At 39.5% G+C, this 50,161-nt stretch carries 40 protein-coding genes and 1 pseudogene; 11 read left to right on the top strand and 30 right to left on the bottom strand.

Translation table 11 applies throughout. From position 1 onward, the window contains the following. Positions 1 to 199: 199 nt before the first annotated feature. From HYG93_RS08805 to HYG93_RS08795, 3 genes are all read left to right on the top strand, one after another. Positions 200 to 1,621: an SMEK domain-containing protein gene (locus tag HYG93_RS08805; protein WP_178962368.1), complete on the top strand. Its 1,422-nt coding sequence runs from the start codon at positions 200 to 202 to the stop codon at positions 1,619 to 1,621. Beyond that, entirely contained in the window at positions 1,618 to 3,048 is a 1,431-nt protein-coding gene (locus HYG93_RS08800; protein ID WP_126132116.1) for a hypothetical protein, read from the top strand. The genes HYG93_RS08805 and HYG93_RS08800 overlap by 4 nt, the downstream gene beginning before the upstream one ends. Before the next feature lie 399 nt (positions 3,049 to 3,447). Next, positions 3,448 to 4,518 carry a hypothetical protein gene (locus HYG93_RS08795; protein WP_106985475.1) on the top strand — a complete coding sequence of 357 codons (1,071 nt, stop codon included), beginning with the start codon at positions 3,448 to 3,450 and terminating at the stop codon, positions 4,516 to 4,518. A 47-nt stretch (positions 4,519 to 4,565) separates the two neighbouring features. On the opposite strand, the gene HYG93_RS08790 is transcribed toward HYG93_RS08795, so the two are convergent. From HYG93_RS08790 to HYG93_RS08765, 6 genes are all read right to left on the bottom strand, one after another. Further along, positions 4,566 to 6,674, bottom strand: coding sequence for a TonB-dependent receptor (locus tag HYG93_RS08790; protein ID WP_106985474.1), 2,109 nt, complete (start codon positions 6,672 to 6,674; stop codon positions 4,566 to 4,568). 232 nt (positions 6,675 to 6,906) lie between these two features. After that, complete coding sequence (locus tag HYG93_RS08785) at positions 6,907 to 9,309, bottom strand: glucose/quinate/shikimate family membrane-bound PQQ-dependent dehydrogenase (RefSeq protein WP_178962366.1); 2,403 nt, start codon at positions 9,307 to 9,309, stop codon at positions 6,907 to 6,909. 165 nt (positions 9,310 to 9,474) lie between these two features. Further along, positions 9,475 to 10,755, bottom strand: coding sequence for a carbohydrate porin (locus HYG93_RS08780; protein WP_178962364.1), 1,281 nt, complete (start codon positions 10,753 to 10,755; stop codon positions 9,475 to 9,477). Between the two features lie 289 nt (positions 10,756 to 11,044). Beyond that, positions 11,045 to 12,229 carry a low temperature requirement protein A gene (locus HYG93_RS08775; protein ID WP_106985471.1) on the bottom strand — a complete coding sequence of 395 codons (1,185 nt, stop codon included), beginning with the start codon at positions 12,227 to 12,229 and terminating at the stop codon, positions 11,045 to 11,047. Between the two features lie 128 nt (positions 12,230 to 12,357). Further along, positions 12,358 to 18,126, bottom strand: coding sequence for a SwmB domain-containing protein (locus HYG93_RS08770; protein ID WP_178962362.1), 5,769 nt, complete (start codon positions 18,124 to 18,126; stop codon positions 12,358 to 12,360). A gap of 524 nt (positions 18,127 to 18,650) precedes the next feature. Then, on the bottom strand, positions 18,651 to 19,295 hold the full coding sequence (locus HYG93_RS08765; protein ID WP_120365767.1) for an HAD-IA family hydrolase: 645 nt from the start codon (positions 19,293 to 19,295) through the stop codon (positions 18,651 to 18,653). Positions 19,296 to 19,395: 100 nt separating this feature from the next. Between HYG93_RS08765 and HYG93_RS08760 the strand changes: the two genes are divergently transcribed. Beyond that, a complete protein-coding gene (locus HYG93_RS08760; RefSeq protein WP_121595004.1) occupies positions 19,396 to 20,163 on the top strand; it encodes a hydroxymethylpyrimidine/phosphomethylpyrimidine kinase in 768 nt (255 codons plus the stop codon). A gap of 47 nt (positions 20,164 to 20,210) precedes the next feature. On the opposite strand, the gene HYG93_RS08755 is transcribed toward HYG93_RS08760, so the two are convergent. From HYG93_RS08755 to HYG93_RS08675, 17 genes are all read right to left on the bottom strand, one after another. Beyond that, positions 20,211 to 21,263, bottom strand: a complete 1,053-nt coding sequence (locus HYG93_RS08755) for a DUF1176 domain-containing protein (RefSeq protein WP_121595005.1) — start codon at positions 21,261 to 21,263, stop codon at positions 20,211 to 20,213. A 91-nt stretch (positions 21,264 to 21,354) separates the two neighbouring features. Further along, a complete protein-coding gene (locus HYG93_RS08750) occupies positions 21,355 to 23,793 on the bottom strand; it encodes an AI-2E family transporter (RefSeq protein WP_178962360.1) in 2,439 nt (812 codons plus the stop codon). Positions 23,794 to 23,978: 185 nt separating this feature from the next. Continuing rightward, on the bottom strand, positions 23,979 to 24,425 hold the full coding sequence (locus HYG93_RS08745; RefSeq protein ID WP_106986556.1) for a nuclear transport factor 2 family protein: 447 nt from the start codon (positions 24,423 to 24,425) through the stop codon (positions 23,979 to 23,981). Positions 24,426 to 24,487: 62 nt separating this feature from the next. Next, on the bottom strand, positions 24,488 to 25,153 hold the full coding sequence (locus tag HYG93_RS08740) for a DUF2939 domain-containing protein (protein WP_117006401.1): 666 nt from the start codon (positions 25,151 to 25,153) through the stop codon (positions 24,488 to 24,490). Between the two features lie 150 nt (positions 25,154 to 25,303). Then, entirely contained in the window at positions 25,304 to 25,639 is a 336-nt protein-coding gene (locus tag HYG93_RS08735) for a YegP family protein (RefSeq protein WP_106986554.1), read from the bottom strand. A gap of 165 nt (positions 25,640 to 25,804) precedes the next feature. Continuing rightward, positions 25,805 to 26,173: a 5-carboxymethyl-2-hydroxymuconate Delta-isomerase gene (locus tag HYG93_RS08730; RefSeq protein ID WP_117006400.1), complete on the bottom strand. Its 369-nt coding sequence runs from the start codon at positions 26,171 to 26,173 to the stop codon at positions 25,805 to 25,807. A 142-nt stretch (positions 26,174 to 26,315) separates the two neighbouring features. Beyond that, entirely contained in the window at positions 26,316 to 26,660 is a 345-nt protein-coding gene (locus HYG93_RS08725) for a zinc ribbon domain-containing protein YjdM (protein WP_117006399.1), read from the bottom strand. Between the two features lie 219 nt (positions 26,661 to 26,879). After that, the gene (locus HYG93_RS08720) at positions 26,880 to 27,326 is read right to left on the bottom strand and encodes an SRPBCC family protein (RefSeq protein WP_106986551.1); all 447 of its coding nucleotides are present in this window, start codon (positions 27,324 to 27,326) and stop codon (positions 26,880 to 26,882) included. Positions 27,327 to 27,608: 282 nt separating this feature from the next. Next, on the bottom strand, positions 27,609 to 27,992 hold the full coding sequence (locus tag HYG93_RS08715; protein ID WP_106986550.1) for a ribonuclease E inhibitor RraB: 384 nt from the start codon (positions 27,990 to 27,992) through the stop codon (positions 27,609 to 27,611). A gap of 206 nt (positions 27,993 to 28,198) precedes the next feature. Continuing rightward, a complete protein-coding gene (locus HYG93_RS08710; RefSeq protein ID WP_117006398.1) occupies positions 28,199 to 28,864 on the bottom strand; it encodes an RluA family pseudouridine synthase in 666 nt (221 codons plus the stop codon). 733 nt (positions 28,865 to 29,597) lie between these two features. After that, on the bottom strand, positions 29,598 to 30,047 hold the full coding sequence (locus HYG93_RS08705; protein WP_117006397.1) for a hypothetical protein: 450 nt from the start codon (positions 30,045 to 30,047) through the stop codon (positions 29,598 to 29,600). 289 nt (positions 30,048 to 30,336) lie between these two features. After that, positions 30,337 to 31,044 (bottom strand): DUF1003 domain-containing protein, encoded by a 708-nt coding sequence (locus HYG93_RS08700; protein ID WP_178962358.1) that lies wholly within the window; start codon positions 31,042 to 31,044, stop codon positions 30,337 to 30,339. Positions 31,045 to 31,812: 768 nt separating this feature from the next. Beyond that, entirely contained in the window at positions 31,813 to 32,070 is a 258-nt protein-coding gene (locus tag HYG93_RS08695) for a hypothetical protein (RefSeq protein ID WP_178962356.1), read from the bottom strand. Between the two features lie 364 nt (positions 32,071 to 32,434). Continuing rightward, positions 32,435 to 32,638, bottom strand: coding sequence for a hypothetical protein (locus HYG93_RS08690; protein WP_106986545.1), 204 nt, complete (start codon positions 32,636 to 32,638; stop codon positions 32,435 to 32,437). A gap of 187 nt (positions 32,639 to 32,825) precedes the next feature. Further along, positions 32,826 to 33,401: a DUF4126 domain-containing protein gene (locus HYG93_RS08685; RefSeq protein ID WP_178962355.1), complete on the bottom strand. Its 576-nt coding sequence runs from the start codon at positions 33,399 to 33,401 to the stop codon at positions 32,826 to 32,828. A gap of 122 nt (positions 33,402 to 33,523) precedes the next feature. Next, positions 33,524 to 33,739, bottom strand: a complete 216-nt coding sequence (locus tag HYG93_RS08680; protein ID WP_178962371.1) for a hypothetical protein — start codon at positions 33,737 to 33,739, stop codon at positions 33,524 to 33,526. A gap of 337 nt (positions 33,740 to 34,076) precedes the next feature. Further along, positions 34,077 to 34,394, bottom strand: a complete 318-nt coding sequence (locus HYG93_RS08675; RefSeq protein ID WP_178962353.1) for a hypothetical protein — start codon at positions 34,392 to 34,394, stop codon at positions 34,077 to 34,079. 141 nt (positions 34,395 to 34,535) lie between these two features. Between HYG93_RS08675 and HYG93_RS08670 the strand changes: the two genes are divergently transcribed. After that, positions 34,536 to 35,423 (top strand): hypothetical protein, encoded by an 888-nt coding sequence (locus tag HYG93_RS08670; protein WP_178962351.1) that lies wholly within the window; start codon positions 34,536 to 34,538, stop codon positions 35,421 to 35,423. A 23-nt stretch (positions 35,424 to 35,446) separates the two neighbouring features. Then, on the top strand, positions 35,447 to 36,118 hold the full coding sequence (locus HYG93_RS08665) for a hypothetical protein (RefSeq protein ID WP_178962349.1): 672 nt from the start codon (positions 35,447 to 35,449) through the stop codon (positions 36,116 to 36,118). A 161-nt stretch (positions 36,119 to 36,279) separates the two neighbouring features. On the opposite strand, the gene HYG93_RS08660 is transcribed toward HYG93_RS08665, so the two are convergent. Continuing rightward, positions 36,280 to 36,819 carry a hypothetical protein gene (locus HYG93_RS08660; protein ID WP_178962347.1) on the bottom strand — a complete coding sequence of 180 codons (540 nt, stop codon included), beginning with the start codon at positions 36,817 to 36,819 and terminating at the stop codon, positions 36,280 to 36,282. Positions 36,820 to 36,895: 76 nt separating this feature from the next. Further along, positions 36,896 to 39,514, bottom strand: a complete 2,619-nt coding sequence (gene acnD / locus HYG93_RS08655; RefSeq protein WP_121532371.1) for a Fe/S-dependent 2-methylisocitrate dehydratase AcnD — start codon at positions 39,512 to 39,514, stop codon at positions 36,896 to 36,898. A 619-nt stretch (positions 39,515 to 40,133) separates the two neighbouring features. On the opposite strand from acnD, the gene HYG93_RS08650 reads away from it, so the two are divergent. Next, positions 40,134 to 40,868 carry a folate-binding protein YgfZ gene (locus tag HYG93_RS08650; protein ID WP_178962345.1) on the top strand — a complete coding sequence of 245 codons (735 nt, stop codon included), beginning with the start codon at positions 40,134 to 40,136 and terminating at the stop codon, positions 40,866 to 40,868. 137 nt (positions 40,869 to 41,005) lie between these two features. Next, positions 41,006 to 41,491, top strand: a complete 486-nt coding sequence (locus HYG93_RS08645) for a hypothetical protein (RefSeq protein ID WP_178962343.1) — start codon at positions 41,006 to 41,008, stop codon at positions 41,489 to 41,491. 88 nt (positions 41,492 to 41,579) lie between these two features. On the opposite strand, the gene HYG93_RS08640 is transcribed toward HYG93_RS08645, so the two are convergent. After that, positions 41,580 to 42,761, bottom strand: coding sequence for a sorbosone dehydrogenase family protein (locus tag HYG93_RS08640; protein ID WP_106985969.1), 1,182 nt, complete (start codon positions 42,759 to 42,761; stop codon positions 41,580 to 41,582). Positions 42,762 to 42,969: 208 nt separating this feature from the next. Next, positions 42,970 to 43,215 (bottom strand): hypothetical protein, encoded by a 246-nt coding sequence (locus tag HYG93_RS08635; protein WP_106985968.1) that lies wholly within the window; start codon positions 43,213 to 43,215, stop codon positions 42,970 to 42,972. Positions 43,216 to 43,447: 232 nt separating this feature from the next. Here HYG93_RS08635 and HYG93_RS08630 point away from each other — a divergent pair, with 232 nt between their 5' ends. Beyond that, positions 43,448 to 44,257 carry a tetratricopeptide repeat protein gene (locus HYG93_RS08630; protein WP_106985975.1) on the top strand — a complete coding sequence of 270 codons (810 nt, stop codon included), beginning with the start codon at positions 43,448 to 43,450 and terminating at the stop codon, positions 44,255 to 44,257. Between the two features lie 162 nt (positions 44,258 to 44,419). On the opposite strand, the pseudogene HYG93_RS08625 reads toward HYG93_RS08630, so the two are convergent. The 3 genes and pseudogenes from HYG93_RS08625 to HYG93_RS08615 form a co-directional block, all read right to left on the bottom strand. Then, positions 44,420 to 45,345, bottom strand: a pseudogene (locus HYG93_RS08625) (AEC family transporter). Positions 45,346 to 45,476: 131 nt separating this feature from the next. Further along, positions 45,477 to 46,598 (bottom strand): NADH:flavin oxidoreductase/NADH oxidase, encoded by a 1,122-nt coding sequence (locus tag HYG93_RS08620; protein ID WP_121594533.1) that lies wholly within the window; start codon positions 46,596 to 46,598, stop codon positions 45,477 to 45,479. Between the two features lie 431 nt (positions 46,599 to 47,029). Then, positions 47,030 to 48,292, bottom strand: a complete 1,263-nt coding sequence (locus tag HYG93_RS08615; RefSeq protein WP_106985967.1) for a carbohydrate porin — start codon at positions 48,290 to 48,292, stop codon at positions 47,030 to 47,032. A gap of 452 nt (positions 48,293 to 48,744) precedes the next feature. Here HYG93_RS08615 and mutM point away from each other — a divergent pair, with 452 nt between their 5' ends. Both mutM and HYG93_RS08605 read left to right on the top strand, forming a co-directional pair. Next, positions 48,745 to 49,584, top strand: coding sequence for a bifunctional DNA-formamidopyrimidine glycosylase/DNA-(apurinic or apyrimidinic site) lyase (gene mutM / locus HYG93_RS08610; RefSeq protein ID WP_178962341.1), 840 nt, complete (start codon positions 48,745 to 48,747; stop codon positions 49,582 to 49,584). After that, positions 49,581 to 49,865: a peptidylprolyl isomerase gene (locus HYG93_RS08605; protein ID WP_117006384.1), complete on the top strand. Its 285-nt coding sequence runs from the start codon at positions 49,581 to 49,583 to the stop codon at positions 49,863 to 49,865. The genes mutM and HYG93_RS08605 overlap by 4 nt, the downstream gene beginning before the upstream one ends. Positions 49,866 to 50,161 lie beyond the last annotated feature (296 nt).

Raw genomic sequence — 50,161 nt, 5'->3', positions numbered from 1 at the left:
AGGAGGTGTTGCTGAATATATATCCATGTTCATGGATTAAGTCCCCACTTGTTTTTAGGTGGGAACTAAATTAAGGCTTATAGGATCGCTTGGTAAGGCTGTGTTAGCCGGATGCTTACTAATATCTTAAGAGGCTAATATATAAAAAATATATTTACTTAACCTTGACTTAATGCTTATTTATATCCAGAGGTGCCTTTTGAAAATTTTGGAAATAGAAAATGAACTTAGGGATGTTGTAAGCCGGATTATTACCCAAGTAGAATTATCCACTAAGCAGAATAGGTATGATATTAATCTCGCCTTAGAAGATGCTTTCATTCCCATTCTCAAATCGATTTTTAATTTAAGTAATCTCACGAACTTAAACAGGAAACAAAAGAATTATCCTGGAATTGACCTCGGAGATGAATTTGACCGCGTAGCATTTCAAATTACTTCAAGTACAAACTTAGAGAAAGTAAAAAAAACTTTAACTCAATTCAAAGAAAAAACTTTTTATAATTCCTTTGATGAATTATTTATTTTAATGCTTACTAAAAAGCAGTCATCTTATAGCCAAAGTGTTATAGACCAAATAAGGGAGGATTATTTTGAATTTTATGCAAATGAACACATTATTGATTTAGGAAACTTACTTGAACGTATCACTGCCTTAAGAATACCAACTCAAGAAAGAATACTTCGTGAATTTAAGCTAATTTTGGGTGAAATTGACTCACAAATATCCTATTTATCAGAAAATGAAGAAAAAACTCATACCTTACTAAGCAATCTTGTGTCAGTTGAATTTCCTGAAAACATCTATGTTGCTGACTTAATTATCGATGATAAAGAAATCATTAAAGAGGCTAGAGCACAACTAAATTTTAAGAAAAATAAAGCAAATAAAAGCCTTATCGTCAAGCTTGCCTTATTATTAGCTAATAAATCTTCTGATGCTTGGGTCTGTTATGAAAATAAACTTTTTACTTTTATTAACTTAGAAAAAGATGTCAATATATTCAATGGAATAGTTGATAAAAACAATATAGAAATCTTGTCGTCTCAAGACCTTTGTCATAGTACTACAATAGATAATCTAAACATTTTTAAACAGCTACTTCATAAAGCAACAACCGAAAGGCTCAAACTTAGAGATGTATATTGGAATCAAGAAAATAAAAGCTTTTATTTTACATCAGAAGAAAACCATAGATCAGAAACTTGGGTAGGAAAGAAAAAAGCTACTCGTACCGTTTATGAAAAGGTTCTATCAAAAAAGGACCCTACTAAAATTGCACATCATAAACATCTTAGCTTTTCAATATCTTTCATGAATATTGAAGATCTATGGTTTTGTAATATTATCCCTAGTTGGCTCTATACATATAATGGCTATAAAAAATCACGCTTTCATGAAGATCTGCTTTCTAAACAGAAACGTCTTGAACATAATCAATCAGTAAAAAATCTTGTAAGATTTTTAGCCTACTTTCTAGCACATGATACTCCTTCTAGAGCTAGTGAAATTAGCTATAAAAATCTTTTAGAAATGACAAGTGAAACAGGTCCAATTTTAACTGACGCACTTTTAATCACAGATGATACAGAAGAAAAAATTTGGGAGGGTATAGAATGAAACTTAAAATTTTAGATGAACCAAGTCTTGAGTTCGGAAATGGTATTCATATTTGCCCGAAAGCTGGTATTGAAAATCAAGGAGTTTACGATAAGAAAGATGAACTAAGACGCAATGAACTGCGTGTTGGTATGGTAGGTCGGGGCGAAGGTCTAGATATGCTAGATGTTTGGCTTGATTATTGTACTCATGCGATTCTAGGTAAAGCCGAAACCCCATATCCAAACTTATTTCGTGGTTTTGGAGGGATTAATCAAACTTATGGATTCTATACTCGCTTAATCCGTTCCCCTCAATTTTCTAGACCACTTCAACGTACTGAAATTATGAAGATAATTAAATTACCGACTCGTAATGAAAGAGTACGTAGTTGCGTTGAACTCTACTATGACCAAATTAGATTTTTATCTGAAAATCGATCAATTGATGTAATTATTTGTGCAATTCCCGATGATTTATATAAAGCTTTGACTAAGGATACATCTTCAACAGAACCAATGAATGAAAATGAGGAAAATATTAGAAACGAAGAATTTGAATGTAATTTTCGTCGATTGCTAAAGGCTAAATGTATGCATTTAGGTATACCACTTCAACTTATCCAAGAAACTAGTCTTGATAAAGATAAACTAGCTGGTCGACAAGATATTGCCACTAGAGCTTGGAATTTTTGTACTGCACTATATTACAAAGGCAATAGAACTGTTCCATGGCGATTAGTAGAAGATAAATACAAACCTAAGACATGCTATATCGGTGTAGGTTTTTATTATAGCCTTGATAGAGAAACCGTTTCTTCAAGCTTAGCTCAAGTTTTTGATGAGTTTGGGCATGGTGTTATTCTTAGGGGGAGTCCAGTGGCCTTAGACAAAGACGATAAACGTCCATTCATGAATGAAGAACAAGCCTATGAACTATTACTGAATGCGTTAACAGAATATGATCGTGCTTTATATCAAATGCCAGCAAGAATTGTTATCCATAAATCGAGTAAATTTAGAGATTCAGAAATCAGAGGCTTCTCAAAGGCTATAGAAGAAAAAGGAATCCGATCTAAAGATTTTGTATCAATTACAAACACAAATATTAGGCTTTTTGGAGAAGGACATTATCCTCCTCATCGAGGGACTTTAATGACGTTAAATGACAATACAGCTATTCTATATACCAAAGGATTTATAGATTTTTATAAAACATATCCTGGAATGTATATACCAAACCCGATATTAGTTTCAGCACACGAAAATGACTCTTCTTTAGAGGAATTATGTAAAGAAATTCTAGGTTTAACAAAAATGAATTGGAATAATACTCAACTAGATGGTCGATTACCAATTACTTTGGAGTGTGCCCAAAAAGTTGGCGATATCATTAAGTATGTTCCTCCCAATGAAAACCCTCAGGTTAACTATAGTTTTTATATGTGAGAATATAAACAATAAAGCTTAAGATTAGTAAACGAACACTCATTTAATATTCTTATCACAATTGATTGGAATGGATAGTTTCAATGCTTTTTATCATGCCGATTTTTTGGCTAGACCAAAATAAATAATAATTTAATTTTTTATGCATTTGGTTATAACAAAAATCAATTTTTAGAAAATGACAACTTATGTGTCATAAAACTCTGAAAATGACACTTCTTGTGTCGTTGAGATTGTCATTATGTGTCGCAAGAATTGCTAAACTCTTGAATTTTTGAAATGGAAAATGACAACTTATGTGTCATCTGACGGATTCAAAAAATCCCGTCCTAATGGCGGGATTTTTTATTTCAATAAATAATGTTAGAATTCATTAAAATCAAAAACTTAAAATAAAATATGACAGAAGCTCCGCTGATTCAGCAAGGCATTATTCACTATTATTCTGGAAATAATCGTTCAGGCATCATTCAATCTGAAAAACAGCATTATATTTTTGATGCTGACACCATTTTAATTGAAGACACAACTTTATATAAAAATGCTTCGGTCTATTTCTACTATCAAGCAGATAGTAAAAAAGTTACAGCCCTTTCTTCTGATAAAAATCAGCTAGTCTCGTATGTACAACAAATCGACCAAGACCATAACAAACTGATAGAAGTTGAAAGTTCTAGTACAGAAAAATGTGACAAAAAGGAAACTTCTTTAAAAGACAAAATTAAACGTATTCAAGTTCTCAATAAACGCCAAAAACTCATCTTTTATAGTTGTAGTATGTATTACTCCTGTATTGCATTGTGGGTGTGTAATTCAGATCGTTTTCTAGGCTTAAAATTTCACATTTGTTATCTACTTATCATTGCAATCATTTTTATGATCATCTTTATACAAGATAATAAATTAACCCATACTGGATTGATCTGGCATAGTTTTGTTTTTACATTATTATTCTTTCAATTAACACTCTATGAATTACATAAATACCCAGAAACACTAAAGTTTCAAAGCCAAGAACTCTTATCTATTCGGGAAAACTTTGTTGAAGGGATCATCCATAATGAATATAAATCCGTCGGTTCAGGTAAAAGTCGCAGGTCGTGGACAGATACCGAACTACATACTGCACAAGGGGATATTTTCACGATTTACTGCGATTTCATAGATACTTACGACTCCTGTGATCGTCTCAGTTCACTTTCAGAAAAACCTGTCCGCATTGGTTATGCAAAAAATATAAATCAATATACGACTCACCATGTACTTTTGCTATCACTTAGCAGTACTGATCTATCTATCCCAAAAAGTGCGATGATCAATACCTATCAAGAGCAGAAAAATACCATTTTTATTTATCTATTCTTAATACTGTTACCTCTTTATTTAGGGCCAATGCTTTTACAGATTGATTATTTTCGTAACCCCCCTGAATCGAATATCGATGACTCTCCGCAGTTAGCCATCGAATGATCTTTTCAACATAAATAAAAATAAAAGCTGCAACAATGATATTTCTATTAAAAACTCTTCGTCACACTCAAGCCCGCACTCCAATTTCGCCCTTCTGCTGGCTCAAAAAAGCGCTTATTACTTTCATTCACAATCACAGAACCCGAATAATCTTTATCAAATAAATTATCCACACGTGTAAAGGTATTAAATGCCCAGTCATTCACTGTCCATTTGTAGCCGATATTTGCAACAGCAACCACATAACTCGGTGCTGTATCCGAGTTAATATCATCTACATAAACTTTATCGCTATAACGCACATCAACACCTGCGTGTAAACCAGTTTCAGGTTTCCACCCTAAAGCTAAAAACGCCTGATTTTTGGCAATCCCCGGAATATTGTTGCCGTTTGGAATTGGGCTAATCCCTGCAATATCTACCGTGTCTTTATCAAAAGTTGCATCTATATAGCTATAGCTGGCTTGTGCGGTCAAATCACGCCATACATCTTTTTGCCATGACAATTCAATGCCTTGTCTTAAAGTTTGGTCGGCATTACGAAAGGTTGCCTTACCGCCTTCATTTTTAAGAGGCACAATGTCATCTTGAGTCAGGGTATAAAACGCAGCAGCGGTAAATTTCCCCAGTGCATTATCCGACTTTAAACCCAGCTCATAGGTTTCACTTTCGGCCGCTTTTAAACTAAAAGGCGTGTTTGTTGTGACTGCTGGATAAGCCATTTCAGTAAATGTAGGCGTTTCAAAACCTTGCGCATAGCTCGCATAAGCCATCAGTTCAGGAGCAATCTGCCAGCTCAAAGCTAGTGAGGGCAACAGTTTTTGATAATCCGTTTTACCTGAGTTATCACCATTACTTAAAAAATGATCTTCGGTTTTAAAATGCACATTGCTATAACGCAACCCCACATCAACACTTAAAGCATCATTGATCGCATAAGATGCTTGAAGATAAGGATCTAGATTCCATAAAGTATTGTCTTCATTACGGCGAAGTTCACCTTTAACCCCCAAGGTTTCGCCAATAAAGTTTTTATAACCGCGACGTTCTTCAGTCATTGCGTCTATTGCAACACCCGCAATCAGTTTTAAATTAGGCAAAAGTTCTTTGCCTGTCCAGCGCAGATCTGTACCATAAAAATTACGATCAAAATCAATCACACCGCCTGCATGATTGGCACCGCCCTGCGCTGTTTGCGGAATCGATTGATATTGCGTGACTGAACGCTGCCCTGCATAGGCCATGGCATAAATTTCGTGCTGATCATTAATCGGTTTATTCCACGTTAAACCTGTTTGCAGCTGCTCAATATCTTTGCGAGCGTTGTATAGCAATACATTTTTTGCGACTTGCTTAGGATTTTCTTTCCAATCTTTTTTCTCTAAACCACCCGGATCATCTGCATCAATTTTAACGTAATTAGTTATCCAATTAATTTTAGAACCATCATCTAAATTCCACGTCAGTTTTGCATTGCTTAAAACTTTATTAGCCGCGCTGTGATCTCTAAAACCATCTGTATCAAAATAAGATGAACTTAATATATAGCTCGGTTCGTTGGCATTTTTTGCACCGCCTTGCAGTACAACACTGGCCTGACCTTTATTTTCGCTACCGCCTGAGTAACCCAACGTAATGGAGTCCTGCCCTTGCCCTTCACGGCTTGTGGTTAGAATTGTGCCGCCTGATGAGTTGCCATATAGTGAAGACAGTCCGCCACCCAAAACCTCAATATGATCAAGGCTATTTAAATCAATATTCGACGTTTGGCCTTGTCCATCTGGCATGGTCGCAGGAATTCCATCAACATATAAACGCACTCCACGTACACCAAAACTTGAACGAGCGCCAAAACCCCGCATGGAAATTTGCAAATCTTGTGCATAGTTTTCACGGTTATTCAGCTGTAAACCCGGCACACCTTTTAAGGCTTCGGACAGGTTAACGTTCATGCCTTTTTGTGGCTCTTGCTGGATGTAATACGCAGATGCAGGTGTCGCCATGACATCTCGATCAGTTCGAGTGGCTTCTATGACAATGGTATCTAATGTTTGAACTTTTGTTGTGTCATCTACCGCATAAACACTCTGTCCAATACATGCAATCAATAAAGATAACGTCGTTTTTAAAAATGGGAAATTCTGCTGATCATACATAAATGACAAACCTTATATTTAAGTCACTCAATAAAAATTGTGCAACATGAGCACATTATCTATTTTTAAAATCTGTATTTTTTTGAACATTCTAATGACATATTGTGTGATATGGTTTTTTAGCAACAAATCAACATCACTTTTATGCGTCAATCGTTTTCAATGCTCTCTAAAAATCTGGATAAAAAAAGCCTGACGAATCAGGCTTTTTTAATGTGAGTCATCGACTTACTTATTTTTGATCAGGCAATGCATAGGCAACCAGTGAGTCACCCATTTTGGTACCAAATGATCCATGACCACCTGCCATAATCACAACGTATTGCTTGCCGTTTATTTCATAAGTCATTGGCGTTGCTTGACCACCCGCAGGAAGACGACCTTTCCAAAGCTCATCACCATTGGTTACGTTAATGGCACGGATATAGTTATCTTGTGTACCACCCACAAACATCACGTTACCCGCAGTTGAGATTGAACCACCCAACATTGGCACACCCATTTTAAATGGTGGCAATGGAATGCCCGGCATACTGTCACGAATGGTACCAATGCGGCGTTTCCAAACTGTTTCATGTGTATTCAAATCCACACCCGCCACAAAGCCCCAAGAAGGCTGTTTACATGGCAGACCAAATGGCGATAAGAATGCACTGATTTCAACACCGTAAGGTACACCATACATTGGCTGAACACCCGCTTCAGTGCCCGCGCCTTTGGCAGTTTGTTTACGATTTGGATCTTGAGGGATCAACTTGGTTACAAATGGCAATCCAATAGGATTCATTACAGCGATTTGACGATCAGGGTTAACCGACATACCGCCCCATTCGAACACACCCAAGTTACCAGGGAAAACCAAAGTACCATTTTCAGATGGCGGTGTATAAATACCATCGTAGTTCAATTTATGGAACGCAACACGGCACACCAATTGGTCAAACATAGTGGCACCCCACATTTGTTTGTCAGTCAATTTGTCTTTAGGCGCCATATCAAAGTCAGAGAATGGCTGCGTTTTAGAGTACCACTCGCCTTTAGTTTGCGGACCAAGTTTCACTGTTTGCGGAACAGGTTTTTCTGTAATTGGCACAATCGCTTTACCGTTGCGACGGTCAAGTACAAAGGCATTCCCTGTTTTAGTCAATACATAAATGGCTGGAACAATATTGCCATCTTTGTCTTTAATATCTGCCAGTGAGGGTTGAGATGGTACATCCATATCCCACAAATCATGATGTGTGGTTTGGAAGTTCCAAATCAATTTACCTGTAGTGGCATTCAAGGCAAGCATTGAGTTTGCATAACGTTCATGTAACTTCGTACGGTTACCGCCCCAAATATCTGGAGTACCGACACCTGTTGGAACGTAAACAATATCAAGTTTTGCATCGTATGCTAAAGGCGCCCATGCATTTGGTGAGTTTTGAACATATTTTTGACCCGGTGCTGGAATTTTGTTTGGATCTTCCGCACCTGTATCAAATACCCAAAGCAGTTCACCTGTATTCACGTCATAACCGCGAATCACACCAGATGGTTCTTCTGTAGAGAAGTTATCTGTCGTTGAACCAGCAATGATAATGGTTGTACCTGTTACCACTGGAGGTGATGTTGGCACATAACCACCTGGATAAGGGAATGGCATGTCTTTTTGCAGATCAACTTCACCATTATGACCAAAGTCAGAACATGGTTTACCTGTAGTTGGATTTACCGCAACAAGTCGGCCATCGTTCACAGGAAGAATCACTTTTTGTGGACATTCAGCAGACGTAGTTTTTTTGGCAGCTAAGCTTGCTTCAAAACCAACGGTATTATTTGCATCAAAATAAGATACGCCACGGCAGGTTAAATGCTGGAATGTATTGTCTGCGACTAACTTCGGATCAAAAGTCCATTTCGCCTTACCCGTAGCAGGGTCCAACGCTGTCAATTTTTGGTGGGTTGTACAGATGTACATGTTGTCGCCCACTTTAATTGGTGTGACTTGGTTCGTGGTTTCACCTGAGTCATTCTCAGTTTTAAACTCACCTGTGTGATATTCCCAAGCCACTTTCAGATCTTTGACGTTGTCTGAGTTAATTTGCTTTAACGGAGAATAACGCAAACCTGATTGTGTACGGCCATAAGCAGGCCAATCTTCATCCGCTACACCCGGAATTGCTGCGTGCTGCTCTGGCTGCTGGGTTTTCAACTCACCGCGGATTTCTTGCGGGTCATTAAAAATGGCATAGATCATCACTAAAATCGTAATTAGCAATGAACCGCCCAGCACCATTTGTGCGGTTTTCGATGCATCAAAACCACGGGTTACTGCTGGAATAAGTAGCAATAAACCAAAAACACCTAAAATATCTAAACGCGGTGCAAGCGCAAAGAAGTCTGAACCAACCTCCCAAAGCCCCCACACCACAGTACCGAGTACAAGTACGGCATAGACAATAAGTGCAGAACTTTTTAGCTTTTGTAATAGAACTGCAGTTGCGATGAAGAGAATACCTGCAATGATGTAGTACCAAGACCCACCAAGTACTGCAAGATAAATCCCTCCAATCAGTAGGCCTAAACCGAAGATTGCAGCAACTACTGCCAATATCGTTTTAAGCACTGAACCTGATGTCGAAGTATTCATGTTGAACACCTTTAAAAGATTCTATAGAAAGCCGATGGATGGGGAATCCACGGGCACCTTATTATTCTTAGTTCCAAATGCAGTGATACCATCAACATGCATGAATTATGAATGCATCAAAGTGCTAGAAGAATCAAGAGTGCATTTGCAACTAAGAACATTCACTTAAAATGCAGTATTAAATTTAATACCGCCTATCCAAGCATTTTCGCCATTTTTATATGCACCCACGTGGCGTACATATTGGACATTCGGGCGAATGGTTAACCAGTTTGCGGCATGAAAACCGTAATAAATTTCTGCGTCATACTCTTCGCTTTGCAGACCACGGGCATCCACGGTGCCATTGGCAATTTTGGCGTCATTCACATCATCATTAATGCTGATTCGGCCTACACCAATTGCAATTTCATCCTTCGGACGGGCATCAAATGCACCCTTGTACACCAAGCCGACATTTTGCATATTGCTGACATTATTGGTGTCAGAATCATGCACTGTGAGGTTAACGAAACCGCTTAAACCGCGTGATGCATCATCTTTATGTGCAGTCAGTTGTTGCTTAGCAACGACCCAGCCGCCCTGATGATGATCTTTTTCATTGACAGGGCTGTTGATGACATTCGCATCTGCTGTGCTGTAGTAGTAACCCGCACGGTATTCACCCGGTAATTTGGCTGCACCTACTTTAGGTGACCAAACCACTTCTGCAGGAATAATCGCGCCATGTGAACCGTCTGTACTTAAATTCCAGCCTTTGCCACGTTCTAAGTTTTCTGGGTTGTATTCATACACCCCGACTTGGGCAAACACATCTGGACGAATACTATATTTCACACGGGCAGCCCACTGACTGACGGGCCAGTTGTACCATTGGTCGCCTACCCAGTTCCCAACTTGCGAACCGCAAAGCGCAAGGTTTTGAAAATCACAGTCGAAGCTGTTGAAATCTTCACCTTCACCAAAACGGCCGACTTTCACATCTAACTTTTGATCTAAGAATTGTTTCTTAATCCAAAAGTCTGTCAGGCGCCATGTTTGACCGCGGCCCCATACTTCTTGAGCAGAACTCAGATGTCCATTCAGCGCATCAGAAGTATTCGAAAGATTGCGTCCGTTACGCTGTGTCACGGTAATTTGCGCTTCGGTGTCCTTCCAGCCTGCAATTTTTTCCAAGTCAAGGTGAGCACCCAAGGCGAATTGATCAGCATACTCTGTGCCATGATTTGATGATTTTTTGGCATCAAGCAAAGTGGCCATTTCACCAGTATAGCCAAAGCTGAAGTCATAACCTTTATTTTGCAGTTCGGTACGTTGTCCATTCCAGTCACCCAACATCCATTGGCTTTCTGGATTAAATGCATCTGCCGCATAAACAACTGAATTAGAAAATAAAAAAACCACTAAAGTTGCATATACAGCCTTATTTAATGAAGAGAGGTTCATTTAAATAGTGCCTAGATCACAATTTATGTATATTTATGGTACTCCCTTTATATTTTTTTAATGTAAATAATATTTAAAAAGTATTAGTTTTGGTGATTTTTTGTAAAATACATATTTTTAATAATTTAAAAATCCACAACTAAATACTTGATTATTAATAAATAGTCAAATTAAAACCAATAAACAAAAAAAGATAAATAAAATCTTAGTCAAACTTTCAATTCTGTTTATGTAAAAAATCCTGCCGAGACAGGATTTTTTTTGTGGAAGATGTGAAAAATTCACTCAATCAAACTTGATTCTTCGGCTGTGCAATAAAGCTTTTCGCTAAAATCAAGCGTAAAGCATACGCTACGGCCATGGCAAATATGGCATAGCCAGCAGGCTCAATAAATTGTGGAATAGCTAGCACAATCACGACAGTCAGTGGATACAACAGCTTTTTAAAACCTACCTGATGATGTGCCTCATGTAATACATATAAACTGGTGGTGTATAAAACCAAACAAGTTGCCACAAAATAGCTTTCACGCATTGAGCTAATTAAGGCCTCATGTGAAACTACATCTACGGCCGCAGCCAAGCTGGCACCTAAGGCCGCAATACTAATGAACACAAAGAAATGCCCATAACCCCATGCAAAGGCCATTTTTCTGCTATTTAATCGCTCCGCGATTTCACTGTCGAAATATGCCCACCACATGGTAAACATCATGACCAAGCCACCAATCATGAGAAAAATAAGCTCAGTACTAAAGCGCTGATTGGATAATGCATCTGTCATGGCAATCGAACATCCCACAATAGATTCACCCAATACAATAATGGTCAGTAACGAATACCGCTCAGCAATATGATGGGCATGCCATGGCGTACGGCTAGCTGATTCTGCAAACATAGGCACACATAGTTCCGCAATGACCAGTAAAATGAACAAATAACCAGTAAAATTGACAGGGGAAAAATGAAAAAACAACCAGCCCAATTGCACTAAAATAATACCGCTTGCATAACGTAATGCAGTTTTACGCCGTTCGGGATCATGCTTGGCCACCCTAAACCACTGTGTGACTAGCCCCAAACGCATAATGGCATAACCAATAATAATCACATCGAAGTCTTGCTGTTGAAATGCGCTAGGAATGCCCGCGGCAATGACCAATGAACCAATAATCTGTACAAAAGTCACTATGCGATAAAAAGCATCGTCATTGTCATAAGCAGAAGCGAACCAGCTAAAGTTCATCCATGCCCACCAAAGCGCAAAAAACACCATGCCATAGAGCATTAAGCCATGAGCTAAATGATTTTCAACAATTGCATGGTGTAGCTGTTGCCCTGCTGTTGCAATGGCAACCACAAAAATTAAATCAAAAAGTAATTCGAGCGAGGTCGCAACACGGTGCTTTTCGTGGGGATCACGTGCTGATAGTGGCTTTAACCACTGTGCAATTGTAGGAGGAGTATTTGGCATTCAATACGCTTTTTATTTAAAGTTATTTAAAGTTATTTAAACAAATTTTTTCAAATTCACTCCTTTCATACAAGTTGAATTACAAAATAAAAAAATCCCGCGCAAGGCGGGATTTTCTATCTCATGAATTAAAATAAAATTTGTTGGTTTTTCAGTAAATCTTCCAGTGAAAAATCTGTGTTTTGATTGTTTAAAATTAATAAATCAACAGCAGCGTGTGCTCCTGCCGAACCATCCCGATCGACTGAAACAGTCATTGTTTTATTGCCACTGTCATAAGTCAACTTCACAAACTGATCCAAATTACCTGCATTCACATTACTATCCAGTAGCGCAGAAATATCTATTTTATCTGCCTCTGTATCAGTATTTACATTGCCAAGATGAAAATCATTCCATGTGTCCAGGCCATTGCCACCATCATTATCCGCCGCGTTCAGCAATTCAAAGATTACGGTGTCTGAACCAGCGCCACCACTTAACAGATCATTCCCTGCACCACCAATCAGAAGATCTTTGCCTGTACCACCAATCAATTCGTCATCGCCTGCTCCCCCAAAGAGTGTGTCATTACCAGCACCACCATTTAATGTATCTGTGCCGTCACCACCTCTTAACAAGTCATGACCTGAACCGCCTGTTAACGTGTCATTTCCAGTTGATCCATAAATTCGGACATCTGTACTATTAGCGTGCTGATCATAATCAGCGGCTTGATCAAAGTAAGTCGGCGATGCACCCAACAGTTTCACATCGGCTAAGGTTGTAGTGGATTGACCTGTTGGAGACTGAGGCGTCGGAATTATCGGTACGAGCGGTAATATTGGGGATGCATTTGCAATAAATGTAGGTATTGTAGAAGTAGGACTAGGTATGCCTGATTGTGTCGCATCCCACACATCTACTATTAATGTACTTGCCACATTTAATCCAAGTAAGGCTGACTGATGGACTGTGCTTAAGAATTCTAAAATAGCAGCATTAGAAACCAATCCCCCATCCGACGCCGAAATTCTTAATCCATAAGTTGCAGCGATAGCTCCTAATACACCTGCATCATAAGTTTGAACAACTTGAAGACCTAACTGATCTGCAAGTACTGTTGAATATTTCCAGCCTCCAGCTAAAGTCATTACTGAAACAAGAGATATTTCTACTTGTTTCAAATCATTATTTACATCATAGGCAGCAAATGGTCGATCTTCCAATTTCAGAACACCAAGTAAATCTGCGCCAACCAAGCCAAGTAAAGAACCTGTTTGAATAATCGCCACAGGTAGTGTATTGGCAATCACTGGGTCAGCACCTTTTACTGATAAATCAAAAGTAGATGTTGATTGATTTCCAGCTACATCTGTCGTAGTTGCCGACCAAGTATGTGTGCCTATCGCCAAAGCTGTAGGTTGTGTATAAGACCACTTTCCTGTAATTGCATCAGCTATTACAGATGTTAACGTACCATCTGGCAATGTAAGACTAATACTTGCACCAGGATCAGCAGTACCATATAAAGTCGGCTGCGTATCATCGGTTGAGCCACCACTGTATAAGCTTCCTTGACTTGAACCTGTGTCATCCTGCGCGCTTAAAATGGCAAGCTTAGGTGCTGTCGTATCAACCGTAATCACAGGTAAGTTTGTAACTGAACTATTTCCAGCTGTATCAACCTGTTTAACTTGCAGATTATTATAAGTTCCATCTGTCAAAGTGAAGCTTTTGCCAGAACCTTGAACCCATGTCGTACCATCTTTGCTGTAATACCATGTAGCCCCTTGTTCAAGCCCATCGATATTGATTTTACCATTTGAAGTAATATGATCCGTCGCGAGAGATCCCGTATCCTGAGCAAGTACAGCAGTTAATTGTCCCACTGTATGATCAACAATATTGATTTTAAGGACTGCACTGGCCTGATCTGTACCGTTTTTGATGGTATAGCTAAAACTATCTGACTGACCAACAGAATTTGCATTAGTGACTATATAGGTATAATCCCCTGTTTTATCAATAACGAGCTTGCCATACACACCATAAACCGTAATTTTATTTGTAAGACTATCTGGGAAATAATCTTTGCCATTGAAGGTAACTTTTATAAGCTCAGAGCCTATAGCTGGCGTATCTGCTGAAGCACCGCCAACACCTGTAATCACGTTACCCACTTGATCAAAATCACCAAATACAGTTTCGGTTAACTGCGTAGTAATGTTCGTATCTTGCAGTATAGTCAAAGTATTGTTTAACAAAGCCTGCGATACAGCATCCAAGACTTTATCCGTTAATGTTAATAACCCACCTGTAACAAATAACGGTGCTAACAATCCACTTTGAGCATTTAGCAATGTTGTAATTTCACCAACAACAACACCCAAACCCGAGCCATTCAATGGTGTTAATATGCCATTTAATAGCACACCTATACTATCTGCAATTGCACCGCCACCGAGTGCGCTTTTAACAGCATTTACGATCAATACCTGATTATCAGCACCTAAAACCATACCATTGGCACCCAAATCGGCAATCGTTAAGCCTTGTACCAATTGATTTAACTGACTTGAGTCGCTACGTACCACAACATTATAAGTACCCGGTTCAAGTCCATTAATTGTGGCAGCTAAAGTATCATTTCCAAGTAAACCTAAAACAGGCAAGCCAGCGACGTTACCAAGTAAAGAATTCGATGTTACTGCTGAATAAACCACCTTACCTGTCGCATCAATAACATCCAATCTAAAAGCATTGGCAACAGATACTAACGCTGTCTGCTTAATTTGGATCGAAAGCGTACCTGCACTATTTGCTGCAACGGTAACGGATGCACTATTGCCAGCGTTGTAGTTTGAATCCAAAAGACCAATCACATCTAAATTGCTACTGGTTTGTGCTGCATGGGCTACTGTTGTTTTAGAAATAATATCAAGTATAAGCGTATCATCTGTAGCAATAAGCTTGGTTTGGGTCGAGCCGTTGACCAGACCACCAATTAAGTTGTTGGTGCTAAAGCCATTGGCATCATTGCCTGCAATGTCTTGGATGACGCCAGTGCTGTCATTCAGGATTGGTGTTTTGTCTGCATAGACCACGTTCACCACATCGGTGCTGTAGATGGTTTGTGGCAGTATGAGGGTCACGGTGTTGCCGTTGATGCTGACATCTGTATCGCTAATGGTCTGTAATTGGCCATTCACCAAGACATTGAATTGTGCCCCTGCTGGTTTTACCCCAGAGTCTAATGTTTCACTGAAGCTTAGGCTGATGCTCTTACCATCCGTCGCAACGCTTGCACTGCTTAAGTACGGTGCTGTGGTGTCTGGTGTCGCTGGCGGAGTTTGGGTCGAGCCGTTGACCAGACCACCGATTAAGTTGTTGGTGCTAAAGCCATTGGCATCATTGCCTGCGATGTCTTGGATGACGCCAGTGCTGTCATTCAGGATTGGTGTTTTGTCTGCATAGACCACGTTCACCACATCGGTGCTGTAGATGGTTTGTGGCAGTATGAGGGTCACGGTGTTGCCGTTGATGCTGACATCTATATCGCTAATGGTCTGTAATTGGCCATTCACCAAGACATTGAATTGTGCCCCTGCTGGTTTTACCCCAGCGTCTAATGCTTCACTGAAAGTTAAGCTGATGCTCTTACCATCTGTCGCAACGCTTGCACTGCTTAAGTACGGTGCTGTGGTGTCTGGTGTCGCCGGCGTGGTTTGGGTCGAGCCGTTGACCAGACCAGCAATTAAGTTGTTGGTGCTAAAGCCATTGGCATCATTGCCTGCAAGGTCTTGGATAACGCCAGTGCTGTCATTCAGGATTGGTGTTTTGTCTGCATAGACCACGTTCACCACATCGGTGCTGTATATGGTTTGTGGCAGTATGAGGGTCACGGTGTTGCCGTTGATGCTGACATCTGTATCGCTAATGGTCTGTAATTGGCCATTCACCAAGACATTGAATTGTGCCCCTGCTGGTTTTACCCCAGCGTCTAATGCTTCACTGAAAGTTAAGCTGATGCTCTTACCATCTGTCGCAACGCTTGCACTGCTTAAGTACGGTGCTGTGGTGTCTGGTGTCGCCGGCGTGGTTTGGGTCGAGCCGTTGACCAGACCACCAATTAAGTTGTTGGTGCTAAAGCCATTGGCATCATTGCCTGCAAGGTCTTGGATAACGCCAGTGCTGTCATTCAGGATTGGTGTTTTGTCTGCATAGACCACGTTCACCACATCGGTGCCGTAGATGGTTTGTGGCAGTATGAGAGTCACGGTGTTGCCGTTGATGCTGACATCTGTATCGCTAATGGTCTGTAATTGGCCATTCACCAAGACATTGAATTGTGCCCCTGCTGGTTTTACCCCAGAGTCTAATGTTTCACTGAAGCTTAGGCTGATGCTCTTACCATCCGTCGCAACGCTTGCACTGCTTAAGTACGGTGCTGTGGTGTCTGGTGTCGCCGGCGTGGTTTGGGTCGAGCCGTTGACCAGACCACCAATTAAGTTGTTGGTGCTAAAGCCATTGGCATCATTGCCTGCAAGGTCTTGGATAACGCCAGTGCTGTCATTCAGGATTGGTGTTTTGTCTGCATAGACCACGTTCACCACATCGGTGCTGTAGATGGTTTGTGGCAGTATGAGGGTCACGGTGTTGCCGTTGATGCTGACATCTATATCGCTAATGGTCTGTAATTGGCCATTCACCAAGACATTGAATTGTGCCCCTGCTGGTTTTACCCCAAAGTCTAATGTTTCACTGAAGCTTAGGCTGATGCTCTTACCATCCGTCGCAACGCTTGCACTGCTTAAGTACGGTGCTGTTGTGTCTGGTGTCACTGGCGGGGTTTGGGTCGAGCCGTTGACTAGACCACCAATTAAGTTGTTGGTGCTAAAGCCATTGGCATCATTGCCTGCGATGTCTTGGATGACGCCAGTGCTGTCATTCACATTTGGGTTTGTATCTGTATAAATAACTTGAACATCCTGACCTGCATAAATTTTATTATCTAATTTTATTTCTATTTGCTGACCATTGATGCTTACTGAATATTCGGCAGGTAAAACAACTTTTCCATCCACAACAACAATAAATTTTGCTGGATTTATATTGGCATTTGGATCTAGTGCTTCGTTAAAACCTAAAATAATGTCGCCTGCAGCATTTACCACGGCACTGGTCATCTGCGGACTTGTGCTATCTGGCACAGATGTTTGAATTTTATCTGAAATATTACCAGACTGATCTACAGCAGTGACATCTACAATTTTACCTTCAGTCAAAGGTGGCTGAAAATTGATAGTGACATTACCATTACTATCTGCAATTGCAGAACCGAGCAAATTCCCCGTAGTATCCTTCACATTAACAACAGCATTTGGCTCAGTTTTTCCTTGTAGCACCTTACCGTCGAAGGCGGTAATTTGAGGTTTATCAGGTGCTGTCGTATCACTGGTTGTAGGTGCTGAATCTTTTGAGTTTGAGTTATTACTGGCAATTGCAACTCCACCACCAATAGCTACAGCCCCTAAAGCCCAAGGCCATATTCCAGCAAAAACACCTCCACCACCTGTTGCTCCAACCAAGCTCGAATCTAATGGATGATAACGGATAAGATCGGTAAAAACATTGCCTTGAGCATCCGTAAACTCAGCCCAATATAACTTATTACCATGCTCAAATACTAAATAATTTGAATTTACCGGCATTGTAAAAAAATTATCAACTGTAATTATTTCACCGCTCTTCAAAGTAATGATTGCTGCATCACCTTGTCGAGTTATACTTGCAACATCATTATAATCAATATCAATCTTCACAATTGATTCTTTAACCAAATGAATATTATTTGATTGAGTTACATCAATAATTGATCCATTATCTTTTGAGAGAACTTCTATTTTTATAGTCATTTTGAAACTCCACAAATACTTTATGATGGTTCTAACTTGATTTACTTCCATCATTGTTAATAGCAGTAGTGATGCCTCAAAAAAATGCCATTTATCGCCCAAAAAAAGTGCAATGCATCGTTAGATCAGTGCGATATATCACCTCCGCTCAAATTAAGTTTAGATCAATGATTTTAATTGTATTTTTTATTTGATAAAAAAATCTCATTTGCGCAAACCCATGAGATTAACATCACAAGAAAAGCAACGATTAGTGAAGCAAACGACATGATTTTGTAATTATTATTTTTTGTTACCAAAATACATAAACAACCTAAAAACTTACATAACGCTACATGATGAAATACTTAATGACACAATCAGCTCTATAGGAATGAAAATCCCATTTATGTAGTACAAAAATATAAAACGATTTAATAAACACGAATAAATATTTTATTTAAAACAAAGATATTAAAAACCCTCTATATATTTAATAAGAAATTAAATTTCTCTTAAATATATAGAAGGAATAAAAATACTGATTAAACCAAATTTATTAATGCATTAAAACTGTCTATTTTATAACATGGCTGTGCATGTTCTATTTCTTCCGACGTGCCATAACCATAGGTCACTGCAATTGTTTCAATTCCATTTCGACGCGCGCCCAATATGTCATATTCACGATCACCAACCATAATGCACTCACTTGGGTCTAGCTGCTCTTGTTGCAAAATATAGGCAATTAAATCACCCTTATTTGTACGTTCACCGTTCAGCTCACTGCCATAAATGACTTTAAAATACTCGGCCAAATGAAAGTGCTCTAAGATCTGCTTTGCGTAAATGGTGGGCTTTGCAGTCGCTACATATAAAGCATATCCCTTTTGCTGTAAGTGCTTTAAGGTCTCTGCTACTTGTGCATAGACCATATTTTCTAATAAACCAATGCTAGAAAATCGTTCACGATAGCCCAATAGAGCCTGCTCGGCTAAGTCATCCTCTACACTGACTTGTAAAATTCGAGCCAATGATGCTTTCAGTGGTGGTCCAATAATCCAATCAATATTCAAATCATCTGCAATCGGATGCCCAACTTTAGCCAAACCATAACGCGCACATGTCGTAATCCCTACTTTTGGGTCAGTCAGTGTTCCATCCAAATCTATCAAAATATTTTTAATCACACGTGTTCCTTGGCTTGATTTACGCAGAGCAAAAATGCACTCGAGTGTTCTTTCAAAGTTGCCTATACTAACGCATATTTATTCAATGAAGGATATCCTTGTGCGCCCTACAGTGCTGTGTTTTTCAGGCCTCGACCCTTCTGGTGGTGCTGGGCTTCAAGCCGATATTGAAGCCATTGGCCAAAGTGGTGCACATGCAGCCATTGCCTGTACTGCGCTGACCATTCAAAACTCGCAGCAGGTATTTGGTTTTGAAGCCACGCCTAAAGCATTGCTTCTTGCGCAGGCCAATGCTGTCGTAAATGACCTTCCTATTCGCTGTGTAAAATCGGGTATGTTAGGCACGACCGATAACATTGCAGCGCTGGCTGAATTTTTACAGCAACACCCAGATTATCAATATGTATTGGACCCTGTATTGGTGGCCAATAGTGGTGGTTCTTTGGGCAATCAAGCGACTTTGGTTAAAGCTTTTGCCGAACTCATTCCATTAGCTAGCATCATTACGCCAAATACAGTTGAGCTACGTGCGCTTACAGGTGAAAATGATTTAGATCTGGCGACGCAAAAATTATTTGCGATGGGTGCAAAAGCAGTCCTTGTCAAAGGTGGACATGAAGATACACCTGAATATATTCGTAATGCCTTATATATACAGGGTGAATTAATTTCAGAAACCCGTTGCCCACGCTTAGCAGGTGAATACCATGGTTCTGGTTGTTCACTGGCCAGCTTTATTGCAGGTCGTTTAGCTCAAGGCGATGCACTTAAAACTGCAGTACAACATGCCGAAACATGGCTATTTGGTGTGTTAAAGAATGCCGAGTCCCCTGTTGAGGGTGGCCAAAAAATTCCTAAGCGTTTTTAAACAAAAAGCCCTGAATCATTCAGGGCTTTTTTAATATGAACTGATGATTACAACCCCTGTTGCACTGTCGTTACCCACGTAGGTAGCGCCCAAGCGCCACCAATAAATCCTTTACATTGTACGGTTCGTGCTCGATAGCTCAGTACAAATCGGCTTCCATTCCACGCCCACTCAGTTGTGCTATTACAATCAGCAATACCACGGCCACGTTGGTTGGCAAAAATCTGCCCTTCACTAAAACTATTCGCTGAAACCGTCACCAATTGCTTCACTTGTTTTAACTGCCGATCCATCAGCCAATAGCCATTGCCATAATTATAAGCTGCGCGCCAACAAGGAATTTCCAGCAACAGATTTTGCTCATTAATTGGATACGCAATCACACGATCGCCCTCCATAAAATTCTGTTCAAATATTAAAGGACAATCAGATGCTTTTACCTGTTTTTTGAGTTGTACATACAACTGCTTGGCTGTTTTTGAATGCACACTATAACGGCTTTGCATACCTTTTTGATAATGCTGAATATTTACCTTCGGCATTTCTTGTGCTTTTAACACCTTATCAGAAGCGGTCTTGCCCTTACGTAATGTTGCAGAGTTTGTACCAATACGGCGCTGGAAATCATCCATACGCAATAGCACGGCACTTGCCCCATCTACAGACAACTGCCAACGCTGTTTGCCACTTCCCCATAACACGGGCTTAGTGCCTTGTAGTGCAGTTAACAATTGCTCTGTTTGACTCGCATCCAATACGCCTTCACCCGTTTTAGGATTGATATTAATCCAGCTTTGCGGTTTACCATCTTTATAAAACTGCAATGCGCTTTGCACACCATCCAATGCTGTCGCATCAATTTTCACGCGTGCACTCAATTTGCTTTGTGCACCTGCTACGCGTTGTAGCAATACTGAAATAATGGAACTTTGTTGCTCTGCTTGATAACCCGCAACACGGCAAGTACCAGTATTGTCACATGCAACTTCCCAATCTTTATGCGCAAAATATTGGCCTTCAATTTGCGCATGCCCCAAGGCACTACACATCACCAGACTTAAGCCAATCCCGCATTGGATGATAAATTTATTTTTTTCCATTCCTTTGGCTCTAAATTTATCCTAACAGCATGTTAAAACCGTTTTTGATGAAATACCAGCCCAAAGCATTGACTACACAGCACAGCTAAGCTTAAGGCGCATCCGTTAAGTTGTCTAATTTCTGTATTTTTTTGACCCGTGTACGTTCATCACTCAATACTTTAATTAAATCATTGGCCAAACCTTTTAATAAGCTCATATCATCTTCACTAAGTTTTTTCGGTAGACGATCCAAAATACAAAAACTCCCCAAAGCAATGCCTTCACGGTTACGTAAGACCACACCTGCATAAAATCGAATCCGGTTATGTAATAGTTCAGGCAAATGTGCAAAACGCGGATCCCTCTGTAAATCTTCAATAATCAAACTTTCATTTTGATAGACCAAATGACTGCAAATTGAATCATGTTTAGATTGCCGTGCTTTCATTGGGTCACCTACATCCTGAGCAAGTGGACTAGCAGGCGTATACACCCAGTCCTGTTTAACCCATGAAATTTGGGCATATTTCACATCAAAGGCTTGTCTTGCCTCCTCTATATACTGGGTATAAATACTCAGATTCTGCGCATCAAAAACACCCAGCTCATCCAAAGCTTTTACACGTTTTTCCTCAAGTTCTAGGTCAGGCTCATCTAGCCATTTTTCACCTTGGCGTAACCTTAAAGCATCAATACTGAGCAATAAATCATTCATGTTATTGACCACAGCATCTGCATCAAACTGAGCTTTGATCTGATCTAATTGCTGTACATCATCACAACTCCACAAAGCGAAAATGAGCTTTGTATCTGGGTAATACTCTCGAATACGATGGCTCAATAGTCGCACTTGTGCTTCGGGTGCGGTATGAAAAATTGAAATACAGATAATCTGCACGGTGCTATTTAATGCGAGCAATGCTTCTGATTGCCCCTGAATGAGAACCTCAGTATATGCCTGAGCAGGAATTTCTCTTAAATTCAAACTATGCGCCAGCATCTCTGACACTTGTACATCCACTTCCCAGCGCGCCCCAGCACACCAGACCTCAGCCAACGCATTTGCATTGACATTTGCAAGGCTATAAGTTTGTTGAAAATGATGATTAAAACGTTTTAAGCCTAAATGTAAGCGTAAACGATGCTCTGCACTGGCCTCTGTATTATGGCCTCTCGAAAAAATTCGAATCGCTGGAATCGCCACTTGATCATAAAATTGATATATCCGACGTACGCGCTGTTCTGGCGTCGCCTTTTTGGGTAATTGATCTTGAATATAACCATTAGCCACATCCATAGCATCTTGCACATCATCTGCCACCAAGCGTTGATAAAAACGTTCATAGGGAGCCAAAGCTGGCTCACTGCCCAACAAAATTTTTAAAAACCTTAATGCAGGTACGTAGTTAGACAAAACCAACAAACAGGCCGTCAATGGTGTAGATAAAATTAAACCAATTGGCCCCCATAAGGTGGTCCAAAAGGTGGTTGCCAAAATAATTGCCAGCGCTGATAGCCCAGTACTTTCACCATATAGCCATGGCTCAATAATATTATTACTGATCAGTTCTAACAGCAAAATTAAGCCGATCGTCCATAGCACCATATTCCAGCCTGGATCTACAGCAAAGGCTAAGGTAATGGGGAAAACTGCAGAAATCATTGGACCAACATAAGGAACAAAGCGCATGACTACAGCCACCATGCCCCACATAATGGCCGCAGGCACCCCAATAAACCATAGCCCTGCCGCCATTGGAATGCCGTAGGTTAAATTGACCGTGAGCTGCATCCTTAAATACGTTCCGATTCTATTCGCGGTTTCATCAAGCGCATCGGTTCCTATATTTAAATTACCACCCAACATTTTTAAAAAACGGTCATGTAAATCTTTACGATTAATTAAAATTAGAATTACGAATAAGAACACAATACCCGCGGTTGCCAATGGATTCAGCACCCGATCGCTCCACTCCAGCGCGGCTTCTGCTGTACTTTGCTCCTGCCCAACCACTTTGACTTTTTGCACACTTGGATCAGGCTCTTCAGGAATGGTTTTATCAATAGAGCCTTCAATAGTATCTAAAGTATTTTTAGCCCCATCCCACACGCTCGGACCTTGAGAATACTGCCGTACTGAGTTTAGTTTTTTTTGTATAGTGCCATGATATTGTGGCAATTCCTGACTTAATTGCCCCAGTTGATACCCCAAATATGTCGCGGCACCTGACAGCACACCCAAAACCAAAGTCACCACCAATGCAATCGATAACCATTGAGGCAGGCCTCTTTTTCTTAGTCGCATGACTAAGGGATCCACTAAAAATGCCAGCAAAATCGCCAAGGCCAAAGGAATAAGAATATCCTTCCCCCAATACAAGGTAGCAATGACCAAAGCACTAATAATAAAACCTGCTGTGATGCTGATGATTTTTTGCAAGCTAGCAGGAACTGTTGCAACGGGGGAATTTATCCCATCAACAGTCTTGTCATTTTTCGGCAGTGGCTGATACGGTGCATTGGTGCTATTTTTGTTTTTATGATCCATTGTCTTCGTCCTGAACCATGAATTCTTATTGTTAATTTAGGCTGAACATCAAACACTGCGTATGATAATCATGTAATGATTTGCAACGTTAAGGCACAAGTTAATGTGATTTAAAGCTTTTTATGGCTTGCTCATCATGCTGGCTTTAATCCCATGATGCCATTAGAAAAATAAGCAGATATATATTAGAAATACAAAGGGATGGCCTGCTGAGTAGCAAAATCCACAGGCAAGGAAATATGTTGATGCTGAATTTTCCAGCCTTGCGCAGTTTTTCGTACAGCCAATGTAGAACGACACCAAGGAATTTTAGGCGTTTCAACACCATCATCTCGGTCAACTTTAGAATAACAACTAATAAAACCCATACTTTCAGTGGCGTGAATGAGTACATCTCGACGATAAACCCGAACATTGGCTTGGAACACACTGCTATAACGTTGCCATAAAGCCTGATAGGCTAATATTCCAGATGTCTGGCTACTGGTATCAAAGAAACAAACATCTGCAACGCAATAGCCCACGATTTTCTGAATATCCAACTGACACACCACATTATCCCAAGCGGATAAAAATTCTTGTATTTCTAACCCAGCCTGTTGCTCTCCATGAATTTTGACTGGATAACTCATTCTTTATTGTCCTGTGAATTGCGCTACCCTTTGGCTTTTACCCTAAGGCTCTCAATTTAAATTTAAGGCAGTTGTACTGCGGTTATTTTCCAGCTAAGCCCACGGCGTTGCATCATAAATCGAGTGTTTTGTTCTACATGCGTATTTGATTTTGCCTCGTGTGGCACGATCACTTCAAAGCGATTCCAACTCGTATAGTGTGCCTGTGGTCGACTGCGCGCTTGCTCAACAGCATGAGAAGCTTGCACAAGATCGTCATCGGCTGTCAGCTGTAGACCTTGTGTCTCTGTATCACTTATGGGCTGTGCTTCCTGCCATACATTTTGCACAGAACCTAACACAGATTTTGCACCCAATAAATCCTCTTTTTGAATCAACTCGGATAAGGTTTTCCCTTGCATTAACAGCATCAATGTCTGTGGATTAAGCACCATATCGACTGCATAGTCTGAAAACTTCTGACTCAGTTTAACTTGCCATTTTTGTAGGCTTGGGGGCAATGACTCACCTCCTGTATAGTGCTGAAAACGTTGTTCTAACTGGGGTTTTAAACTAATTTTAACTGCATCGTAATCAATGTATTGGGAAATTTTATTTGCCTGATTTTGTTCATAGGCTTGCTGAATACGATGCAACACCCAATAGGGCGAAATCACATAAGTCAGTATGGCTAAGCCTAGCCCCACAAAAAAACTGTATTTCAATACCTTCATCGTGCCTATATTCATTCCATACAAAAAAGACCTAGGTTAGTTCACCTAGGTACTTTTATATTTTTTGCTTTACATCATTTTCAACTCATCATCATTCGATGCCATTACGCTGTGCATCAATTCATCATGATGAAAGATTTCAGACTCTGATGACAGCGTATAGCTTTAGGTCGTTATATCTTTAATGACGGTTGAAACTCCATTGGTTTTGACCGATTCAATGCCCTTTTCACGCGATTGCTCACTGGCATAAAATTGACTCGTACCAATAATTTGATGATTGGCGGCTTTTAAATTGAAATATGGTTTCCCATTTTTAGCTTCTAATCGATCATAACGCTGATCATCGGTACAGTTTTTTTGCACAGACTCAATGCCGTTGTGTGCCGATGCTTTTGCTTTATACAATTCACTCGTCAAAATGGGTTCGCCATTTCCTGCTTTCAGTACAAAGCGAAATTGACCATCACTTGCAAGCGATATTTCATACCAACCAGCCATACCACACCTCTTGTTATTCTTAACTATTTTTAGAACATATTTTAATCAACATACCTTATTTAAAACGCTAAATAAATGCCATAAACTAAAAAAATTGCTGATTTTTTTAAAAATAGAAGTGCGTATGACATCATTAAAAATAGCGCTGAAAAGCGCTATTTGAATTTAGGCTTGAACCAGTTGCTTACTGTAGGTGGTTTTCGTCATTTCTAACACTTCAACGCACATTTGTACCGTCATACCTGACTGAGCAGGTAGAACCTGTTGCAAGGCTTGTAAGAGTTGCTCAGAAATTTCAGCTTGGGTTTCTAAACTTCTGCCACTCAGTAATGACAATTTAATATGCACATAAGCCTGCGTCTCATCTGGCTCTAATCCAATCAACCAATCCTGTTGACATACTGCACGGCTTTTAATGTCTAAAGCCGAGCTCACATGACCCGTTGCAAAAAGAGTATGGTTTAAGGTTTTGAGTACCTGCTTGGCATCAATATTTTTAATATTGTTAGAATATTCAACATGAATATGAGGCATGGTGTGGTTTCCCAACGAAGTAAAAACAAATTATGCCTGATCCCCCAATACGACGCATGCTTTCACCCTCTTAAAAAGCTACAAGTTGCAACGTATTGGGAATAGCTGATTAATATCTGGTCAATATCAAACCCTAAGGTATTTAAACTTTTTTGACATATTCAGATTTCAGTTTAATCGCACCAATTCCATCCACTTTACAGTCAATGTCATGGCCATCTGATGCTTCTGGTACAAGGCGAATACTTTTTACTTTCGTGCCCACTTTAACTACAGATGATGAGCCTTTAATTTTAAGATCTTTAATCACGGTTACAGCATCGCCATCGGCTAAAACATTGCCATTAGCATCTTTAATAACGACCTCTTGTTCGCTCAGGTCTTGTTCACCTGCACGCCATTCATGTGAGCACTCTGGGCAAATCAATAAGTCACCATCTTCATAGGTATATTCAGATTGGCATTTTGGGCAATGGGGTAAAGTCATAACAACCTCAAATGTGGATCAAACACAAAAAAACGGCACAATACATGCCAAAAAAAAGCCACTATAACAGGAAGCTAGAAAGACATACAAAAACTATGGTTATTTAGCTCATTTAAAAATACGAGAACTCAGTACAAAATTTCATTCGCTAGATCTGATCTATCAATACGCTTGGCGAAGCAAATCACCTATTTAACAGCGTCGCAAAGCAGGTCAAAATTATTGGTCTGGAATAGATGGATTCACTAAAAAAGACAGTAACTGTAAAGACTCCTGCCAGCCTAAATGGCATGCATCGGGTGGAATCACATCTGGAAGTCCCTGTTGCACTATCGTAACTTCTGTACCCACAGACACTTCTTTTAATTGCACAATTACTTCAATTTCACCCGCCAGTTCTTCCGCATCAAATATATCGCTATAACGTAGCAACTGGTTTTCAATCACCTCATGATAACGACCATGAAAAGCATGGCTGGTTCCCGTTGAAAAGTTGGTAAATGACATGCGGTAACTGCCCCCCGTGCGCACCTCTGCGTGTTCAACCTTTGCAATAAAACCATGAGGGGCCATCCACTTTACTAAGGCATTAGGATCGGTAAATGCACGAAATACGCGCTCAGGTGGTGCTGTAAATATACGTTGTAGGTGAACTTTATGACTCATGTGCATACTCCTTATAGTTTTTGTATTGTTCCAATACTCTGCGATCTGTATTTATTGTTTCGCTTTTTTTCTGATTGACACATATAACGCGTTCAATAGATCAAATCAAGTCCGCTTCGAGTGTAGCCTCCTTTAGGAGCTTTACGAGGTCCATAACATAGACCGATATTCATGATGTTAATTTAAATACACGAACAATATTTGACAGTGTTCAAATGCTTCTACAGCCAAATAAAAAAAGCCTAATCGAATAAGACTAGGCCCTTTTTTAAATTTGCACGGTTATTGGCTGTTGAGTTCTTCTTCTGGATCAAAGTCTTCATCATCATAAATATAGGCCATACAGCCCCAGCCGTCATACTCACCCTCAAATTGCACGGCAATTTTGCTAAACCATTCTTCCAAATCGACAATGTCGGCATATTCAGGTTCCATATACACATAAATGGTAATTACCCATTCATTGGTATCTTCATCCTCAAATAAACTGATTTTTTGTTCTTCTTTTAGCAAATAAATCGCACACTGATCAGCTTTTTCTTCACTGGTAAACGCAATTGAATATTCAATTTCATGCGCTTCCGTCAAGTCATCACCATCTTCATGCATTTGCCATAGCACATTGCCATTGTCATCATCTGGATATTGTTCGTAATCGCGTGACATATTCGAATCCTTTTATGATTGTCATTGGTTCTCGATATAAAGTAGCCGATTTTTATTGCAATTTGGCGATTTATTTACAAAACAATGCCTCACCTTTGCCTTGACAACATATTCTCAGCCACAACTGCTTACTTAGGCTAATATTTAATGCACGCTTTGTACCAATACTTACTTTTACAAAAATATTGTGATGGCTAGACCCGCATTTAAAAAGGCACAACACCTTGAATTTCCAAATGTTCGCCACTCAAAGGTTGCTTAAAAGCCAAATAACTCGCATGTAAAGCCATGCGATTGAGTGGACTCCAATCTGGATTAGGATGATACAGTCGATCGCCCGTAATAGGATGCCCAATACTCATTAAATGCACACGTAACTGATGGGAACGCCCTGTAATCGGTGTGAGCAGTACACGGCTGATATCTTGGCTGGCATCATAATCTAAAGCTTTATATAAGGTTTGTGCAGGCTTACCCAGTTCATAATGCACCATTTGACGCGGTCGATTTTCCCAGTCAGTAATTAATGGCTCATTAATACTACCCTCACCTTTGAGCTCGCCCTGCACCAAAGCGATATAGTTTTTCTTTACCGTGCGTGCTTGAAACATTTTACTTACCGCAACTTCTGCATCGCGATGTTTGGCAAACATTAAAATGCCTGATGTCGCCATATCTAAGCGGTGGGTAATTTTGGCATTGGGATATAAAGCCAATACACGCAAATAGGCGCTGTCATGATGCTCAGGTAAACGACCTGGCACAGACAATAATTCCGCAGGTTTATCAATAATCACCAAATCATCATCTTCATAAACAATCTGAAGTGGTCCTTGGGGAGGCATATATACAAATTTTTCGTCAGCAGGCATGAGGCTACAGCATTTGGAGCAGGTTCGGGCGAAAAATATCAACTGCACTGCGGTGTGTCAATCATCTGCCAACGGTTCAGCTCGCAAAACACATTTGCCAGACTTGCGATTGCTGTGTACAAAAATATAGCTCAGGAATGAATTATACATCTGACATTAAACGTTCTTAACCACGTGTAAGTCATGTCTATTAGCACACAAATTAGAAGATATGTTCGAGTTGATTGGGTTGCTTTAAAATGTATTTTCTATTGAAATGCTTTTTTGCTGGTTGTATTTGGTGTAGTTTTTTTTAGTTGTTCATTTTTATTGGGTGATCACTTGAATTTTGAGGGTGGTGTCAGAGAAAACGGTTGGTTTACTTCAACTATTATCACTTTGTAAGTCATAATCTTATAGCCTATAAACTCTTGGTCTATAGCGTCCTAAGCCGAATCGAGACCTTGTGGGTAAGTACTGCTCTCGCGTCGTGCGCCCTCACAGCATGCTGCTCTTTTCGATCTCTATCACACCCTTGAGATAAAGTTTAGAAAAAAGCAGGCGGGATTGTTTCCCTACTACAGACTCATTTTTATCTATTTTGGAATTTTTTTTCACCCATTCGTAAAAATATTAAAATACTTTTCAAACCTAGTAAAAATAGGCATTCAAGATCGCAAATAAGCATTAAAAAATCTATTTTTATTTCACGATCTCTTCGCTAGAGGGTTTCAATACAACAGGCTAAACCACTTTATGAGCTACACGCCACTTCAGTATCCCCCTTTAAATACTGTTGTTTGAGTGCATCCAACTGACCATTTAAAAAACGATCCAAATATTCATGTGCTTTTCTTAAATTGAGCTGTTTAAACTCAACATAATCTTTGGTTTTACGCTTAAATAAACCAAAGACTTCACGTTGTTCTGAAATGACTTCGATGTCGCTTTGTAAGACAAACTCTAAGGAATCTGACGTCGATAATTCATTTAAGCTAATTTTAATGGACTGGCTCGACTCGGGATTGGTCACCATAAAATAAGCCTGTCGCCCCTGTAGCTGAAGTAGCAATAATTGCAAATTAAACCAATGCATCGCATCAAATGCTGTTGATGCTTCCGCAATACTTTTGACATGTACCAATTCTAATTCGTTGTCTGAAGCATGGTGTGGATGCCGTATTTCAATATCAAACTGAGCCATTGCAATAATCCCCCTAGCAAGAAACCTATAATTATTTTAAGGGATTAAATATCGACTGGATGATCATGTTTTTAAATCAAAAGTTCAAAGCTTAAAGTTAAATTTTGATTAAATAATGATCTATTTCACAGTTTTAATTTAAAGCATGTTAAAGCTTAAATTCTATGCCGACCAACGGCTAAGCCCTTGTTTCCATTCATCGTATATTTTTAGGCGATGAATGGAAAACACACCTACATCAGATTCTAATGAATATTGAATCGCAATTGACGACACAAGATAAAGTAGCTTATTTATGGCGCTGTTTATTCATCTCTTCGAGTAAATCAAGCTGTACCTGCTGAATTTTAGTAAGTCGATCCCACTGATGTAAAAGCAAATGGTCAACTTTTTCATGCAAATGTCGGATTTCAAGTTCTGCTTTTAAGTTCACTTGATAATCATTTTCTGAGCGCTGTCGGTCTTTGGCTTCTTGTCGGTTCTGGCTCATCATAATAATTGGCGCTTGCATGGCGGCCACGCAGGACAAGAGTAAATTTAACAAGATAAAAGGATAAGGGTCGATCGGGTTTTTCACCATAATGATGCTATTGACCGCAATCCAAACAATTAAAAACAGCGTAAAGCAGATTAAAAAAGTCCAACTACCTCCAAAAGTCGCGATTTTGTCTGCGAGTCGGTCGCCCAAAGTCCACTGCTGTTCTAAGGTGGTTTCTACATTTTTACTAATCAGCTCATGTTGTTGCATGCTGTGCAACACTTCAACTTCTAAGTCCGAGACTTCACCTTGCTCGGACTGTAAAAGCGATTGTACATACTGCACACGGTAGCGCGTTAAGTCACTTAAGCAAATGTAGTCCTGTGGTTTCCACGCTGGAAAGTCTTGGCTAATTTCTTGCGTAATGCTTTCTCTGACCGTACCCATTGGAACTAAAAAATGCGAACTGAATTTTTTTTGGCACACTAAACATGGAAAGGTTTCATTTTTTGCGTTCATATACACGCCCCTAGTACGCATCAATCGTCCATAAGCACATTCATGCCAATGTTTTTTTATATTTTTACCCGTTGATTATTTTGACGCAATGTATGGTGCGAAACTATAAAATTTTTAAAAATAGTTCCATTTTTAAACTGTATATCCATGCTGTTGGCTATTCAGCATTTTCAATTCCATACAGCCACTCCATGTATGTATAGAATGAATTCTGGAATAATCTTGATATAGCTTGAGCTGAATAGATGCGTGCAATTTTGCTTGTAGGGAGGATGTTCGACTTTTAATCTGGGGTTTATCTATTTTAGTTTTTATCTGTTTTGATTTTTAGTTCTTTTTATTTAATGTATGCATTATTTGTCAGAATTTTTTAGGGTAGTGTCAGAGAAAACGGTTGGTTTACTTCAACTATTATCACTTTGTAAGTCATAATCTTATAGCCTATAAACTCTTGGTCTATAGCGTCCTAAGCCGAATCGAGACCTTTTGGGTAAGTACTGCTCTCGCGTCGTGCGCCCTCACAGCATGCTGCTCTTTTCGATCTCTATCACACCCTTGCGATCTATAGTAGCGAAATGACTTAGGGATTAATTTCCGAAGTTTTACTCATTTGAGTTGATTTCAGAAATATTTTTCATATTTTTAAAATTTATAAAATATTTTTCCATAGACACGCTTTTTAGAGATATTTTCATCGTTCTTTATGTCATCTTAGCGAAGAATTTTCACAATCCAGCTCCGCCATATAATTTTTAAAAGAGATCATATTTAAAAATAGCTTTGCACCCACTGTGCTGTAAACCACCACGCACTTAATGCCGACATGCCACAGAGCAAATTGGCTAAGATTTTATTTAATTTACTTAATTCAGATCCATATACTTTAATGTTGATTACATAAGCCAAAGCGCCATATAACAAGCCAATCGCCCCACCAAATATAATGAGGACCAAAGGCCACGCCGCATACGCATGCGCTTTTTTAGGTAGTTTATGGCCAACATCTGTTACTGCTAGATTATGCATGCACGCTTTCCTTACATTAAATGGGTTGATATGAAAATTTTGCATGGTGCTTGTGCATTTATGGCAAGCACTGTATCTGCATTGCATCATTCATGTGATGCTCAGGTTGATTTAGCAATATTTAGGCCATGTACATAGATGTTTGCATAAGCTCCAACGTTTAACACCATTTACACTACTGCATAATGATAATCACAAGCCTTTTACGACCCTACTTTGGCTGATCTGCGCCTCACTTGATCATCCAAACTCAAATTACTTTTTAAGCGCGAAAAAAAACTCCACCCGAAGGTAGAGTTTTATATTTAGGCTGCGCAGTGTGGCAACATACACGCGATGAAACAGCCAAAAAAGCTTTGATCAGTTAAGGCTTACAGCAGGCACAGCCTTCTACTTTTTCTCTGGGCCAGTTCATTCTGGCACGTTTATAAGCCAGCTCAAAATCGGCAAAATAGCCGATTAATATTTGGTCATCGTATTTTGGTAATGCCTCACAGCCAATATCCCCATTATGTATTAAGTGCACACCTTTTTCTGTAGGTTGCTCATCTACAATAAATTTTATCATTCACAGCTCCCCCTTCATTTTGTTTTAATCGTTCAAGCTCGAATAAAACCATAAAAACCTTATGGTTTTAATTCCATAATAAAATTATGCCTTTTATGGGTGAAAATCAATCGTTTTTAAATGATAAAAATCAATTAAGTTGCTAGATTTAAACTCTACTTTTATTTTTAAGGATGATGCATAACAGTTACACCATGTCGGATCTCACTGCATTCTTTTTGGCTTTAATCCAACGTACAAACCAAATCATAGCCACAATGCCCAAGACCACCACCAATACAGGCACTAAAAAGGCCAAGATCGACAGTACAAATGCGCCTATCCACTCGCCTGTAGACAATACTGGGTTGGCTATACCACCTGTGGTGGCTATGGATACGCCCCGTGCGGCAACTGTACTCATCTGCACGGCTGTGGCTGTACCGCCTCCTACAATAATAGCTGCAGCCCAACTGGCAAATTGGGACATTTCACCTGAGCTGACTGCCATTGTGGTAAGTGTGCCTGCGACCATGGCTGCTGGTGTGGCAATGGTGTCGAGCATGTTATCTACCCACGGAATGTAATACGCACCTATTTCACAGAGTGTGGCAAAACCTAAGGCAATACATACCGATGGCATGGCCAGCCATTCGAAGCCTTTCATGGGCTCAAACCAGCCCATAATGGCAGCTAGGCTCATGACCAGTAATGGTACAAATACGCGAAATCCGCATGCTGCGCTAAGTCCTATGCCTATGCAAAGGCCAAGTAGTGTTTCCATGCTATGTGTCCTGTTTTGGCGGTCTGTATTTTATTTTTACTTTTTTTGAGCGAACAAAAAAGCCCTATGCTGTAATAGGGCTTTTATTTTAAAACAGGATTGGCTGTTTTAATGTGCTGTGCTTAGGCAACCTTATCGTTGTATTCGGTGCCCAGACATTTGGTACAAGGTGGTAGACGATCAGTACCAATTTCTAAGTAGGTGCGGTGGCCGCATTGAACACAAAAATAGAAGCCTGTTCCTGGTTTAGAGCCTGCAATTACCATTTTTGTTCTCCATGTGTTTTTAGAAATGGTAGATTGAGTATAACCCTCTTGTGATGAATGTCTATTGGTCATTTCGACAATTGATGAAGGCATTTAGGCAAAGTATGATTTCGCCTCGAAATTTTGGTGGGTTTATAATAGTTGCATTTTGAATGCAAAGCCCTTCTTTAGACATAAAAAAGTACTTTTGGTAAAGCTTACATCCCCCTTAGACTGCCCTTTTTTTATGAGATTGTAGCGGTTAGGCAATATATAAAATAAAAAACCGCCTTTTAAAAACTAAAAGGCGGTTCCCAACATCACACTACTGCATTGTTTTTGTATATTACACTCTGACCAATTACTACTCGAAACAGGACAAAGGTAAGTCCACTTCATCGGCTCTACATATACAAGGTAGCACTTAACTTTAAGAAACTTTCACAACTTCAAAATGATAAACATCCACCATTCTAAAGTCTAAAATATCACCGTCTTTCGCATCCAAATCTGCTAATAACATTCCTGTTCCTGATTGCTTCCCACGCTTGCGTAGAATGTTTTTATCCCCAGCAATATCACTCATAAATGACTTAGTTCCACTACCACATTTATAGCTAATTTTTAATTCTGTTCCCTTATTTTTGGAATTAGTTCCTCCGATACAATCTGTTGGAAACACTGAAATCATCGAATTTAAATAAATATGATCATTCTTTAAATTTGCTTGATTAATAGAAACTTTCATATCAACATCCTTCTCTATGTTTTTTTCAATGAAATAATCATAACTCAGAAAAGCAACACTCACAACAACCTTATGAGTTTTTCTTTGAATTTTTCATAAATATGGTAAAGTATTCTAAATCTTCAACTGATCAACCTAAAAATGGCTAAAGAAAAAGTTATTTCCAAAGATGAATTTTTCCAAAATATTTTTGAATGTGCTTTAGGTAATTTCTCCACAATGGAAACCTATATGGACATTCATGGGCTTATGGATCAAATATTTGGAGTTAATAATTATGAAGAATTAGGATCTGCTTATGATTTACCAACTTTTTGTCTTACTCAAGACGAAAATATTGCCAAACACCATTTTATGAATGGAACTATATGGTATCCGTTCGAATGTGTTTACGAATATGCTGTTAATGGCAATGGTCAAAAATGCTGTATTGACGAATTAACTGACTGTGTTGATTTCATGCATATTTTGCATTCAGATCATTTTCAAATTTCTTCTGGCTCACATGAAATTATAACCATGGCATTAGTTCGCCATGCTTTAGAATTCGATCCTACTGTTAACTATATCGATATAAAAGACAGTAACTACCCACAAGCTATCGCTCATTTAGCTGACATAGACCTTAGAACTTTAAAAAATGCTGTTAGTGCTGGTGAAATAGAAGCCATTTCAAAAAATGTCCTATGCGCCTCTTCTCTGAAAAAATGGCTTTTATCAAGAAAAGGATTTAAACCGACATTTTATTCAGATCAAACTCAAACATACTTTTTTAACTCACCAACTTCTTTTGCAAGCATCCTTAAAAATTCAAAAAAGACTTTAGCTGATAAATTTGATCCTAGTGAATTGATCAATACATTCCCGAATCAGACGAATATTATTGAACAACTAGAATTAGGTATCTTTGTATTACCTATAGATGCATTACCTCTAATCGCTAAAACCTATGAAATTCCATATCCAATTTTGTTTAAGCAAATTATGCAAACCTATTATCCAAAAGAATATGCACTTTTAACTAATTAATCTTTTGAAGAACATTTTATATAATGAAATTCTTTCCGCTTAACAATTCAATTGTTCAAAAGCTACGTCATAATCATCCCGCACTTATAGGTCGACGATTACATGGAAGTGGCAAATTTTCAGGAATATTTGAAGGGTCTACAGAAAATTCCGTACTCAAATTATCTATTGATAAAGCAAGTTATATTTTTAATACCAATAATCATTACAAGAATAAGCATTTCATAAAGCTGGTGAAGGATTATGGTCAAGTCGGAATATACTCGTTACATCACAATATGAAGCAACCTAAATCAACTCATACAAACTTAATTCAGGTTCCAATTTATCTATATGAAGTTGAAAAACTGAATAAAATTACGTCCAACACTAAAAATCATGAACTAGCGCGATACTTGGTTAAGAATTGGCAAAAATATAATGCATTGTCATGTAGTGATGATTTAAAAAATAGTGTTAATAATTTTGTATCACACTTACGCAGCCAATCTATTGCTACCAAAAACTTTCAGTCGATAATAGATGCACTAGATCAATTAAAAACCTTTATGAATCACTGCAATAATGAAAGTGCATTTTTCGACTTACACTCTACCAATATGATGCAACGGGAAGATGGCACCTTAGTCTTTTCAGATCCAATTGCCGACTTCCAGATTTATAGCTATTACTATAGAACTTATAAAACACAGTAAATGATTTTAAAAACTCATATACTTTTATATTTACCCCTTCTTTTTTAAAGAAGGGGCGAAAAATTTAAATTAAACTTTCCTTTCTAAAAAGTCCTGTGCAAAGCGTTGCCATACAGAGCCTGCTTCATATACAGATACTTCTTTTCCGATAAATAATTCAATCAAATTAAAGTAAAGCTAAATTTTGTGTCTTCGATATGTTTTGAAAATACAAAATCTAGATTAATTTCCCTGAATTTATTTTCATTTATTAAAGTCGTAAGATAGGCTTCATCTTGTGGAGTAGGATGCACACCTAGGCACCATAGAAAACGTCCAGTTGTTATTTTTGAGCCTCTTATTTTTTCATATTTTTCCATATCTTTAAGCATATAGCGAATACAATGAGAAATATTTTTATGCTGTTTGATTTCTAAAGGAATAGAACTTTGCTTATGCTTTTGACGGATCATGAAATCAATTGAGCAAATATCTTTTTCTTTGGATATACGCTTATCAAATTCAAACCGAACCTCTCTTTCAACGGCTGAAATCTTCTCATGTTTATACATAAATATTGCAAACTCAACTTGTAACCAAATTTCCCACCCTTTGATTTCAAATTTTTCAAAGTCTATAAGTTTTTTAACGATTGCTTCTTGTTGAAAAAACTCATCTGCTATTTCTTTCAAAAATTGAAAATCTTCTTTTAATTGTCTCAAGTTATATTTTCCTATAAAAACCCCACATAAATGTAGGGTCTTTTTACAACAAAATCAATTATTTCAGCTTAAAATCTTAAGCCACATTCCCTTCTAAAAAGTCCTGTGCAAAGCGCTGCAATACACCACCCGCTTCATACACAGATACCTCTTCTTCAGTATCCAAACGGCATGTTACAGGCACTTTAACAATCTCTTCTTTACCATCAGCAGTTGAACGCTCAACCACCAAAGTTAAAGTCGAACGAGGCGCAATATTACCAATCACGCTATACAACTCAGTACCATCAAGCTTAAGCGTCTTACGGTCAGTACCTGCTTTAAACTCAAGTGGCAGCACGCCCATACCCACAAGGTTAGTACGGTGAATACGCTCAAAACCTTCAGCAACAATCACTTCTACACCTGCAAGGCGCACACCTTTAGCAGCCCAGTCACGGCTAGAACCTTGACCATAGTCTTTTCCTGCAATAATGATCAGCGGTTGCTTACGGTTCATGTAAGTTTCAATCGCTTCCCACATACGCATCACTTCGCCTTCAGGCTCAACACGCGCCTTAGAACCCTGCTTGATCGTACCGTCAGAGCGAACCACCATTTCATTAAACAATTTAGGGTTGGCAAATGTTGCACGTTGCGTGGTTAAGTGGTCACCACGGTGCGTTGCATATGAGTTAAAGTCTTCCTCAGGCACACCCATTTTCTTCAAGTATTCACCTGAAGCCGAATCCAACACAATCGCATTCGATGGAGATAAATGGTCTGTGGTGATGTTGTCACCCAAGATTGCAAGCGGACGCATATTGGCTAAGGTACGTGGTGCTGCAAGCGCACCTTCCCAATACGGCGGACGGCGGATATAAGTACTTTGCGGACGCCAGTCATACAGCGGGCTAGATGCTTTCTCATTCACGCCCAAATCAAACATTGGAATGTAGATTTTTTTGAATTGCTCAGGCTTAACAGCTTCTTTTACCAATGCATCAATTTCAGCATCAGACGGCCAAATGTCTTTTAAGTAAATTGGGTTACCGTCTTTGTCATTGCCTAAAGAATCTGTTTCAATGTCAAAACGGATTGTACCTGCAATCGCATACGCTACAACTAAAGGAGGTGAAGCCAAGAAAGCTTGTTTTGCGTATGGATGGATACGGCCGTCAAAGTTACGGTTACCTGAAAGTACCGCAGTTGCGTACAAGTCACGCTCGATAATTTCTTGCTGAATGACTGGGTCTAAAGCACCTGACATACCGTTACACGTAGTACATGCATAGGCTACGATACCAAAACCGAGTTTTTCTAAATCACCCAATACACCTGCTTCTTCAAGGTATAAAGCAGCCGCTTTAGAGCCCGGTGCAAATGATGATTTCACCCAAGGTTTACGCACTAAGCCAAGCTCATTCGCCTTACGTGCAAGCAAGCCTGCTGCCACCGTATTACGCGGGTTTGAAGTATTGGTACATGAAGTAATGGCTGCAATAATCACAGCGCCATCTGGAATTAAACCTTCCGCTTCTTGCGCACGTGCTGCGTCTAAATTGCCTGCAATGCCTTTAGCTTTTAAGTCAGCCGTTGAAACACGAGCATGCGGGTTTGATGGGCCAGCAATGTTACGCGTTACAGTTGAAAGATCAAAACGAAGTACACGCGGGTATTCCGCTGCTGTCATATCCGACGCCCAAAGACCAATTTCTTTGGCATATTTTTCTACAAGCTGAACTTGCTCTGCTTCACGGCCTGTCAGCGTTAAATAATCAATGGTGTTTTGGTCAATGTAGAACATGGCGGCCGTTGCGCCATATTCAGGTGTCATGTTCGAGATCGTCGCACGATCGCCTACAGACATGCTGTCCGCGCCTTCACCGAAGAATTCTAAATACGCACCAACTACACGCTCTTTACGCAAGAATTCAGTCAATGCTAAAACGATATCGGTTGCGGTAATGCCCGCTTGACGCTGACCGACAAACTCAACACCAATGATGTCTGGCAGACGCATCCAAGATGCACGGCCGAGCATTACGTTTTCAGCTTCTAAACCGCCCACACCAATCGAAATTACGCCAAGCGCATCGGTATGTGGTGTATGTGAATCTGTACCTACGCAAGTATCAGGGAAGGCCAAACCACCACGGTTTTGAATCACTGGAGACATTTTCTCCAAGTTGATTTGGTGCATGATGCCGTTACCCGCAGGGATCACATCCACATTTTCAAACGCTGTTTTCGTCCATTCAATGAAATGGAAACGGTCTTCGTTACGGCGGTCTTCAATCGCACGGTTTTTCTCAAATGCGTCTGGGTCAAAACCGCCAAACTCTACAGCTAAAGAGTGATCGACAATCAGCTGTGTTGGCACAACTGGGTTCACTTTAGATGGGTCGCCGCCTTGGTCAGCAATGGCATCACGTAAGCCTGCAAGGTCAACCAGTGCCGTTTGACCTAAAATGTCATGACACACCACACGTGCTGGATACCAAGGAAAATCATGGTCTTGTTTGCGGAAAATCAACTCTTTTAAAGACTGCTCTAAAATCGCAGGATCACATTTACGTACCAGCTGCTCTGCCAGTACCTTTGATGTATATGGTAATTTTGCGTATGCGCCTGGCTGAATGTCTTCCACGGCTTGACGCACATCGAAGTATTCTAGCTGGGTACCTTGCAGCGGTTTACGGTAGTTGTTGTTCATGCCTTCCTGCCCTCATACATTTTTTTGCAGCTTATTTTTTGACGTTTTCGTCTTATGTCGCTAGGCATACTACACTGTCAAAACCCCATTTCCCAAATCTTATATTTTTCATAAACTTAACATAAAAAACAGGTGTTTTAGAAACATTTGGTTACATTTGTTTTTGTATATTTACTCTAAATCATGTTTTCGCCCAAAAATCAGGCAATTTCAAACCCATTCTTTAGTCTTATATCCACGCTAAAGCAGACGTTCATACTTCAATTTTACTGGAAATATCCATTTTTAATGATCAATCTCAGTTGCTGCTATTGTCTTTTTTTCGCTTGACCTCCTTATTTAGGGATTAAGCCATCGCAGAAAGCGACTTAAACTGCTGAATATTCTCCTCTCCCTTTAGGTATCTTGCTTTTTCCGCCTAATTCGAATTGTGACATACAGTTCAATCCATCATTTTGATGTCGGCCTTGCTCGTTTTGCCATCACACGCTGCCACAGTTTTGAGGTAGCGTTTTCTTCTTTTACTGCATGCATTTTCCCTAGCTGAGGCAATCAGCTCGGTCTGACTATGTGCTATATTTCAGTCCATATATTTTTAGTATTTTGCATAGGCGATCTTATGACTGGCGCTTCCCTCAGCTTCCAAAAATTCACCTTAAATGGTGTAGATGCACAAAAATTTTTACAAGGCCAAGTAACCTTACACGTCGAACGTCTCGAAGAAAATCAAACACGTTATACCGCTATTTGTGACCTAAAAGGCCGTATTCATTTTGGTTTGTGGCTCACTAAATTGAATGCTGAAAGTTTTGAGATTGTGACTACTGCCGATCAAGCAGAAGAATTTGCCAAACATATTAAAAAATTCGGTGCTTTTTCTAAAATGAAACTGGAAGAAGTTGGTGCCGTTTTCCCAACTTTAACTGAAAACACAACCACCTTCGCAACTGAAGCAACAGATATTAGCGCTTGGGAAATTCAAGCCATTCAAGCAGGCCAAGCCTATATTGACCAAGCCATTGAGCATGTTTTTCAACCTCAAGAGCTACGTTTACATCAGCGTGAAGGCGTACACTATGACAAAGGCTGTTATTTGGGCCAAGAAGTCATCGCGCGACTTTGGTTTAAAGCGAAACCGAAAGCTTGGCTACATGCAATTCAAGGTACAGGAACTGTACCTGCACAAGCTGAACAGCTCCATGCGCAAGTACAAGTGGTGAATAGTGCTGCGACTGAAAATGGCTATGTGGCTTTGGTTGTGGCACGTCCAGACGCACTGGCTGAATTAGCTATAACCGTTTTAGATTTGCCTGAAGCTTTAAATGGCGATGTGGCACGTCCGCAGTCAGCTTAAATAAATTCAGAAGATAGCTACATTTAGCTATCTTCTTTTATAATAAATCTAAGTTTTAAATTTTAAAATTCATCATGTTAATTTGACTATTTTTAAACTAAAATGCACTCCGAATTTTAACAATAAACTATATAACGATGCATCAGACACAATTTCAAGACCCAAAGCATAAGTTAATCGCACTCTACTATGGTGGTTTTTCAATATTAGCAGTTTTAATGATATTTTATTTTATTGGTTTTCTTAATCTTTTCTCAATTAACAATATTATTTATCTACTGTTCCTTCTTCAACTTATCATTACAATTTCTGGCAGTTATCTTTACTGGAAACAAAACATTAAAGGTTTAATAACCCTAAAATGGATAAGTTTTAGTTTGATCTTCCTTATATGTACGCCTTATTTTTTATATATTCCAAATATTGCACTTATTTTTGGTTTTTACATAGAAGCAACTCCTGATTCTTTTTTCTATCTACTAAAAGCACATATAGGCTACAACACGTCAATAAAATTCAATACAGCTGGAACATTGCCTTGGGGCTTTGGTTTAAATTTTATTGAGTTAATTATGTTCTTACTTTTTAGAAAAATTTTAAAAGAAATTCTACAGCAAACATAGAAATAGAAGAGTTAGAAACTTCTCTCATTAATGATCATATTTTATAACATCAAACCCACAGCCAAAGCCTAAAGACGTTGGCTTTTTATCACTCATTTTTTTCCCTCACATAATAAATCACCCCTGCCCGATCATCTGAAAAATAAAATGATTTTCCATCGATCTTATAAATATCAGCAGGTCGCCCATACAACTTTTTACCGACTAAAAAACCATCCATAAAGGTTTCAAGTTTTTGTCCTTTACGCATCATTGCAATTTGATAGCCATGACCAATCGCCTCGTCGGTAGAGCCATGCAGGGCCACTAAAAACGCATTTTTAATAGTGGCATCGGCATGAGGGTCATCAAAATAATCAAAACCCAATGCAGAGGAATGTGAAGGGAAATAAGCATAGGGCGATGGAACATTTTTACAGCCAGATGCACGTTTAAATTTAGAATCCGCCAAGACTTTGCCCTGCCATGAATAACATGCAGGCCAGCCATAATCGACATCTCGTTTTAACGCATAAAAAGTTTCATCTGGCTTTTTACTTCCCAAATGATCGGAACCTTGATTGGTTGCAAATAGAAATTTTCCGATCCATTTTAATCCAACTGCGTTACGTAAACCTGTCGCATACATCCGTTGCTCTGAACCATCAGGATTCATCTCGATGACTGAGGCTCGCACTTTTTCTTTTTCTACACAGGCGTTACAACTCGAGCCAACCGACACATAAATTTTTCCATTTCTACCAACTGCAATCGTCCGTGTCAGATGCCAACCACCGTATTTATAACTCAAACCATAATCGGGAAATGTCGCTAAAACTTCAGCCTTATTCGATGGCTGAGTCTCTCCTCTGCTGAATTTTTGCCGGGTCAGTTGGTGCGTTTCCGCCAAATAAAGCCAATCCTGTCCTTGAGCATCGGTATAAAACTGAACTGAATTTGGATTTCTCAACCCCGTCAAATAAGGAATGATTTTGCCAAATTTACCCGTTTCAGCATTCCAATCATCCAATATATACACAGTGCCTTTTTTATTATCTGTTAAATCATACATATCCGTGACAAACATTCTGTGATCAGGTGCTTGTGCAAAAAAGCGTCCCCGTTTGAGACCTTCCGCTGCTGGAATAATTTCATACTGTGCAGGCAAATTTAATGAAAACTGCTTGCCATTTTTTAAATGGATTGGATAAGGTACAAGCTTGGGTTGTTGAGCCCAACTGGTCATTGAACAGACGAAACTTAGGATCAAGATGGCGCTTATTTTTATCATATTTAAATACATCTCAATGAATTATGTATATCTATATTCATCATAGATAGCATATCTCTAATTTATTCAGTTTATATTTTTATAAAATATTATTATTTTGAAATTTAAGGTTTTTTAAACCATATACGCTGTTAAATCACACAACAGTCAAAAAACAAGGAGGAACTTTATCCCCCTAATTTCTTCGTTGTTATAATCATGTTTTTAATTAAAAACCATGAAACAACTTATTCATATCTTTACAAAGATAATCTTTAAAGGAAAAATCACGTGCATGTTTAGCATCAAACTTAACTCTAAGTTCCCCTTTTTCAAAGATATAAACCCGATCTTCTTGACTCACTAAAAACTCAGCGCCAAGCTTCATTAGTAGCGCATCTATTTTATCTTCATGTGCAATGCTTTCATCTTGATTCACTTTGTCATAATTTCGCTTAATGCTTTTAATAAACATTTAAGAACTCACTCGTATATTACAAAAGCGATTAAAACAAACTGAGTAACAAATGCAAAAGATATTTTAAGTTTGTCGATGCAATATAAAGTAACTGAGATATTTTTAAACGCTTAAAATATTTCACAGAAGCACTCTTTACTTTCAAATATTTCTATTTATGATGAATCTGTTAATCTTATTCCTATACACATAGATGGAATTATGTGACTGTTTTTTAAAAGGTTTAAAAATGAAAAAACTACTCTTAGCAGGCCTTATTGCACTTTCTTCTCAATTTGCGGCGGCAGAAACAAATACTCAAAGCATTGATCCTGAGTTTGCAAAAATTGAAAGCATGGTGAAAGCCAACAATATGACAGGTGCTTATCAAGCATTAGATAAATTGGCAAAACAAGGCAATGCTCAGGCGCTGTATAATCTTGCTTATTTAACTCAAACTGGCCAAGGTACGGCCAAGAATGAGAAAAAAGCGATCGAGCTTTATCAACAATCTGCTGATAAAGGCTACCCTGTGGCCAACTATGTGTTGGGTAAAAACTACATCACTGGCTCTTTGGGCTTACCAACAGACATCAACAAAGCCAAACAATACCTAGGTAAAGCATCATCTCAAGGCTTTGACGATGCGTCTATCGATTTAGCGGTGTTGTTATTTTCAGAAAACAAACCTGAATCTGACAAAGCTGGCCTCGCAAAACTTGATCCACTAATCAAAAAAGGCAACTACCAAGCGATTCATGCCAAAGCCTTGTATGACATTAGTTTAGGCTTTAAAAACAAAGACGAAAAATCTGTACAAACTGGCCTAACCAGCATTCAGGATCTTGCGAAAAAAGGCTATATCCCAGCGCTGATGGCTGTAGGTAATATGTTTGTGAATGGCAACATCATTCCGCAAAACTTACCTGAAGCGAAAAAAATCTTTGCAGCTTTAGCCAAAGAGAATATTCCACAAGCAAAAGAATCTTTAGCTGTTGTAGATAAACTTATGGCTGAACAAGCCAAAGGTGGAAGCAAAGCACCAACGAAAAAGAGCTAAACTGCTTGCTATGCATGTGATAAAAAAGCCCTGACTCTTCAGGGCTTTTTTTTGCATTATGAGATGCTATTGCAAGGTGTCGATATATTTCAGACTATAGTTTTAAAACTTAAAAACATAGCTACTCAGCATTAACGTCATTTGCGAGGATCGCTTACATCCTTAGCCATACCACAGCGCAATTAAACAGCTCACCCCAGCAAAGCCAACAATAGTGCTCATGAGTAATGGTGTAAGCGCTTCATCCTTTAAGCCATTCAATTGGCCCAATATGGCAAAAATGGTTGGCATGGGTAGGGCTGCAATAATAGTTCCAGCATAGACCATTTCTTGGCTGGCATTTACACCATAACGTAAACCCGCATATACCAATACAGGCATTAAAATATTATTGCTCAAGACCAAATAAATGGTTTGCAGGTTCATATATTTCAAACTCATACCCACAATACCCCCACCAATCGCAAACAAAGCCAATGGTGATGCGGTATGCCCCAACATATCCAATACAGCATTCAACTGCGTTGGCATTGGTATATGCAATACCGCAAATACAATACCCGCAATGACGCTAACAAAAAGCGGATTTTTAAAAAGCATCAAAAAGGTGTTTCGAAAAACAGCAACCACGCTCGCGCCCTTTTGACTGCCCAATTCTATTAAAATTAACACCGTTGGAATGAGCAACACACTTTCAAAAATTAAAATTGGCATAATGTAGGTCATGGCTTTACTACCCAGCAAAAGACTGAGCACCGCAGTCCCCAGTAGGCCTGTATTAGACATACTAGCGCCTAAGGCCAAGATAGAAGCGTGGCTCATACGCTGTTTAAAATGCCGAATACTAAGATAAAACCCTAAGCCATAACAGAAATAGGCCGCGACTGCGAACACCAAAAAAAATCTGGAAGCCAAATTTCGGAAAAGTCTTTACTGGCCAAGGACTGAAACATCAGTACAGGCAAAGCGATTTTGATGACAAAACTACCAATCACTTCGACCTGAGCTTTAGCCAGCACATTCAATTTGACAGCTAAATACCCCAAAGCCAATAGTATAAATATGGGAATAATGACTTCAAAAACCATTCCTTACACTCCTGTTTTCGATTGTGCACTGAGCAAAAAAACCGCGCACAAAAATAAACTGCAACCGAAGTTGCAGTTTAAAAATTCTTAACTCAATAGCTTCATTTTAGCGTAATGCTCTGCACTTAAACTCAATTCTTGAGTGAAAAGGGTTCAAATTGACTGTTTAAAGCATGTGGCTGACAGCGTAAATACTGCGGTGCAATGGCAATCACTTCACCCAATTCCGCAGCTGCATGCCAAGGCCAACGTGGGTCATAAAGTACGGCACGTGCAATGGCAATCGCATCGGCCTGTTCATACTGTAAAATTCCTTCGGCCTGCATGGCTTCAGTAATCAAACCCACGGCAATCACAGGAATGTTTACAGCTTGCTTTACAGCTGCCGCAAAAGGAACTTGATAATTGGCATGTATATCAATTTGTTGCGCCTGATGTAAACCTGCCGAAGATACATGAATATAGGCCGCGCCAAGCTGTTCTAAAGATTGCGCCAATTCTACACTCTGTTCAAGTGTCCAACTGTCTACATGATCCATCCAATCACTGGCAGAAATACGTACGCCAATCGGATAGCCTTCAGGTACAGCATCCTTCATGGCTTGCAATACTTCTAAAGTTAAACGAATACGATTGGCAAAACTGCCTCCATATTCATCCTCTCGGTGATTCGACAGTGGCGACATAAATTGATGCAACAAATAGCCATGTGCTGCGTGTAATTCAATCAGCTCAAAGCCCGCATCGACCGCACGCTTAGCAGAAGCTGCAAAGTCCGCAATGATCTGCTGAATTTCGACTTGGCTTAAAGCATGCGGTGCATGATCTTGTTCCGTAAAAGGAATGCTACTTGCAGAAACCGTTTGCCAGCCCTGCGCATGCGCTGGTGCCATTTGACCTCGGCCCTGCCACGGTTTATCCGTCGAAGCTTTACGCCCTGCATGCGCCAACTGTATTGCAAATGGCATAGGTGACAGTGTTTTCACTTTCGTCAGCAATGCTTTCATCTGTGCTGCTTGCTGCTCATTCCACAGACCTAAATCTGCATAGCTAATTCGGCCTTCAGGCTGTACTGCTGTTGCTTCAACAATACACAGACCCGCCCCAGACAACGCATAATTTGCCCACTGCTGTTCATGCCAAAAACTGAGCTCCCCTTGCTCATTGGCAGAATATTGGCACATGGGTGCAATCAAAATTCGATTTGACAGCGTTAACTGTCCGAACTGCAAAGGCTTAAACAATAAAGTCACGTTCATCCTCGGTTTTATTTTTCAATGATTGTTTATACTTTCACCAGCAGTCTAGTTTAAACCTTTGGCCACTTCAAAATAGCGTTCATCAGGCGGATTGACAACCATAATATTTGTATATTTTTCATCAATTTTAAAGGAATAATGATTGCTTTGATGCATACTTTTTTTTGCAAATCATTCCCTATCACCATGACTTTTTCAGGATGGCTGTTTTCGTTTCGTACGCGTATACATTCATAGCTTAAACGTCAATCATGGCCACACTTTTATCTTCCCCATCAGAGGTCTAACAACAAATTTCTATAAACTACATTCTCAATTACACTTCTAAACTTAAGTGTCTATACCCAAGTCTGAGCAATGCTCGTGCATAAAAAAACAGGCTTTAAGTCGCCTGTTTTTTATATGCTATACAAGATGTAAAGTGCTTAGAAAGTCACTTTTGAACTTAAGCCAAGTACCAATGCATTATCAACACGGTTGGTAGAACCTGGGTTAATGACATATTGTAAGTTTGGACGTAGCGTTAACCATTTGGTTGGGTTATGGCTATAGTTCAGCTCGATATTGTATTCTGCACTTGCATCGTAAGTGGTTTGTGAAAGACGGTCATTCACGTGCACGCGGTTTAAGCCTAAACCAATCATGTCGTTAGGTAAGCGATCTGCCAATCCAATATATTTCAAGCCGACTTGCTGTGAGTTATCTACTTTATTGGTCACACGATCATGCCATGTAAAATTTGCAAAGCTATGTAAACCGCGCTTGCCTTCACCTGTTGAAGTGAGCTGTTGTTCTATCGCCAACCAGCCTGCAAAAGTACGGTTTTTCGCATCTGTGGTATTGGCAATATCTTTTTGGTTTTTCACTTCATTGGCAGTGTTATACAAAGCCCCTAAGCGGTAACTACCAGCCAAGCCATTCACCAATGTTTTTGGTGTCCAAATCACTTCTGCAGGAATGGTGACACCATCTGCATTGTCTGTATCTAAATTCCAACCATGACGTTCTAATGCATTTTCAGGGTTAAATTCATATACACCAACTTGTACTGCCCACTCAGGATTCAACTGCTGTTTTACACGTGCACCCCATTGAGAAACAGGCGTGTTCATCCACATATTGCCCTGCCATTTACCCATTTGCGCAGCACAAAATGCAGTACTTTGGAAATCACAAGCCATCACGTTAAAGTCCATGCCTAAACCTAAACGGCCAGCTTTAATACTTAAACCTTGCTCTTTAAATTTCTTTTCAATCGAAAGCTCAGACAAACGCGTCTTTTGGTTACCACGGCCAAAGTTTGCTTGTACATTGGCCAGTTGTGGTGCACTGCGGTCTTGTAAGTCATCTAATGTTGTACTTTGGCCTTGGCGAGCTGTAACCACAGCACGAACTGTAACCCCATCCCAACCCGCAAGTTTTTCCATATCTAAAGCTGTTCCCAACCAAAGTTGGCTGGCTACTGTAGCAGCGTGATCTTCATTGCGCCCACCGTCAGCCAAATAAGCCACATCGGCTGCAATATTGGCTTCAAATTTCACACCTTGTTGAGCCAATTCGGTACGCTTACCATTCCAATCACCCAGCATATATTGACCTTTGCTATCAAATGCCTGTTCAGCAGCAAAGACATTGCTCATACTCGCCATAAGACAAAGGGGTATGATCGCTAGAGTAAAATTTTTCATCGGAAAAACCTAAATTTTGAGAGAGTTACAAGATGCCCCCACACAAAGGGTTACACCATTTGGTGTAAAAGTTACATAATATTTACAATTAAATCTCAGCATTATTTTTATTATTTAACAAACTTTAATTTATGAAATATTTATTGTTATATAAATTTATTTAAAAACATTTAACTAAGTAGTGATTTATTCATTTTAATGCCTGCACATAGGCTCAAATTTAGACTCCAATATCATGATTTCAATATCTTATAATTAAATACCAACACCAAATCCTGTACGACATTCAGATGACTTCAACCTAAGGACAATCAATCCGAGTTGTTCTGCTTAGGTTGGGCTATTACACAGTACATGGCATGTTTATTCTGTTCGAAGCTTTATACGCTATGCCTTGTAAACCATCGTAAACATCCCAATATTAGCCTCAACTCCAAAGTACACCTGACACAATGCCTGAATTACCAGAAGTTGAAACCACCAAGACCAGTCTTTTACCGTTGCTCGGTCAACGTGTGCAATCCGTTGAAGCCCGTCAAAGTAGCCTGCGCTGGCCTATTCCAAATGACCTAAACAAACTGGTTGGCCAATGCTTGCAGCAACTTTCGCGCCGTTCAAAATATATTTTGGCCAGCTTTGAACAAGACAGCATGCTGTGGCATTTGGGCATGTCAGGCAGTTTTCGGATCTGTGAATCACATGAAGAATACCGCAAGCATGATCATCTGATTATTCAATTTGAAGATATGCAACTGCGCTACCACGACCCGCGTCGTTTTGGCTGTATTTTATGGCTAAATGAAGACTCACAAAGCAAGCTCATTGACACCTTAGGGCCTGAACCTTTAAGTGATCACTTTGATGCGCCCTATTTGGCCGACAAGCTTAAAAATAAAAATACCGCCATTAAAGTGGCCATTATGGACAACCATGTGGTCGTTGGAGTGGGCAATATTTACGCCACGGAAAGTTTATTTAATTTGGGGATTCATCCCGCACAACCTGCAAAGGATTTAAGCCAGCAACAGGTTGAAAAATTAGTTATTGAAATCAAACGCATCTTAAAGCAAGCCATTGATCTAGGCGGTTCGACATTACGTGACTACACCAATGCCATGGGCGAAAATGGCTATTTCCAGCAAACCCTATTGGCTTATGGCCGTGCGGGTGAAATGTGCATTAACTGTGAAACGACTTTGGAAAATATTAAACTAGGTCAACGCGCATCCGTGTTTTGTCCAGAATGCCAACCCTTTAAGCAAGTAAAAACAGTTCAACGAGGTAAAAAATGAAATCTGCCATTGTCCGCCACATTTTAGTGAAAGATAAAGAACTTGCTGAACAGCTTAAAAAGAAAATTAAAGACGGCGCAGACTTTGCCAAAATTGCAAAGCAACATTCGACTTGCCCTTCAAGTAAAAAAGGCGGTGAACTCGGCGACATTAAAAAAGGTCAGCTGGTTGGCCCAATCGACAAAGCGGTGTTTACTTTGCCAGAACGTGAATTACATGGCCCAATCAAAAGCCAATTTGGCTGGCATTTATTAGAAATTAAATTCCGTATGGATTTTTAATATCAGCAGATAGCCACTGTTGCACTTGCGTTAGTCATATAGCACAGCGCAATACCAAGGATCGATGATGTAAAGCATGATCGATCCTTTTTTTATTCGCTCGCTTAAAATGTCCATACCTTTTCCAATTCAAACTTTCTTCAGCACATCCGCCTTCAGTCCAGCCCGATCAAAGCATGAGCACAAAAGCCTATTCATTTTATAGATAACTCTTGCGATGCTCACCCTCTCGATATGCGTCTACACGGTCTGCGTGACCAACATTCAGATAAAGCTTTGCTTTGTATTCCTTCTTT

It is taken from the genome of Acinetobacter sp. SwsAc6 (assembly GCF_013391565.1).
GTDB lineage: Bacteria > Pseudomonadota > Gammaproteobacteria > Pseudomonadales > Moraxellaceae > Acinetobacter > Acinetobacter cumulans.
Note: the sequence above shows the minus strand (reverse complement) of the source record. Positions and strands in the feature narration are given on the sequence as shown.

What these genes read in the sequence shown, in the direction of transcription:
- HYG93_RS08605 (WP_117006384.1), top strand. Translation starts at nt 49,581, where the DNA reads ATGAAATCTGCCATTGTCCGCCACATTTTAGTGAAAGATAAAGAACTT.
- HYG93_RS08735 (WP_106986554.1), bottom strand. Translation starts at nt 25,639, where the DNA reads ATGGCTGGTTGGTATGAAATATCGCTTGCAAGTGATGGTCAATTTCGC.
- HYG93_RS08675 (WP_178962353.1), bottom strand. Translation starts at nt 34,394, where the DNA reads ATGAAAGTTTCTATTAATCAAGCAAATTTAAAGAATGATCATATTTAT.
- mutM (WP_178962341.1), top strand. Translation starts at nt 48,745, where the DNA reads ATGCCTGAATTACCAGAAGTTGAAACCACCAAGACCAGTCTTTTACCG.
- HYG93_RS08615 (WP_106985967.1), bottom strand. Translation starts at nt 48,292, where the DNA reads ATGAAAAATTTTACTCTAGCGATCATACCCCTTTGTCTTATGGCGAGT.
- HYG93_RS08775 (WP_106985471.1), bottom strand. Translation starts at nt 12,229, where the DNA reads ATGCCAAATACTCCTCCTACAATTGCACAGTGGTTAAAGCCACTATCA.
- HYG93_RS08755 (WP_121595005.1), bottom strand. Translation starts at nt 21,263, where the DNA reads ATGGAAAAAAATAAATTTATCATCCAATGCGGGATTGGCTTAAGTCTG.
- HYG93_RS08780 (WP_178962364.1), bottom strand. Translation starts at nt 10,755, where the DNA reads ATGAACCTCTCTTCATTAAATAAGGCTGTATATGCAACTTTAGTGGTT.
- HYG93_RS08690 (WP_106986545.1), bottom strand. Translation starts at nt 32,638, where the DNA reads ATGATAAAATTTATTGTAGATGAGCAACCTACAGAAAAAGGTGTGCAC.
- HYG93_RS08670 (WP_178962351.1), top strand. Translation starts at nt 34,536, where the DNA reads ATGGCTAAAGAAAAAGTTATTTCCAAAGATGAATTTTTCCAAAATATT.
- HYG93_RS08685 (WP_178962355.1), bottom strand. Translation starts at nt 33,401, where the DNA reads ATGGAAACACTACTTGGCCTTTGCATAGGCATAGGACTTAGCGCAGCA.
- HYG93_RS08790 (WP_106985474.1), bottom strand. Translation starts at nt 6,674, where the DNA reads ATGTATGATCAGCAGAATTTCCCATTTTTAAAAACGACGTTATCTTTA.
- HYG93_RS08645 (WP_178962343.1), top strand. Translation starts at nt 41,006, where the DNA reads ATGCATCAGACACAATTTCAAGACCCAAAGCATAAGTTAATCGCACTC.
- HYG93_RS08740 (WP_117006401.1), bottom strand. Translation starts at nt 25,153, where the DNA reads ATGAATATAGGCACGATGAAGGTATTGAAATACAGTTTTTTTGTGGGG.
- HYG93_RS08635 (WP_106985968.1), bottom strand. Translation starts at nt 43,215, where the DNA reads ATGTTTATTAAAAGCATTAAGCGAAATTATGACAAAGTGAATCAAGAT.
- HYG93_RS08750 (WP_178962360.1), bottom strand. Translation starts at nt 23,793, where the DNA reads ATGGATCATAAAAACAAAAATAGCACCAATGCACCGTATCAGCCACTG.
- HYG93_RS08725 (WP_117006399.1), bottom strand. Translation starts at nt 26,660, where the DNA reads ATGACTTTACCCCATTGCCCAAAATGCCAATCTGAATATACCTATGAA.
- HYG93_RS08695 (WP_178962356.1), bottom strand. Translation starts at nt 32,070, where the DNA reads ATGCATAATCTAGCAGTAACAGATGTTGGCCATAAACTACCTAAAAAA.
- HYG93_RS08700 (WP_178962358.1), bottom strand. Translation starts at nt 31,044, where the DNA reads ATGAACGCAAAAAATGAAACCTTTCCATGTTTAGTGTGCCAAAAAAAA.
- HYG93_RS08710 (WP_117006398.1), bottom strand. Translation starts at nt 28,864, where the DNA reads ATGCCTGCTGACGAAAAATTTGTATATATGCCTCCCCAAGGACCACTT.
- HYG93_RS08730 (WP_117006400.1), bottom strand. Translation starts at nt 26,173, where the DNA reads ATGCCTCATATTCATGTTGAATATTCTAACAATATTAAAAATATTGAT.
- HYG93_RS08800 (WP_126132116.1), top strand. Translation starts at nt 1,618, where the DNA reads ATGAAACTTAAAATTTTAGATGAACCAAGTCTTGAGTTCGGAAATGGT.
- HYG93_RS08795 (WP_106985475.1), top strand. Translation starts at nt 3,448, where the DNA reads ATGACAGAAGCTCCGCTGATTCAGCAAGGCATTATTCACTATTATTCT.
- HYG93_RS08640 (WP_106985969.1), bottom strand. Translation starts at nt 42,761, where the DNA reads ATGATAAAAATAAGCGCCATCTTGATCCTAAGTTTCGTCTGTTCAATG.
- acnD (WP_121532371.1), bottom strand. Translation starts at nt 39,514, where the DNA reads ATGAACAACAACTACCGTAAACCGCTGCAAGGTACCCAGCTAGAATAC.
- HYG93_RS08715 (WP_106986550.1), bottom strand. Translation starts at nt 27,992, where the DNA reads ATGTCACGCGATTACGAACAATATCCAGATGATGACAATGGCAATGTG.
- HYG93_RS08720 (WP_106986551.1), bottom strand. Translation starts at nt 27,326, where the DNA reads ATGAGTCATAAAGTTCACCTACAACGTATATTTACAGCACCACCTGAG.
- HYG93_RS08705 (WP_117006397.1), bottom strand. Translation starts at nt 30,047, where the DNA reads ATGGCTCAGTTTGATATTGAAATACGGCATCCACACCATGCTTCAGAC.
- HYG93_RS08785 (WP_178962366.1), bottom strand. Translation starts at nt 9,309, where the DNA reads ATGAATACTTCGACATCAGGTTCAGTGCTTAAAACGATATTGGCAGTA.
- HYG93_RS08680 (WP_178962371.1), bottom strand. Translation starts at nt 33,739, where the DNA reads ATGACCAATAGACATTCATCACAAGAGGGTTATACTCAATCTACCATT.
- HYG93_RS08770 (WP_178962362.1), bottom strand. Translation starts at nt 18,126, where the DNA reads ATGACTATAAAAATAGAAGTTCTCTCAAAAGATAATGGATCAATTATT.
- HYG93_RS08745 (WP_106986556.1), bottom strand. Translation starts at nt 24,425, where the DNA reads ATGAGTTATCCAGTCAAAATTCATGGAGAGCAACAGGCTGGGTTAGAA.
- HYG93_RS08665 (WP_178962349.1), top strand. Translation starts at nt 35,447, where the DNA reads ATGAAATTCTTTCCGCTTAACAATTCAATTGTTCAAAAGCTACGTCAT.
- HYG93_RS08650 (WP_178962345.1), top strand. Translation starts at nt 40,134, where the DNA reads ATGACTGGCGCTTCCCTCAGCTTCCAAAAATTCACCTTAAATGGTGTA.
- HYG93_RS08630 (WP_106985975.1), top strand. Translation starts at nt 43,448, where the DNA reads ATGAAAAAACTACTCTTAGCAGGCCTTATTGCACTTTCTTCTCAATTT.